The following is a 48,593-nucleotide window of genomic DNA, read 5'->3' as shown; positions in this document are numbered from 1 at the left end:
GGGTTGATGGCGTCGTAACCCATGCTGGCCCGGCCACCGAAGTCCTGGTGGGCAGTGTTGATGCCGGTGTCCAGGATGTAAGCGGTGACCTTGCTGCCGGTGTTCGGGTACTTGTAGCTCCCGTTCAGCTTCGCCGAAGCCTGGTCCATCCGGTCGAGACCCCAGGACGGCGGGCTGCTCTGGGTGCCGCTGGCCGAAACGCGGCGGACCTGCTCGACGTAGGCCACGGCAGGGTTGGCCGCCAACTTCTCGGCCTGACGCTGGTTCATGGTGGCCGAGTAGCCGTTGAGCGCGTTGCCGTACACCTGCCGGACGGTGCCGCCGTTCGCTCTGGCGAGCGCCGCCGCGACGGTCCGGATCGCACTGGCACCGGCGCCCTGGTCCTTGAGGACGACGATGTAGCGGTCCGGCACGGCGCCGAGGTTGTCGGTGCTTTGCACCCTGGGCCGCGGCTCATCGGATGGGGCGGCCGTCACGGCACCACCGGAGGCGACGGTGAGGATGGACGAGGCGGTGGCGAGGGCGAGCCCCGCCGCCGCCGAACGGCGCAGTGCGCCTCGGCGTTTCACTAGGTGGTCTCCCCGTTGGTCGTCGACCGTGCCCTGTGGCCGGTCGGCACGAAGATGGGTCGTGCCGCTCCTCAAAAGGATGGTGAGGGAGCGGCCGTCTCAACATCATGAACGACGGGCGCAGCGACCCGCGTCAACCTTTCGGTCGAAACGCTGGCGTTTCGTCGTACTGTCAGTCGCGCAGGCCCTCGTCGCGGGCCCAGCGCAGCAGTTCGGCCTCGGCGGTGTCGCGGTCCAGCGGCCCGCGCTCCAGCCGCAGATCCTTCAGGTGCTTCCAGGCCCGCCCCACGATCGGTCCGGGCGGCACGCCGAGCAACTCCATGATCGCGTTTCCGTCGAGGTCGGGCCGGACCCGGGCCAGGTCCTCATCGGCGGCGATCCGGGCGATCCGCTCCTCCAGCGCGTCGTAGTCGGCCGCCAGCTGGGCCGCCTTGCGCCGGTTGCGGGTGGTGCAGTCCGACCGGGTCAGCTTGTGCAGCCGGGACAGTAGGTCACCGGCGTCGGTCACGTACCGGCGCACCGCCGAGTCGGTCCACTCGCCCCGGCCGTACCCGTAGAACCGCAGGTGCAGCGCGACCAGCGCGGTGACCTTGCCGGTCACGTCCTTCGGATAGCGCAGCGCCTTCATCCGCGTCTTGGTCAACCGGGCGCCGACCACCTCGTGGTGGTGGAAGCTGACCCGCCCGTCCGGGCCGACCGACTTGGTGGCCGGCTTACCGATGTCGTGCATCAGGGCGGCCATCCGCAGGATGAAGTCCGGCCCGTCCTGCTCGTACGACATCGCGTTGCGCACCACCGTGAGGGTGTGCTCGTAGACGTCCTTGTGCTGGGCGTGCTCGTCGATCTCGAGCTTCAGCCCGGTCAGCTCCGGCAGGAAGCGCTCGGCCAGACCGGTGTCGACCAGCAGCCGCAGCCCGGTGATCGGGTCGGCGCCGGTGAGCAGCTTGGTGAACTCGTCCCGGATCCGCTCGGCGGTGATCCGGTCCAGGTCGGCCGCCATCCGGTTCATCGCCGCGTGCGCGTCCGGGTGCACCGCGAAGCGCAACTGCGCGGCGAAGCGGGCGGCCCGCAGCATCCGCAGCGGGTCGTCACCGAACGACTCCGCCGGCGTGCCCGGGGTACGCACCACCTTCGCGGCCAGGTCGGCCAGGCCGCCGTACGGGTCGGTGAACCGGTGCTCGGGCAGGCTCACCGCCATCGCGTTGATGGTGAAGTCCCGCCGCCGCAGGTCCTCGGTCAGGCTGGTGCCGTACTCGACCACCGGGTTGCGGCTGACCTGGTCGTACGACTCCGCGCGGAAGGTGGTGATCTCCAGCCGCAGCCCGTCGCGCTGGCAGCCGATGGTGCCGAACTCGCGACCGGTCTCCCAGATCGCCTCGGCCCAGCCGCGCACGATGCCCAGCGTCTGGTCGGGGTGCGCGTCGGTGCAGAAGTCGAGGTCCTCGCCGAGCCGGCCGAGCAGGGCGTCGCGTACCGAACCGCCCACGAGGTGCAGTTCGTGACCGGCGGCGGCGAACCGGCGACCCAACTCGTCGGCGACCGGGGAGACCCGGAGCAGTTCGGCGACGGCGTTGCGTTGCGCGGCGGTGAGTTCGCGGCGGTCGGTCATGTGGGATGCGGCGGCTTCGGACATGGGATCAGCAGCCTATCGGTCCTGACCGGCATCTCCTCCGCCGGGCGCGGGTATCGGGCCGAGGTTGACTAAGGTCTGTGGCGTGCGGGCCGGTGCCGGCTCCGGCGTACCCCTTGGAGGCACAGATGAGCGGCGGGCTCTACCGCAGCGCGAACGCCGCGCAGGGTGGCGCGCCCGGCGGCCGGCCGGATGACGGCGCCACGTTCATCTCCGCCGAACCGCTGAACCAGCCGGCGGCCGAGGCGGTCGCGCCGCCCCAGGAACAGGTTGCCGAATCCAGCGCCGCGGCCAACAGCGCGGTGATGGCGGTCGGCAGTCTGATCAGCCGGGGAACCGGCTTCATCCGAAATCTCATGATCGGTGCGGCCCTCGGCAACCTGATCGGCAACGCGTTCACGACCGCCATGTTCCTGCCGCAGCAGGTGTACGAGTTCCTTCTCGGCGGCGTCCTGACGAGCGTGCTGATCCCGGTGCTGGTGCGACGACGCAAGCTCGACCAGGACCAGGGGCAGGCGTACGCGCAGCGGCTGTTGACCCTGGCGGTGGTCGCGCTCGCCGCCGCCGCGCTGATCGCGGTGATCTCGGCACCGGTGCTCACCAGCATCTACGCCAGCGGCAAGGATGTTCACTACACGGGGCTGGTCACCAAGCTCTCGTACCTGATGCTGCCGATGCTGTTCTTCACCGGCATCAGCGCGCTGATCGCGGCCGTACTGAATACACGGGGCCACTTCGCGGCGCCGATGTGGGCGCCGATCCTGAACAACCTGGTGGCCATCGCCACGTTCGGCCTCTACATCCTCTTCTACGGCGCCCAGGCCCGGCAGCCCGCCGACGTCGGGCTGGACCAGATTCTCCTGATCGGCGGGGGGACGCTGCTCGGCGTTGCGGTGCAGGCCGCCGGCCTGCTTCCGGCGCTACGCAAGGTCGGCTTCCGATGGAAGCTGCGGTTCGACTTCCGGGCACTGGGGCTGCGCGAGTTGGGCCAGCTCGGTGGCTGGATGTTCTGCTACGTGGCGGTCAACCAGCTCGGCCTCTTCGTGGTGGTCAACCTGCTCACCCGGGCGGCGGGCGAGGACAATGCCGGTCTGCTGATCTACAACAACGTGTTCCTGCTGCTGATGATGGCGCACGGCATCATCGCCGTCTCGATCATCACGGCGCTGATGCCGCGGATGAGCGCCGCCGCGGCCGACGGCCGATTCCACGACTTCACCGGCGACCTGAGCCGGGGTACCCGGACGGTCAGCGCAGTGCTCGCACCGATCGCGGTCTGCTACGCCGTGCTGGCCGCACCGATCTCGGTGGTGGTCTTCCGTTACGGAGCCTTCACCGCGGACAACGCGATAGCCACCTCGACCGTGCTGCTGGTCGCCGCGATCGGACTGGTCCCGTTCGCGATCAGCCAGCTGTTCACCTTCGCCTTCTACGCGCTGCCCGACACCCGCACCCCGGCACTGATCAACATCCCGGTGGTGGCGCTCCGCGTCGCCGTGCAGGTCGTCCTCTTCCTCGCCTTCTCGACGAGCTTCGCGGGTGCCGGAATGATGATCGGCAACACCGTCTCCTACCTGGCCGCCGCCATCGCCTCGGCCTGGCTGCTGCGCCCCCGGGTGGGTCGCATCGGGCTGGGCGCGATCATGCGTACGCTCGGCCGGGTGGTGCTCGCCGCGCTCGGTGCCGCCCTGGCCGGCCTGCTGGTGATCGCTCTGCTTCCCGGTGGTGACACGCCGACGTGGGCCGAGGCGATCGTGCAGCTGCTGGTGGGCGGCGCGGTGATCGGTGGCACGTACCTCGGCCTGGCCAACGTGCTGCGGATCGCCGAGATCACCGAGGTGGTCGGCATGGTTCGCCGCCGGCTCGGCCGCTGATCACCGATGACCGCAGCGGTACACCCAGAGTGACTGCGGATCACCAGTTGGGGATTCGCCTGTGGATAACTCCGCGCGTCGCCGCTCACCTGTCGGGTCAGCCTGTGGATAACCAACCGGAAAGCCGAGTATGGTCGCCCGATCGACGGGAACCCCGCAGTCGCCCGACCCGCCGTCACAGCCTGCTCCGCCCCGGCGGACGCCGGTTGTGGGCAGCCTCTAGATTGGCTAGTACATGTGCCAGCAACGTGGCCGACAACGGTCGTAACCGGACGAGTCCGCCCGACTGCGAACTCCTCGCCGGTCACGGCGGGAAGATGACATGTCGGGGAGACGGCCAACCCAGGTAAGGTCGCACTCGACGGGTACGGCAGGAACCGGCGCGCCACGTTGGGGGCCGGTTGGCCGGTGCCATACGAAGGCGGAGCGGGAAGTCACATGCCCAGCAGCGCGGGTCCATCGATCGACACGATCACCGAGGGAGGACGGGTGACCCAGGTCGGCGAGGGTCAGGACGCGGACGAGACCACTCCGCCGGTCATGACCTTCGGTGCTCCCACGGCCGGTGAGATCCTCGCCGAGCGTTACGAACTGGTCGAGCACATCAACAACGACAGCGCGGGCCGGCTGGTCTGGCGTGGGGTCGATGTCGTGCTGCGCCGGCCCGTCGCGGTCGTGCTGCGCTACCCGGGCGGCGAGTCCGCCACCGAGATGCTCCAGGCCGCCGTCGCGGCCAGCCGGGTCATCCACCCCAACCTGGTCGGCGTCTACGACGCGATCGACGAGGCCGACCGGGCCTACGTGGTACGGGAGTGGGTCGACGGGCGGTCGCTGCGGGAACTGGTCGCGGACGGGTCGATGGACGGTGGCCGGGCCACCGCCGTCGGCAACGCGGTCGCCAGCGCGCTGGCCGCCGTGCACGCCACCGGCATGGTGCACGGCAACGTGCACCCGGGCACCGTGATGATCAGTGACGACGGCCGGGTGGTGCTGGCGGACGCCCGCACCGACGGTGCCGACACCCGGGAAAGCGACGTCCGGGCGGTCGGCGGGATCCTCTACTTCGCCCTGACCGGCTACTGGCCGCACGCCGAGGCGCCACTTCGGGGTGCCACCGCCGGGCACGGTCGGGCGGCCATCCCCGACGCGGTGCGGGACGCCGGTGGCGCGGCGGCGGCTCCGCGTCAGGTCCGGGCCGGTGTGCCGGCCTATCTCGACGATCTCACGATGGACCTGCTCGACGCCGAGATCGCCCCACCCTCGTCGGACGTCCTGTCCGCGGAGCTGGCCCGGCTCGACGTGCCCGCCGACGACGACTACCTCGACAACAGCGGTCCGTTGCGTTTCGCCGCCGAGCCCGGCGACGAGCCGTCTCCGCTGGCCGCCGCGGGCGGGCGCAAGGTCGCCCTGGGCATCGCCGGCCTGCTGGCAGTGGCCCTGGTGGGCCTGCTCATCGGCATCAACACGCTGGGCGGGGACGACGAGGACCCACAGACCAGCCCGGTCGCCGCCCCCACTTCCAGCACGCCCGTTAGCGAGGAACCAGCGGCACCGGTCACCCGGAACCTGAAGATCAGCGCTGCCCGGATCATCGACCCCGACAGCCGCAACCGCAGCGAGGTCCGCGACGCCGAGAAGGTGTTCGACGGTGACCGGGACGAGGGCTGGTCGACGGAGACCTACCCGCGTAGCAACTTCGGCAACCTCAAGCGGGGCATGGGCGTCTGGATCGACCTCGGCGCCGAGCGCACCGTCAAGTCGGTGCAGGTCAACCTCTCCGTCCCCGGCGCCTCGGCGGAGCTGCTCACCGGCACCGTCAACGCACCCTCGACCAGCACCGGTGACGACCAGGTCCTCACCGCGTACCTGAAGAACCGGATCGGGCAGCCCTTCGAGGCGCACGACGGCACCACGATGGCCTTCAACGGCTTCGACGCCGACCAGAAGTACCGGTACCTGCTGTTCTGGATCACCGACCTGCCCCAGAGCGGGAACGGCTTCAAGCTCGGCGTTCAGGAGATCACGGTCCAGGGCTCATGAGGCACCTCCACCGGACCTGGTGATGGAAGTACGCGACGAACGCCCCGCCGGCCGAGATCGGAAGGCCGGAGCACCCGGTGACGACCCGGTCAGCGACCTCGACCTGCTGCGCGCGCATGTCGACGGCGACCGGGACGCGTTCGCCGAGCTGTTCCACCGGCACCGGGACCGGCTCTGGGCGGTGGCCCTGCGTACGCTCGGCGACCGTGAGGAGGCCGCCGACGCGCTTCAGGACGCACTGCTCTCCGCCCACCGTGCCGCGGGCCGGTTCCGGGGCGACTCGGCCGTCACCACCTGGCTGCACCGGATCGTGGTGAACGCCTGCCTCGACCGGATCCGCCGCCGGCAGGCCCACCCCACGGTGCCGCTGCCCGACGGGACCCACGACCCGGGCGACGGTTCCGGCACCGGCGGTGTCGAGCCGGCCGCACCGGTACGCGACCACGACACCGCGATGGTCGTTCGCGACGCCCTGGCCGCGCTCCCGGTCGAGCAGCGGGCCGCCCTCGTGCTGGTGGACGTGCAGGGCTACCCGGTCGCGGAGGTCGCCCGGATCCTCGGCGTGGCCGAGGGGACGGTCAAGAGCCGGTGCGCACGGGGCCGAGCCCGGCTGGCTGTCCTGCTCGGCCACCTGCGCTCCGGTGGTGAGCCGCCGCCCGCCGACGATCCGGACGTGCCGGGGGTCACCCGCGGGAACCCGAGAGCGCCGCAAAGCGTCCGATCGGGGTCGGGACGATCCCGACCGGGTGCCAACCAGGAGGAAGCGTGAGTGCCGGGGAGTTCAGCGGGGTCGACCACGACCTGCTCGCCGACTACCTCGGCGGCGCGCTGGACGGCACCCAGGAGGAGGCTGAGGTCGCTCGGCTCGTCGCGGAGGATCCGGCCTGGGCGCAGGCCCACGCTCTGCTGGCACCGGCCGTCGCCGGTGTCCGCGCCGAGCTGGCCGAATGGGGTGGGTCCGCGCCGGAGATGCCGTCGGCAGTCGCCGACCGGATCCTCGCCGCGTTGGACGCCGCCGATCCCGTGGTGACCGCGGGCGCCTCGTCCGCCGACGATCCCGAATCCGCCGACGATCCCGAAGCGGTTCCGATCGGCGCGAAGCCGGCCGCCGTGCCGGCGCAGCCGCTCGGTGGGCCCCGGCGGCCCAGCGGCACCATCCGACCGGGACATGAGCGGAGCGCCCCGACCCGCCCGGGACGACGCCGGCGCCGCTGGGCCCGGGTGGCCGGTCCGGTCGCGCTCGCCGCCGCGGCGGTCGTCGGGCTGGGCGCCCTCCAACTGGCCCGCCCCGACCAGGGTGCCGACTCGACGGCGGGCACCGCGCTGAGCGATCAGGGCGGGAGCCCGGTCGTACCCCACGCGTACGACTCCCGCGAGTCCGAAGAGCGGGCAACGGCCGCCGAGCCGGAACGGCCCTGGACGATGGCCAAGGGTCCCTTCGAGATCGTCAGCCCGCCGCAAAGCAGTGGCACGGACTACACCCCGCAGGCGTTGGCGAAGACCAGCCCCGCACCGACGATGCAGCAGTTCTCCAGTCCGTCCGGGCCCGGGGCCGCCATGGAGAACGGGGGCCGTCTCACCGGGCCAGGTGACCTGGCACGCCTCGGCGACCAGGCGGCGTTGAGCGCCTGCCTGGCCGAGATCAGCACCGAGCACGGCGAAGAGCCGCTGGTCTTCGACGTCGTCGACTACGCCCGCTTCCAGGGGTTCCCGGCACTGGTGGTGCGCTTCACGGACGTCGCCGGCGCGCACTGGGCGTGGGTCAGCGGGCCCGAGTGTGGTGTCCCGGGGTCCGGCTCGGACACCCGCTACCGGACGCGGGTAGGGTGAATCGGCAGTCACCGTACGTTTGACCGTCCACGTGACGTGACCCACCGGATGACCGGCTCGGGAATTCCCGGTTCGTACGATGACGTTCTGCACATCAGTTGCCGCCGCGTCGGCACTCGGATCGGTATCGGCGGGTACGCCGGTGGCGGCAGTCAAACGATTGGGAGACGGCAGTGGACGAGGTCCGCAACCTGGTCATCATCGGCTCCGGGCCGGCCGGTTACACCGCGGCGGTCTACGCGGCGCGTGCCAACCTCAAGCCCTTGATCATCGAAGGCGTGCAGTCCGGCGGCGCGCTGATGACCACCACCGAGGTGGAGAACTTCCCCGGTTTCGCGGACGGCATCCTCGGTCCCGAGCTCATGGACAACATGCGCAAGCAGGCCGAGCGGTTCGGTGCCGAGTTCCTGACCGACGACGTCACCCGGGTCGAGCTGGCCGACACCGGTCACCCGGGTGCGCTGAGCACCGTCTGGGTCGGCGAGACCGCCTACCAGGCCAGGGCCGTCATCCTCGCCACCGGTTCCGCCTGGCGCCCGCTCGGCGTACCGGGCGAGCAGGAGTACCTCGGTCACGGTGTCTCCTCCTGCGCCACCTGCGACGGCTTCTTCTTCCGCAACCAGCACATCGTGGTGGTCGGAGGTGGCGACTCGGCGATGGAGGAGGCCAGCTTCCTGACCCGTTTCGCCGAGTCGGTCACCATCATCCACCGCCGGGACTCGTTCCGGGCAAGCAAGATCATGGCTGAGCGGGCGCTGAACAACGACAAGATCAAGGTCGAGTGGAACACCGTGATCGAGGAGATCCTCGGCGCGGACGGCAAGGTCTCCGGGGTACGGGTGCGGAACGTACACACCGGCGAGGCCAAGGTGCTCGACGTCACCGGCGTGTTCGTGGCGATCGGCCACGACCCGCGCAGCGAGCTGTTCCGCGGGCAGGTGGAACTGGACGGCGAGGGGTACGTGAAGGTCGAGTCGCCGAGCACCCGGACCAGCATCCCCGGCGTCTTCGCCGCGGGCGACCTGGTCGACCACACGTACCGGCAGGCCATCACCGCGGCCGGCACCGGCTGCGCGGCCGCCCTGGACGCCGAACGCTTCATCGCCACGCTGCCCAAGGGCTGAACGAGAAACATCCCGGAGGAGGGGTCAACAGTGGGAGCAACCAAGTCGGTCACCGACGCGAGTTTCGCCGCCGACGTGCTCAAGTCCGACAAGCCGGTCCTGGTGGATTTCTGGGCCGAGTGGTGCGGGCCGTGCCGCAAGGTGTCGCCGTTGCTGGAGGAGATCGCCGGCGAGATGGGCGACCAGGTCAGCATCGTCAAGCTCAACATCGACGAGAACCCGGAAACCGCCCGCACCTACCGCGTGATGTCGGTGCCGACGCTCACCGTGTTCAAGAACGGCGAGCCGGTGCAGTCGATCGCGGGTGCCAAGCCCAAGGGTGAACTGGTGAAGTTGATCCAGTCGGCGCTCTGACCTCTCGGCGACGCAGCCAATTCGACCCCGTGCCGGGCTCACCGGTACGGGGTCGAGGCGTTTTTCCACCCCTGCGCATCGCCCAACGCATAACCTCGAACCCGGGGGCCGCCGGACGCCGGTGACCACCTGGTCCCCGTCGCGGTGCCGTCATGCCACCGACGGGCCCGGCCAGCCACCGACCGTGCAAAGGGGGTCGTGCGTGCGTCCGATCCGTCCCGGTGACCGGGGACCAGCAGTGACCGAGATCCGTACGGTGCTGACCGGTCTCGACCTCCTCTCCAAGGCGACCGGCCCGTACCACGACGAGTTCGACGCGGCCACGGAACAGGCCGTGCGGGCGTTCCAGCAGTCCCGCGGGCTCAGCGTCGACGGCCGGGTCGGTGCGGAGACCTGGCGCGCGCTCGACGCCGCCCGGTGGCGCCTTGGTGCCCGGACCCTGTACCACGCCGTGCCGGTGCCGCTCACCGGCGAGGACGTCCGGTCGTTGCAGGAACGGTTGCTGGAGATGGGGTACGACGTCGGCCGGGCCGACGCCATCTACGGCGTACGCACCTCCCGAGCAGTGGCCCAGTTCCAGCGTGAGGTCGGGCTGACCCCGGACGGCACCTGCGGCCCGCACACCATGAGCGCGCTGCGCCGGCTCGGACGCAAGGTGGTCGGCGGCCGGCCGCAGTGGCTGCGCGAGTCCGACGCCATCCGGCAGTCCGGGCCGACGCTGGTCGGCCGGACGGTGGTCATCGACCCCGGGCACGGTGGCACCGACCCGGGCGTGGTGGTGCCCGACGGCCCGCTGCGCTGGACCGAGGCGGACCTGGTGCACGATCTGGCCAGCCGGCTGGAGGGCCGGCTCGCCGCGTCGGGGGTACGGGTGCAGCTCACCCGTGGACCAGCGCCGGAGACCTGCCTGCCGGACATCGACCGGGCGCAGCTGGCCAACTCCCTCGGCGCGGACGTGTTCATCTCGCTGCACACCGACGGGCACGCCAACCCGGAGGCCGAGGGGGTGGCGACGTACCACTACGGCACCGACAACGGGGTGACCTCGGCGACCGGGGAGCGGCTCGCCGGGCTGGTCCAGCGGGAGATCGTGGCGCGTACCGGGCTGCGCGACTGCCGTACCCACGCCAAGGCGTGGGACCTGCTCCGGCTCACCCGGATGCCGGCGGTACGCATTGAGGTCGGTTACCTCACCTCGCCCGCCGACCGGAAGCGGCTGGTCGACCCCCGGTTCCGGGACAAACTGGTCGAGGCGATCGTGGCGGCGGTGCAGCGGATGTACCTGCCGATCGAGCGCGACGTGCCGACCGGCTCGATCGACGTGAGCGAGCTGCGCGCGGCGGTCGCCGCGGGCACCGTGGTCGACTGACCAGCGCCGGCGGGGCGTCGGGCGGGTCAGCCGGCGGAGGAACGAGTGGCCGGGGTGGGGCGGACCGGGCGCAGCAGCGACTCCGGGCTCATCGAGCCGAGCAGCTTCTCCAGCGCGTACTCGACGTCCGACTTCCAACTCAACGCCGTACGCAGCTCCAGCCGTAGCCGGGGGAAGCGGGGGTGCGGACGGACGGTCTTGAAGCCCACCGAGAGGAAGAAGTCGGCGGGCGCGACGCAGGCGCCGGCCGGATCGGCGGCGTCGCCGAACTTGGCGTCACCGAACGCCTCGATCGCCTTGATCCCACGCTTGGTCAGGTCGCGGGCGACCCCCTGCACCAGCATCCGGCCGAGGCCACCACCGGAGAAAGCGGGCACCACGTTCGCGGTCATCAGCAGCGCCGCGTCGGCGGAGACCGGGGAGGTGGGGAATGCCATCGAGCGGGGCACGTAGGCCGGCGGGGCGTACATGACAAAGCCGGCCGGCATCCCGTCGACGTAGACCAGCTTGCCGCAGGAACCCCACTCCAGCAGGGTCTGCGAGACCCACGCCTCCTTCTCCAGCCCCGGGTCCCCGGCGGCGCAGGCACGGTCGGCCGAAACCGGATCAAGCTCCCAGTAGACGCATTGCCGGCACGGACGGGGCAGGTCCTCCAGGGTGTCCAGGGTCAGGCTGACCAGACGTCGCGACATTGGCGCTTTCCCCACACTAGGCTCGGCAGTGGGACCGGCCCGGACGGCACCGCCGCATCCCTGCCCCCGCATTCCTGCCCCCGACGAGCGATCGTACGCCGTTGATCGGCGGCGCGGGAGAGGACGCGCGAATGCCCACCTCAGGTGCGCCCGCCACGGGTCCGGCATGTGGACCCGGGCGTATTCGAGGGCGCGCCGGGCGGTCTGCGGCGGCTACCATCGACACTCGGCGCGCCGTGCCGCCATGGTCGCCGGTGTCCCGGGTATCCGGGACGGGAGCCGCCCGAGCAGCCATCGAGGTGATGTCATGACCGGCACGACACTCGACGACTACACCGACCGGTACGCCCGCCGGGTGCGGGGGATGACCGCCTCGGAGATCCGCGCGCTGTTCGCAGTCGCCAGTCGGCCGGAGGTGGTCTCGCTCGCCGGTGGCGCCCCCTACATCGCCGCTCTCCCGCTGGACGCCGTCGGTGAGATGCTCGGCCGGCTCGGCACCGAGCACGGCACCACCACCCTGCAGTACGGCATCGGCCAGGGCACCCTGGAGCTGCGGGAGCGGATCTGCGAGGTGATGGCCCTCTCCGGCATCGACGCCGCCTGCGGCGCCTCCCCGGAGGACGTGGTGGTGACCGTCGGCGGGCAACAGGCGCTCGACCTGGTGGCCCGGCTCTTCCTCGACCCGGGTGACGTGGTGCTCGCCGAGGGGCCGACCTACGTCGGCGCGCTCGGGGTGTTCCAGGCCGCCCAGGCGCAGGTCGTGCACGTACCGATGGATGACGACGGGCTGATCCCGGAGGCGTTGGAGACGGCCATCGCGGACCAGGCCCGCGCGGGCCGGCGGGTCAAGTTCCTCTACACCATCCCGACCTACCAGAATCCGGCCGGCGTGACGCTGACCGAGGAGCGGCGGGAGCGGGTCCTCGACATCTGCGAGCGCGCCGGCCTGCTGGTCGTCGAGGACGACCCGTACGGCCAGTTGGGCTTCGAGGAGGAGGCGCCGGCGCCGCTGCGGGCGCGTCGCCGCGAGGGGGTTTTCTACCTCAGCACCTTCTCCAAGACCTTCGCCCCGGGGCTGCGGGTCGGCTGGATCCTCGCGCCGCACGCCGTACGCGACAAGCTGGTGATTGCCAGCGAGGCGCAGATCCTCTGCCCCAGCGCGTACGCGCAGTCAGCCGTCAGCACGTACCTCAGCACGATGCCGTGGCGCGAGCAGCTGAAGGTCTACCGGGAGGTCTACCGCGAGCGGCGGGACGCGATGCTCGCCGCCCTGGCGGATCTGATGCCCGCCGGCACCAGGTGGACCACCCCCGGCGGCGGTCTCTTCGTCTGGGCGACGCTGCCGGACGGTCTGGACTCGAAGGCGATGATGCCCCGGGCCATCGCCGCCCGGGTGGCCTACGTGCCGGGCACCGGCTTCTACGCCGACGGCACGGGCAACGGCCACATGCGGCTCAACTTCTCGTTCCCTGCGCCGGAGCGGATCCGGGAGGGCGTCCGCCGATTGGCCAGCGTCATGGAGCAGGACATCGCCATGCGGCGGGTGTTCGGCGCGGTCGGCGGGCCGGGCGCCCGGCGTGGCCGGGCCGGCTCGGACGCCCCGGGACCTGACTTGGCATGATGCCCGGCATGGGTGCCACCGCTGCCGAAGAACCCGTCGAGTCCGGTTCCGCCACCTCAGACCTGCACGTGCTCGTGCTCGCCGGCGGCCTGTCGTACGAGCGGGACGTGTCGCTGCGCTCCGGCCGTCGGGTGCTCGACGCGCTGCGGGCCGTCGGGATGGAGGCCGAGCTGCGCGACGCCGACGTCGCCCTGCTGCCGGCGCTGGCCGCCGATCCGCCCGACGCCGTGATGATCGCCCTGCACGGCGCCACCGGCGAGGACGGGTCGCTGCGCGGAGTGCTCGACCTCTGCGGCGTCCCGTACGTCGGGTGCGACGCACGGACCTCCCGGCTCGCCTGGGACAAGCCATCGGCGAAGGCGGTGCTCCGCGAGGCCGGCATCGCCACCCCGGACTGGGTCGCGCTGCCGCACGACCGGTTCAGCGAGCTGGGCGCGGTGGCCGTGCTGGACCGCATCGTCGACCGGTTGGGGTTGCCGTTGATGGTGAAGCCGGCCCAGGGCGGTTCGGGGCTCGGCGCCGCCGTGGTCCGGGACGCCGCGTCGCTGCCGGCCGCCATGGTCGGTTGTTTCGCGTACGACCCGACCGCGCTCGTGGAGCGCTACGTGCCCGGCATGGACGTGGCGGTCTCCGTCATCGACCTGGGTGACGGACCGCAGGCCCTGCCGCCGGTCGAGATCGTGCCGCGCAACGGGGTGTACGACTACGCCGCCCGCTACACCGCCGGCCGGACCACCTGGCACACACCGGCCCGGCTGGAACCATCGGTGGCGGAGGCGGTGGCCCAAGTCGCGTTGGCCGCCCACACCGCTCTCGGCCTCCGCGACCTCAGTCGGGTCGATCTGATCGTGGACTCGGCCGGTCAGCCGCACGTGCTGGAAGTCAACGTCTCCCCGGGGATGACCGAGACGTCGCTGCTACCGCTCGCGGTGCAGGCGGCCGGGCTGGACTTCGGACGCGTGATCAGCGGCCTGGTCGCCCGCGCCGCCGCTCGCTGACGAACCGCCTTCCGGATACCGGCGTGGTGTCCGGGAGACCTTCAACGCCTCTGGTCGTCGGCTGAACCCGCCACGCGGTTCCGACGGTCTCTGCGGGGCGTTTGCACCCGGCGCACCCCGCCTGCGTCCGCCCAGCCACGGCTGAACGCTCTCAGGGCCGTCCGCACCTAGACGAACGGCCCTGAGAAGCGGTGTGACCGGGCGGCCGCCCGGTCAGCGTTGTTGCCGTCCTCGCGACACCCGTTGGGCGGCGCGCGCTCAGGTGTTGGTCGGCCCGCCGACCGGGCTGGCCGCGCCGTCTGACGCGCCGGCCGCCGGCGACTCGACGCTTCGGTCGGCGGGATTCGTCTCCGCGCTCGTGGCCGGCGCCGCCGCCTCCGCGCCCGCGGTTTTCGCGGTCCCGTCCGCGTCGGCGGTCTCCGTGTCCCGGTCCGACGCATCGGCGGTCGCCCGCTGCGAGGGCACGGGGCGGACCGGTGCGGGAGCTTGCACTACCGGCTCCTGCTCGGGCGAGGTGCGCTCGTCCCCGCCACCCTGACGACCGCGACGCTCGTCGCCTTCTGCTGCCGCTTCCGAGCCGGTTTCCGGCCGCGCGTTGCTGGCGGTCCCGTCCGGCGGAACAGCGTCGGTCGGCGTGGACTCCTCCGGACCACCCGGCTCGTCGGGTAGCTCGACCCCCTCCCCGATCGCCTCCAGCAACGACCCGCCGGCAGTACGGCGTCCGCCCGGCGGGCTTGCTTCGGTCGGCGTCTGCCCCTCGGCGGGAGCTGACTGCGCGGCGAGGCTGGACGGAGCCTGCCACTGGATGCGGGGCGGCTCGGCCAGGGGCCGTCCGCCGAACTCGGCGAGCCAGGCAGCCACCAGGGCCAGGTTCTCTCGCCAGCTGTCCTCGGAGATGGGCGGCAGGATCGAGTCCCAGAGGGAGAGGAAGGTCCCGCGGAGCTGGAGTCGTCCGTACGGGCGGGCCAGGAACCACATGTGGAGATGGGCCGACCCGTCTCCCCAACGGTTCACGTGCACCCGAGCCACCCCGTCCAGCGAACGGATGGCCCGTTCGAGTCGTACCGTCATCACGCCCAACTCGGCGGCGAGAAGGTTGGGTAGATCGCCAAGATCCAGGTGCGACCGCGATTCAAGGATGAGGACCATCGGCAGGCCGGTGGGACGGTCCATGGCGCGTACGCGCCACCGGTCGCCGACCCAGATATAGGCGTCGTCGGGCGCCTGGCATGCGGTGCATTCCCGGTGGGCCTCGCCCTTGCGGGGCGGTTCGACCGCGACCGGATCGTCGAGTTGCTTAACCCGCAGGTCACCCTCGAAGGGAAAGGACGGCCACTGGGTGAAGTCCGGGACTGAGGGAGGGGTCTCGTGCACGACGCTGACCCTAACGGAGTCCAGCACCGCTGTCCCTACCTGAATCACGTTCCGTTTCACGGAGGCTCGGACGGCCGACGGTCGACCGCCCAGCCACTGTCCCCAGGGTTATCCACAGGCCGCCGAGGTGGCTTGAGTTGGCTGTCATCCACGGTTCAACAAGGGGTTTCAGCCTTTCGTTTCACGTGAAACGGCGACGGCCTGTGGAAAACCGGTGTGGATAACATCGGGGCGCTGGTGGCGTCGCTCCGCGCGGGTCGACAGCCAAGTCGGAGCGGTCTCGTTTCACGTGAAACAGGGCCCGTGGTGCCCGTGATGCTGCCGCCCGCCGGCCCCCTGCCGCACCGCCAGTCGGAGAGCCCGGCTGGTGTCATTCCCCGCCCCAAGACGACCCGCTGCCGCGACGGCACCCGACCACCGGCCGGACGGGAGGTCGAGCTGTCCCGGTGCCCTCGACAAGGCCAGGCACACTCGTCGAGGCGGGGAGATCGTCCGCCAGCCCGCGCCGGGACGTCGCACCACGGACGGCGTAAGACGCCGGCGAGCAAGGCGCGGTGACAGGCATGGCGAGCCGGCCGGTGTCGAGTTGAACCGCTCACGCCGGCGCTGCCCGGCTGGCCGGGCAGGTGCCGGCGCGGCGGCGGGCCTTCCCGTCAAGGTCGCCGAGGGGTGCCGGGCGTACTTCTTGCGGACGAGCTGATCTCCGGCACCATCCCTGCAGGACGTGAGGCCAGCACCAGAGTTTGCGGCCGTTGAAGCCGAGCCCTTAGTCGTGGGGCTGTTTCACACCGGCTGGCATGCGCAGCGCGGTCAAGCGTCCGGCGGGGCCGGTTGGCGCCGCGCCAACATGAGGCGGCCGCATCCGGCGGCGCGCATCGGGCGGTGCGTATCCGGCGGCCTGCATCCGGCGGCGCGCATGAGGCGCGGCCTTCACACGCGGGCTTAACGCGCGGGCTTAACGCGTGGGCTTAACGCGTGGCTTGAGGCGGGGCGTACATGGGCCGGGGCCCGTGGATGGCGCAAGGCTGGCGTGTTTCACGTGAAACGAGGCCACCCTGGATCCGCAGCCTGCCAGCGGGAGGGCTGAACCACCAGGAGCGCAGTCTCCTCGATTCCACCGGGCCAGCCGCAGCTGCACCCGTGCCAGCCCACAGCGGACAACCACCCCGTGCCGACGCCAAGCGGGTCCGTGCCGCAGTCGGTCAACTGCCCCACACCGCTGCCGAAATGAAGGGTCCGCGCTGCCGGTCAACCGTCGCGCGAGTGCCAGGCAATGTGCGGCGCCGCCGGCCTCACCCCGGCCGCCAGCTCACCCCGGTCGCCGGCCTCACCCCGGTCGCCGGCCTCACCCCGGTCGCCGGCCTCACCCCGATGGCCGGCCTCACCCCGGTCGCCGGACTCACCCGGGCGGCCGGACCGCACCGGTTAGCCAGACCACTAGGCCACCCGGCTCACCAGACCAATCCTGGCCATTACCGGGCCGGGTGAGCCGGTAGGCCCACCAAACCCGCCGGGCCCTCTCCCTACCATCCCATTGGGGCGGTAGGCCGCGGGTGAGCCGCTAGAGCGGGCTACGGCGGTGCCTGCCTGGCGCCCGGCACGGCGGCGTGCTCACTGGCACCGGCTGGGCCATCGCTGCGCCAGGGTATCGGTCAGTACAAGGCCGACGATCCCGCTGGGTGCCCGCGCTCCGTCCGTTCGGTTCGACACCGCCTACGGCCGCCGCGACGGCCTCGCGCCACGACGGCCGGTTCGCGGCGCGCTCCGCGAGCCTGCTGCCGGCAATGTGCGCTCCGATGAGCGGGCCAACCCGCCGGCAATCCCGGGCCGACCGTCTTACTCAGGACGACCACGGGCGGCGGTGCCGACGGTGCCCGGCCCCGGCAGCAAGCTCGGGCGAGCGGGCGGGGGAAGAGTCACCCAGCGACGAAACGGCCGCGCGCTCGCGATGCGAGGGCGCGGCCGTCAGAGCCGTCAGGTCTCCGAGCGGTTCAGCCTTCCGGCTCCTCCTGCTCGACCCCGATGATGCCGACGATCCGCTCCAGGTCGTCGACCGTGGCGAACTCGATGGTGATCTTGCCCTTGCTCCGCCCGATATCGACCTTCACGCGGGTGTCGAAACGGTCGGAGAGCCGATCGGCGAGATCGTTCAGTGCGGGGGCGTGTGGCTTCGGCCGGCGCTTCGCCGACTCCTTCTTACTCGGTCCCTCGCTCAGGGCGAGCGCAACGATCTCCTCGGTCGCCCGGACCGACAGGCCCTCGGCGACGATCCGGAGCGCGAGCTGTTCCTGCGTCTCCGAATCCTCCAAGCTGAGCAGCGCCCGAGCGTGCCCCGCGGAGAGCACCCCGGCGGCCACGCGCCGCTGCACCTGGGCCGGCAGGTTCAGCAGTCTGATGGTGTTCGAGATCTGCGGCCGGCTGCGGCCGATCCGACGCGCCAGTTCCTCGTGGGTGGCGCCGAACTCCTCCAGCAACTGCTGGTAGGCGGCGGCCTCTTCCAACGGGTTCAGGTTCGCCCGATGGATGTTCTCCAACAGCGCGTCCCGCAGCATGGCGTCGTCGCGGGTGTCGCGCACGATCGCCGGGATGTTCTCCCGGCCGACGGCCTGCGCGGCCCGCCACCGCCGCTCGCCCATGACGAGCTCGAACTTCTCGTCATCGAGTTGCCGCACCACAATCGGCTGAAGAAAGCCGACCTCCTGGATGGAGGTCTTCAGCTCCTCCAGGGCCTCCTCGTCGAAGACGTGCCGAGGCTGCTTGGGGTTGGGCACGATCGAGTCGACCGGGATCTCGGCAAAGCGTGCGCCGGGCACCGGGCTGAGCATCGGCTCAGCCGTGCTGACCGCAGCCGGCGTCGGTGCCACAGCCGCCGGTACGGCGACCCCGCTCGCCTCGGCCGTGATCGTGCCGGCACCAGCGCCAGCATCCGGAGCCGGCCCGGTCGGGATAAGCGCCCCCAGGCCCCGTCCCAGACCACCCCGAGGACGGTTCTTCATGCCACGCCTCCCAGCGCCTCGTACGCACTACGCATTCCGGCTCACCGGCTCCTTGACGCCCCGCTCTGCAATCTCCTGGGCGGCCTCGAAGTAGCTCGTTGCCCCCCGCGATCCGGGATCGTAGGTCATCACCGACTGGCCGTAGCTGGGTGCCTCGGAGACCCGGACGTTGCGCGGGATCACCGCCTGGAGCACCTTGTCGCCGAAGTGGTTCCGGACGTCCTGCTCGACCGCGTCTGCTAGCCGGGTACGCCGGTCGTACATGGTGAGCAGGATCGTGGAGACTTCGAGCCGCGGGTTGAGGTGCTGGCGGACCAAGTTGATGTTGTTGATGAGCTGGTTCAGCCCCTCGAGCGCGTAGTACTCGCACTGGATGGGGATGAGCACCTCCTGGGCCGCCACCAACGCGTTCACCGTCAGCAGGCCGAGCGACGGCGGGCAGTCGATGAAGACGTAGTCGAAGTGCCCAGGGTAGGCAGCGATGGCCCGGTCCAGCCGTGACTCGCGGGCCACCACGGACACCAACTCGATCTCCGCGCCGGCCAGGTCGATGGTGGCCGGCACGCACCAGAGATTGGGGATGCCCTCGACCGCCTGGGCCACGTCCGCCAGCGGAACGCTGTTGATCAGGCAGTCGTAGACGTCCGGCACACCGGTGTGGTGCGGCACGTTCAGCCCGGTAGAGGCGTTGCCCTGTGGGTCAAGGTCGACCACGAGCACCCGGTTACCGTGCAGCGCGAGCGCCACCGCCAGGTTCACCGTGGTCGTGGTCTTGCCCACGCCGCCCTTCTGGTTCGCGACGCACATGACCCGGGTCCGCTCCGGCCGAGGCATAGTCACCTCGCCACTTGGGTTCAGGATCTGCACGGCGCGCATCGCCTCCATAGCCAACGGTGGGTCATCCTCTTCGCGCGTCGGAGTTTCACGTGAAACGTACGCGGCCTCGGTGGCGGCCGGTTCGTAGGGCCCGGCCGGCGGCGCGGGCGTGTCGGACGCCGGTCGGAGATCCGGTACCACCCCGGGCGCCTGCTGGTGCGGTGGTGGTGGCGCGGCCTCGAACCGTACGGAGGCAGAGGCGTTCCGCCCGATCGGGATCACTCGCGCCTCGGGAGTGGCGTTGGTGGGTCGACCGACCGGGTCGGAAGCGTCCTGGCCTGACGACGATTCGGGAGCCGGCGGCCATGGAGCGCCCGACGTGGGTGCGTCCCGGCCGGGCTCCGACGGGCTCTGTGATGCCTCGGAAGGCTGCCAACTCGGGTAGTCGGTTTCACGTGAAACAGGGTCGCCCGCCGACCCGGTCACGCGCGGATCGTCATACCTGCCGTCGTCATGCACCTGTCATCCCTGCCCGCTTCGGATGGTCGGTCCGCATCCGTCAACCGGGCCACTCGCGTGCTGTCCGCAGAGGTACCGCCCGGCGGGAGCGGTCGTCCCGGAGGACATCCATCACCGCCCGCTCCACACTATCGACGCGCGGTCAGCCTACGGCGCATGGGCGTTGCCGGTCCACGTCGGGTTCGCAACCCGCCGGCCGAAACCCTGCGACACGAGGGTGATCAGACCGCGCGGGGGCACCTCACCCACGTCTGACGGGAGGCCGCGGCCGGGCCCGGCGCGCGTCGCTGCCGGGCCCGGCCGGGCACAAGTCACCGTCGGCGCGCCCGGGACTTCTTCGACGACGCTCTGGGCTTCGGGCCGACCACCCGCTCCCGAACGATCTCGACCACGGTGGTCGGCGGATCCACGATCCCCTCGCCACACCGGCGCAGCACGGGATCCCCGCCACCGAGCCGGTGCACCGCTGCGGCATGCTCGGTGATCTCCTCCGCCGCCGAGGCGCCCTTCAGGGCGACCAGGCGCCCGCCCGGTACGGCCAGGGGCAGGCACCACGCGGCGAGCCGGTCCAGTGGCGCGACCGCCCGGGCGGTGACCACGTCGCCGTGCACCGGGTCCGGCCCGGCGGCTGCCTCCTCGGCCCGTCCCCGGAGCACCTGGACCGCCCCGTCCAGCGCCAGTGCGTCCACGGTCTCCTGAAGGAAGGCGGTCCGGCGGGCCAACGGCTCGATCAGCGTCACGGTGAGGTCGGGCCGGGCGATGGCGAGTACCAACCCCGGCAGTCCCGCCCCGGATCCCACGTCGAGCACGGTCGCGCCCGGCGGAATCAGCTCGGCGACCGCCGCGCAGTTCAGCAGGTGACGGTCCCAGATCCGGGGCGCTTCGCGGGGGCCGATCAGCCCTCGCACCACGCCGTCGGTGGCCAGCAGTTCGGCGTACCCGGCGGCAAGGTCGAGGCGGTCACCGAAGAGGCGCTGAGCGGCCTCGGCCAGTTCGGGCGGCAACACCGCCATGGCCGGATCCAGTGCCGGCAGCGGCCCGCTGGACGGCAGTCGCGACGGTGGCATGGCGGGCTCGGGAGATCCGGATGGCAGCGCCGAACCGGCCGGCTCGGAAGATCCGGGCGGGACAGCCGACGGCCCGGGCGGCGTACCACCCGGGCCGGACGGGGCACCACCCGTGATGTCGTCTCGGGTCACCCGTTCAGTCCGTGGGGCGGACGACGATGCGCCGGTTGGGCTCGACGCCCTCGGACTCGCTCTCCACCCCGTCGATCGCGTTGACCACGTCGTGGACGCACTTACGCTCGAAGGCCGACATCGGCTCCAGCCGAACCAGCTCGCCGTGCTCCTTGACCTTCTCGACGGCGTTCCGGGCTACTGCGGCGAGTTCCTTGCGGCGGTTGGCCCGGTAGCCACCGACGTCGAGCAGCAGCCGGCTCGGCGAGCCGGTCTGCCGGAAGACCGCGAGCCGAGCCAGCTCCTGGAGCGCCTCCAGGGTGGCACCGCGCTGACCGACCAGGCTCTGCAGGCGGCCGCCGACCACCTCGACCACCGGCCGCCCGCCCGACACCAGCTCGTCGATGTCACCGTCGTAGTCGAGGATGTCGAGCAGCCCTTCGACGTAGTCGGCCGCGATCTCACTCTGCCGGAACAGGTCGCCCTCGCCAGCGGCCTTGCTCGGCGCCGATTCCGCGTCGTTCTCCGCCGACTCGCCGTCGACCGGAGCCGCCGCGGTCGGCTCGTCGTCGTCCAGGGGCTGGTCAGCGCGGGGGATGCTGGTGTCGGTCACGGTGTCATCTCCGTACTCGCTCGGCCGGACCTCGGGTCCGCTGGTTTCCCGCGGCCGGCGGGACGTCGCCGGTGCCCGCGGGCACGTCTGTAGGGCAGTCTCGCCCGTCTGCCGCGTCATGCGCGGCGCTTCCCACACCGGCGCCGGGCCTTTCGGCGGCTGCACGGTGCGCAACGGGCCGCCGCCGGTTTCCCAGCGGCGGCCCGGACGATTCAGCCCTGCCGCTTGGCGGGGCGGCCCTTCTTCGGATTGGCCGGCTTGGCACCCGGCTTCGGGCCGGCGACCTTCGGCGCAGCCGGCTTCGGCGGCACCGGGGCGGGCTTGCCCCGACCGAACAGGGACTTCGTCGGCTGCGTCCCGTTACGGCCCGAGGTGCCCGGCTTGCTGGTCGCCGTCACCGGCGGCGGGAACTTCCGCAGCACCCACTGCTGCTGGCCGAGGGTGAAGAGGTTGTTGGTGACCCAGTAGATGATCACACCGATCGGGAAGATCGCGCCGGAGATCAGCAGCGACAGCGGGATGCCGTAGAGCATCAGGCGCTGAATCATCCGCTGCTGCGGGTCCTCCGCCCAACCGGTCTTGAGGATCATCTGACGGCTGGTCAGGTAGGTGGTGCCCATCATCACCAGCACCAGGACGCCGGCCATGATCTTGACGGTGGTGCCGTTGGCGCCGAGACGCGCCAGCTCGTCGGCGGTCGACCCGAACTTGCCGGCAATCGGTGCGGTGAAGAGCTTGGCGGCCGAGGCGCTCTCGAACTGGCTGACCGTCCATCCGTAAAGGGTCTTGCCCTGGTTGGCCGGGTCGAGGCGCTTGAGCACGTGGAAGAGGCCGAGGAAGACCGGGATCTGGAGGAACATCGGAAGGCAGCCCATCAGCGGGTTGGCCTTTTCCTTCCGGTAGAGCTCCATCATTTCCTTCTGGAGCGTCTCCCGGTCACCCTTGTGCTTCTCCTGTAGCGCCTTCACCTGAGGCTGGAGCGCCTGCATCGCCCGCTGCGACTTGATCTGCTTGACGAAGACCGGGAAGAGGATCACCCGGACGGTGACCACCAGGAAGACGATGGCCAGGATCCAGCCCCAGGTGGTGCCGAGGACCGTGGTGTCCGGAATCCCGATGGCGTCCCAGACCGAATGCCAGGCCAGCAGGATCCACGAGATCGCGTAGTAGATCCAGTCGAGACTCAATTCTCAGGCTCCAGTCACGTCGGCAGATCGGCGGCTGCCCGGCTCCGGCACCGGGTCGTATCCACCAGGATTGAATGGGTGGCAGCGCGACAGCCGCCGGACCGCCAGACCGGTTCCCCTGAGCGCACCGTGCCGGGCTACCGCCTCGAGGGCGTACGCGCTGCACGACGGGTAGAACCGACAGCGGGCCGGCAGCGCCGGACTTATCCACCGACGGTACGCGATGATGGGCAGGGTCAGCATCCGGGCACCCGGGGTAGCCGGGCGGGGTGGTGTCCGCTCACCGCTCACCGCGACCGCCGCCCTCGGCCGGACCGGGCAGCGGCGAGCGCAGCGTCCAGGTCGACCCCGAGCCGCTGGTACGGCGCGTCGGCCGCCGCCGGCAGGGCGCGTACGACGAGGGTGCTTCCGGCCGGCAGGGCGGCAAGCCGTTCCCGGACCAGATGCCGCAACCGACGGCGGACCTTGTTCCGGACCACCGCGGGCCCGACAGCCTTGGAAACCACGAAGCCGGCGCGGGAGACCGGTGCGGATTCTTCCTCCGCACCGCCCCGCGCCGGCTTCGGCGCTACGTCTACGGCTTCGGATGTGCCCGGCAGGGTCAGGTGGACGACCAGCGTGCCCCGACCGGCCCGACGGCCACCGCGAACCGCTGCGGCGAAGTCGCTACTGCGCCGCAGTCGCTGCGCGGCTGCCAGCACGACTGCCACGTCCCGCAGAGCGGACCCGGTCGGCCTCAGGCCGACAGGCGGGCGCGACCCTTGGCGCGACGGGTCGAAAGAATGGCGCGGCCGGCCCGGGTGCGCATGCGCAGCCGGAAGCCGTGGGTCTTCGCGCGCCGGCGGTTGTTCGGCTGATAGGTGCGCTTGCTCACGTCAGGCTCTCCGTTGTCGGACGGCCCCGGGCGAGGGATCGCCGGGATCGTGGTGGTCCAGGCCGCCGCTGTGGTGGCCCCGATCGGTGCTGCCCGGGCGGCGCGTCACCCCGGCATTGCGGGGAGAGCGACCATGGACAGCAAGCACCCATCACCCTAGCAGAGGGCGTGAGAGCAGCCCCTCCAGCCTAGGTCCGGGTGCAATCAGCGTCAAACCGCCCCACCTGGGCCGAGAGCTGCGGCGCAGGGCGACCGAAGCGGTGGTTTTCACTGATGCCGACAAGGGGCCAGGCGCGTCGACGGTTGATGATGCGGCGACAACGCTGTTACCGTGCCCGATTGCGGTCAGCGTCTCCAGGTCCGGGATGTCGCCGGCAGGCAAGACCGGACACGGTAGTGAATCGTTCGGCACGGTGAACCCGCTTCAGCGCCCGGCCACGGCAGGGGGCAGGTCCGACCCGCGCCCGGTGGGCGGCCACAATCGGTCGGTACACAGGCTGTGGATAACTTGTGGAGGACGGCCGGTGGCGCGGCCGGGTGGGCGAGAGATCACGCCCGCTCGGTACGAAAGCCCCCGGAACGGCCGGGGGACGGCGGCGTCCGGGAGCAGAGGCGAGGGGGTGGCACGACGGTGGCCGGTACGACCGACCTTGCCGCGGTGTGGACGGCGACCACGGACGAACTCGCCGACGAGATCATCTCCGCGCAACAGCGGGCGTATCTGAGGCTGACCCGACTGCGGGCCATCGTCGAGGACACCGCTCTGCTGTCGGTGCCGGACGCCTTCACCCGGGACGTGATCGAGTCGCGGTTGCGGCCGGCCATCACCGAGGCGCTCACCCGCCGGTTGGGCCGGCCGATCCAGGTCGCGGTGACGGTCCGCGCACCCGAGGACAACCGCGCCACGGGCACGGTCTACCGCGCCGCACCCGAAGCCGGCCCCGGCGAGCACGACGGCGGGCCGGTCGGCTTCGACGGCCTGGCGGCGGATCCGGACGCGGCGGCCGGCGGCGGCCGGCAGCAACTCCCGCTCATCCCCGAGCAGCCGCACCCGGGCCGATTCGACCGGCCGGCCCCGGACACAGCGGCGGCCGAGGGCGGCCCCCGCCCGGGCCCGCCCGTGGCCGACGGCCAGGAGACCCTCTTCGGCACGGCGTTCGGCGAGCCGGCTCGGCCGTCCGACCGCTCGGCGGAGACGACCCGACGGCCCGGTGTCGGATTCACCGATCACCCCGGGCGCCTGGACCCGCCGCCGGCCGGCCCGCGCGGCTTCGGCACCCGGTTCCGCGAGGAGCCCGGTGTCTCACCCCGGGACCAGCACGTCATCCGGGCCCTGCCGACCGACGGCGGCACCGACAGCGGGCCCGGCCGCAGTGGCGCGGATCACCGCCCCAGGGACGACCGGCGGCTGCCGGCGGGCGCGGACAGCGGCGGCAACCGGCTCAACCCGAAGTACATGTTCGAGACATTCGTCATCGGCTCCTCGAACCGCTTCGCGCACGCGGCGAGCGTCGCGGTGGCCGAGTCGCCGGCGAAGGCGTACAACCCGCTGTTCATCTACGGCAGCTCCGGCTTGGGCAAGACCCACCTGCTGCACGCCATCGGGCACTACGCCACCACGTTGGGCAACGCCCGCTCGGTCCGGTACGTCTCGACCGAGGAGTTCACCAACGACTTCATCAACTCGCTGCGGGACGACAAGACCAGTGCCTTCCAGCGCCGCTACCGCGACGTCGACATCCTGCTGATCGACGACATCCAGTTCCTGGAGAACCGCGAGCGGACCCAGGAGGAGTTCTTCCACACCTTCAACACGCTGCACAACGCCAACAAGCAGATCGTGATCACTTCCGACCGCTCGCCTAAGCAGCTGGCGACGCTGGAGGACCGGCTGCGTACCCGGTTCGAGTGGGGGCTGCTCGCCGACATCCAGCCGCCGGACCTGGAGACCCGAATCGCGATCCTGCAGAAGAAGGCCGCCCAGGAGCGCCTGTACGCCCCACCGGACGTGCTGGAGTTCATCGCCTCCCGGGTGTCGAACTCGATCCGGGAACTGGAGGGGGCGCTGATCCGGGTCACCGCCTTCGCCAGCCTGACCCGCTCGAACGTGGAGCTGTCGCTGGCCGAGGAGGTGCTGCGGGACTTCATCCCGGACGGCACCGGCCCGGAGATCACCGCCGACCAGATCATGGTCTCCACCGCCGATTACTTCGGCGTCAGCCTGGAGGATCTGCGCGGGCACTCCCGCTCCCGGGTACTGGTCAACGCCCGCCAGGTCGCCATGTACCTGTGTCGCGAGCTGACCGACCTGTCGCTGCCCCGGATCGGCCAGGCGTTCGGCGGCCGGGACCACACCACCGTCATGCACGCCGACCGCAAAATCCGTCAGCAGATGGCCGAACGGCGGTCTCTCTACAACCAGATCGCCGAGCTGACCAACCGGATCAAGCAGAACACCTGAGCGACGGCTTCAGGTCGCGGCGCGCGCCGCCACCGAGGGCCCGGCCGGAGTACCGGCCGGGCTTTTTCGTACCCCGCGGTTGACTCTCGACGAGGTGTAGACCACACCATCGGAGGCGTGTCCGCTCACGTCCACGCTCGTTGTCCACAGCTCGTTTTCCACCGACGGTGGACAACCACGCTCCGTCGGCGTCCGGTTACCCACAGCCTGTGGAGAAACCCTGGGGACAACGCTGTGGACGCCTGGGGATGGCTGGGGACAACCGACCGCTCTGTCCACCGACGACGGCCGGCCTGTGGGCGACCTGTTGAAGGTTCTGGGGATGACGGCGTCCGAGGCGGCCGCGTCGATCCACAGGGTTGGGGAGAAAGTCGGTGGATTACCGGTGGACAACCGGTGGACGACGGTGGACAACCCGGTGCACGAGGGCAGGCTGTGGACCACCAGCCGGGTTTTACCCCTGGTTCTCCACAGCAAAACCACCGGTGGATAACCTGTCTGACCTGCCCTGACGCGGGTTCTCCACAGTTTGCACAGGTGCGATGAAGACGATGAGTTATCTCTTCTAAAAGAACGAAAACCAATCATCACCGTTGGACTTCCTGTGGATCGGCCGACTGCTGCCGGAGGAACCGTCAGCAGCGACACGATCCACGGGGTCGGGCGCACAGCCGATACCCTCGCGCCCTAAGGTGCGATGGGTACCCGCACGCCAGGCGGGTCGGTGGGCAGCGGCCGGCATGAGAGAGTTGACGACGTCGACGTCGACGCGGAGGCATTGATGAAGTTCCGAGTGGAGCGCGACGCGCTCGCCGAGGCCGTGGCCTGGACCGCGAAGAGTCTGCCCAACCGGCCGTCCGTACCGGTGCTGGCCGGCGTGATGCTTCGCGTCACCGACGGCAGCCTGCAGGTCTCCGGCTTCGACTACGAAGTCTCCAGCCAGGTGACCGTGGAGGTGCAGGGCGACGCCGACGGTGCCGCGCTGGTCTCCGGGCGCCTGCTGGCCGAGATCACCAAGGCGCTGCCCGCCAAGCCGGTCGACATCGCCGCGGTGGGAGCACACCTCGAACTGGTCTGTGGCAGCGCCCGGTTCACCCTGCCCACCATGCCGGTGGAGGACTACCCGACGCTGCCCGAGATGCCGGAGAGCGCCGGCACCGTCGACGCGGCCGCCTTTGCCGCCGCGGTGGCCCAGGTGGCGATCGCGGCCAGCCGGGACGAGACGCTGCCGATGATGACCGGCGTACGCGTCGAGCTGTCCGGCGGCTCGCTGGCCATGCTCGCCACCGACCGCTACCGGCTGGCCCTGCGCGAGATGGAGTGGAACCCGGACGACCCGGAGATCAGCATCAACGCGCTGGTGCCGGCGCGCACGCTCAACGACACCGCCAAGACCCTCGGCCCGCTCGGCGGCCAGGTCACCCTGGCCCTGTCCCAGGGCTCGGCCGGCGAAGGAATGATCGGTTTCTCCGGCGGCACCCGGCGGACCACCAGCCGCCTGCTCGACGGCGCCAACTACCCGCCGGTGCGTTCGCTCTTTCCGGCAACCCACAACGCCGACGCCCGGGTGCCGGTCAGCACCCTCATTGAGGTGGTCAAGCGGGTCGCCCTGGTGGCCGAGCGGACCACGCCGGTGCTGCTCAGCTTCAGCGCCGACGGCCTGGTGGTCGAGGCCGGCGGCACCGAGGAGGCGCGGGCCAGCGAGGCCATGGAGGCGACCTTCACCGGCGAGCCGCTGACCATCGGTTTCAACCCGCAGTACCTCATCGACGGGCTGGCCAACCTCGGGTCCCAGTTCGCCGTGTTGCAGTTCGTCGACGCCTTCAAGCCCGCGGTGATTTCCCCCGCCGGGGAGGATGGCGAGCTCATCCCTGGGTACCGGTACCTCATCATGCCGATCCGCGTTTCCCGCTGAGATCGGCAGAGCACACCCGTACCAACGAAAGGTAAGAAAGAGATGCAGCTCGGCCTGGTAGGGCTCGGCCGGATGGGCGGCAACATGCGCGAGCGGTTGCGCGCCGCCGGTCACGAGGTGGTCGGTTTGGACCACAACGCGGAGCTGAGCGACGTCGCAAGCGCGGCCGAACTGGCCGACAAGCTGGATGCGCCGCGGGCGGTGTGGGTGATGGTGCCGGCCGCCGTCACCGACAAGACCATCGACGAGCTGGCCGAGGTGCTCGGCGAGGGCGACCTGATCATCGACGGCGGCAACTCGCGGTTCAGTGACGACGCCCCCCGGGCGGTACGGCTCAACGAGCGCGGCATCGGCTACGTCGACGTGGGCGTGTCCGGCGGTGTCTGGGGCCGGCAGAACGGCTACGGCCTGATGGTCGGCGGTGCCCAGGAGCATGTCGAGCGGCTTATGCCGATCTTCAACGCGCTCAAGCCCGAGGGCGAGTTCGGCTTCGTGCACGCCGGCCCGGTCGGTGCCGGCCACTACGCGAAAATGGTGCACAACGGCATCGAGTACGGCCTGATGCACGCCTACGCGGAGGGCTACGAGCTGATGGCCGCCTCCGAGCTGGTGACGAACGTACCGGGTGTGATCAAGTCCTGGCGGGAGGGCACCGTGGTCCGCTCCTGGCTGCTGGACCTGCTCGACCGGGCGCTCGACGAGGACCCGGAGCTGACCCAGCTGAGCGACTACACCGAGGACACCGGCGAGGGCCGCTGGACGGTCGACGAGGCGGTCCGGCTGGCCGTACCGCTCAACGTCATCACCGCTTCGTTGTTCGCCCGGTTCGCCTCCCGGCAGGACGAATCGCCGGCGCTGAAGGCCGTTTCCGCGCTGCGTCAGCAGTTCGGCGGGCACGCCGTCCGCAAGCGCTGACCGGCACTGGCCCCCGTGTACGTCCGCCGGCTCGAACTGGTCGACTTCCGCTCGTACGAGCGGGTCGGCGTCGACCTCGAACCGGGGCCGAACGTCCTGATCGGGGCCAACGGCGTCGGCAAGACCAACCTGGTCGAGGCGCTGGGCTACGTGGCGACGCTGGACTCGCACCGGGTCGCGACGGACGCGCCGCTGGTCCGGATGGGCGCCGGCGCGGCGGTGATCCGGTGCGCGGTGCTGCACGAGGGCCGGGAGCTGCTGGTCGAGCTGGAGATCGTGCCGGGTAAGGCCAACCGGGCCCGGCTCGGCCGATCTCCGGCCCGCCGGGCCCGGGACGTGCTCGGCGCGCTGCGGCTGGTGCTCTTCGCCCCGGAGGATCTCGAACTCGTCCGGGGCGACCCGGCCGAGCGTCGTCGCTATCTCGACGATCTGCTGGTGCTGCGTCAGCCCCGGTACGCGGGCGTCCGAGCCGACTACGACCGAGTGATCAAGCAACGCAACGCGCTGCTGCGCACCGCGTACCTGGCCCGTAAGACCGGCGGGTCCCGGGGCGGTGACCTGTCGACGCTGGCGGTGTGGGACACCCACCTGGCCCGACACGGTGCCGAACTGCTCGCCGGCCGGTTGGAACTGGTCGCCGCGTTGACCCCGCACGTGGCCAAGGCGTACGACGCGGTGGCGGCCGGACGCGGCGCGGCGGGGATCGCGTACCGGCCGTCGGTGGAACTGGCCGAGCCCACCACCGACCGGGCGGCCCTCGCGGCGGTGCTCGCCGCGGCGCTGGAGGAGTCCCGCTCCGCCGAGATCGAGCGGGGCACCACCCTGGTCGGCCCGCACCGCGACGATCTCACCCTCAGCCTCGGCCCGCTGCCCGCCAAGGGGTACGCCAGCCACGGCGAATCCTGGTCGTACGCGCTCGCCCTCCGGCTGGCCGGCTACGACCTGCTCCGCAGCGACGGCATCGAACCGGTGCTGGTGCTCGACGACGTCTTCGCCGAGCTGGACGCCGGGCGGCGGGACCGGCTGGCCGAACTGGTCGGCGGGGCGAGCCAGTTGCTGGTGACGTGCGCAGTCGCCGACGATGTGCCGGCCGCCCTGCGGGGTGCCCGGTACGAGGTGGCCGAGGGGACGGTGCGCCGTGTCGGATAAGCCGCAGCGGCCAGGCCGTCCCAGCCCACGAACCGGCACCGGCGACAGCGGCGACGCGGTTGAGGTGACCGCCGACGCCGGCTCGGCCCCCGACGGACCGGAGGGGGTGTCCGGGCCGCAGTTGGCGCGTGCGGTGCTGGACGCGGCCAAGGCCCGGCGGGAGGCGGCGGGACGGCCCCGGCGCCGCGGCACGGCCGGTGGCGAGGGCGGCGAACGTCGGTTGCGCGGCTACTCCGGCCCGGGGCCGGACCCGCGCGATCCGCAGCCGCTCGGCGCGGTGCTGGATCGGTTGGTGAAGGCCCGTGGCTGGCAGCAGCCGGCCGCCGAGGCGACCGTCTTCGGCGCCTGGGAGCGGGTGGTCGGCCCCGAGGTGGCTCAGCACAGCCGGCCGGTGAAGCTGGAGAACGGCGAACTGACCGTGGAGGCCCGCTCCACCGCCTGGGCGACCCAACTGCGCCTGCTGGCCGGCTCGCTGTTGCAGCAGATCGGCCGTGAGGTAGGCCACAACGTGGTGCGCAAGTTGCACATCCACGGGCCGGCCGCGCCGTCCTGGTCCCGGGGCCCCCGCCGGGTACGCGGCCGGGGCCCCCGCGACACCTACGGCTGATCCGCCAGGCCGGGCCCGCACCGCATGCCGGCGGCGAGCGAGGGGCTGGGGCGGGCCGGCCGGAGGCCGCCGGTCAGGTCTGGGGTGCCCGGCGCGGCGCGGCCGACTCGGCGTACACCGCGAAGCCGCGATCGGCGCAGCGCCGGTAGAACGCGGCGACCACGCTCAGCTCGGCGCAGGTGAAGGTCCACTGCGGCGCGGCACCGCTGTCGTCACGGAGGGCGTCCAGCCGGCTGTCCAGCCAGCGCAGCTGCTGCTCGGCCAGGCGGCCGTCGGCGAGCAGCGAGCGCAGCACGGTGCCGACCGAGTCGAAGGTGACCGCCTCCCCGTGCGGGCGGTGCGCGGCCACGAACCGCTCGATGCCGCCGGCGATCCAGGCGCACCCGTCGGGGTCGATGACCGGGTCCTCGTCCTCGGCGGCGGCCTCGGTGGCGTAGAGCACACCGTCCAGCCCGAGGATCAGATCCACCACCTCGGTGTACGCGGTGGCCCGGACCGTGCCTGTCTTCGCGATCAGCTCGGCGAGCGCGGCGGTCGGTGCCGAGATTCCCGGCACGTCGACGATATCGCCGAAGTCGACGAACTCGGCCGGTGCGACCGGGTCGTAGAAGCGGCCGGTCCGCGGCCACTGGACCGCGACGTTGTCCAGCCCCATCTGGTGTCACCTCTCAACGGGCGGTTCGAGTCGATCGGGTCGATCGTCCGGTTCCGGGCGTGAAAGATCAAGGCCGGCAACCAACCCGACGTACCGGGATCGCCCGGCGGGCCGGTCCCGACGGTCACCGTACGGCCGGATGGCGTCGCCGTCACGCGACGGATCCGGTGATCATGCCTTGGCGTGTAGGGGGAGTCGCGGACAGCGCGGTTCGGGCCGCTACGTACATCTGAGCCGCCGCGAAGGGGTGCCGAGTGGTGGTTCTATCGCCCGCGCACAGTAAGATTGGCGTGAGACGAAGACCCGGTGCGGAGTGACGGGTCACGGGTCCGGTGCGGGCCCGCGATCATCCGTCCGACTCGGGTCGAGCCGATCGCGATCCGCGGGCATCCGCGGCGACCGGCGCGTTCGACCCGTACCCCGGAATTGTCCCCGGTGCTGGTCCGCGTGCCGACGTCGCGTCCTGTCCGCCGAACCCGCGCCCGACGTGCCTGACAGTGCGGACGGCGCAAGAAAGTGGCCGAGGGTGGCAGCGCAGGACAATCAGCAGTACGGCGCCGAGTCGATCACCGTCCTCGAAGGGCTGGAGGCGGTCCGCAAGCGGCCCGGCATGTACATCGGGTCGACCGGCGAGCGTGGCCTGCACCACCTGGTGTGGGAGGTCGTCGACAATGCGGTGGACGAGGCGCTGGCCGGTCACTGCGACACGATCGACGTGGTGCTGCTCGCCGACGGTGGGGTCCGGGTCACCGACAACGGTCGTGGCTTCCCGGTCGACCTGCATCCCAAGCTCAAGAAGCCGGGCGTCGAGGTGGCGCTGACCGTGCTGCACGCCGGCGGCAAGTTCGACGGCAAGGCGTACGCCGTCTCCGGCGGTCTGCACGGTGTCGGCGTCTCGGTCGTCAACGCCCTCTCCACCAAGATGGCAGTGGAGATCCACAAGGACGGCTTCGTCTGGCGGCAGCGGTACGACCACTCCAAGCCGACCCCGCTGGAGAAGGGCGAGCCGACCGACATCACCGGCTCGGCGGTCGCCTTCTGGCCCGACCCCGACGTCTTCGAGACCGTCGACTTCGACTTCCAGACCATCTACCGGCGTCTGCAGGAGATGGCCTTCCTCAACCGCGGCCTCACCATCCGCCTGCTCGACGAGCGGGTCTCGGAGGGCGAGGAAGGCAAGACCCGCGAGGTCACCTTCTGCTACGCGGGCGGCATCGCCGACTTCGTCCGCCACCTCAACGCCTCGAAGACCCCGATCCACAAGACGGTGGTCGAGTTCGGCGCCGAGGAGGAGGGCATGTCGGTCGAGATCGCCATGCAGTGGAACGAGTCGTACGGCGAGTCGGTCTACACCTTCGCCAACACCATCAACACCCACGAGGGTGGCACCCACGAGGAAGGCTTCCGGGCCGCGTTGACCAGCGTGGTCAACCGGTACGGCGCGGACAAGAAGCTGCTCAAGGGCGACGAGAAGCTCTCCGGCGAGGACATCCGCGAGGGACTTGCCTCGATCATCTCCGTCAAACTGGCGAACCCGCAGTTCGAGGGACAGACCAAGACCAAGCTGGGCAACACCCCGGTGAAGAGCTTCGTGCAGCGGGTCTGCAACGAGTGGCTGGTCGACTGGCTGGACCGCAACCCGGCCGAGGCGAAGATCATCATCACCAAGGCGTCCCAGGCCGCCCGGGCTCGGATCGCCGCCCAGCAGGCGCGCAAGCTGGCCCGGCGCAAGTCGCTGCTGGAGTCCGGCTCGATGCCGGGCAAGCTGGCCGACTGCCAGTCCACCGATCCGCGCGAGTCCGAGGTGTTCATCGTCGAGGGTGACTCGGCGGGCGGCTCGGCCAAGCAGGGTCGTGACCCGCGTACCCAGGCGATCCTGCCGATCCGCGGCAAGATCCTCAACGTGGAGAAGGCCCGGATCGACCGGGTGCTGAAGAACAACGAGGTGCAGGCGTTGATCACCGCGCTGGGCACCGGCATCCACGACGACTTCGACATGGAGAAGCTGCGCTACCACAAGGTTGTGCTGATGGCCGACGCCGACGTCGACGGCCAGCACATCCAGACGCTGCTGCTCACCCTGCTGTTCCGCTTCATGCGCCCGCTGGTCGAGTTGGGGCACGTCTACCTGGCCGCCCCGCCGCTCTACAAGATCAAGTGGAACAGGAAGGGCGACGACGCGCAGTACGCGTACTCCGACCGGGAGCGCGACGGGCTGATCGCGCTGCGCCAGCAGAAGAAGCCGAACGCCAGGCCGGACGACATCCAGCGGTTCAAGGGTCTTGGCGAGATGAACTACCCGGAGCTGTGGGAGACCACGATGAACCCGGCCACGCGTACCCTGCGTCAGGTCACCCTGGACGACGCGGCAACCGCCGACGAGCTGTTCAGCGTGCTGATGGGTGAGGACGTCGAGGCCCGGCGCTCGTTTATCCAGCGCAACGCCAAGGACGTCCGGTTCCTGGACATCTGATGGTTTCGGCAGCCGGGCGGGTGACCGATCCGACCCGGCTGCCGGTCCACAGAGTTATCCACAGCTTGGCCGGTTTCCACAGCCGTTATCCACAGCACGAAAACGACTCTCAGTCTGATAAGGGTTAACAGTGACCGATTCCCCCGAGTCCACACCTAACGAGCCCGAGGTCCCCGAGGCGCAGGCCGCCGTCGTCTCGCACGACCGGATCGAGCCGGTCGGGCTCGAGGTGGAGATGCAGCGCTCCTACCTCGACTACGCGATGAGCGTCATCGTCGGGCGGGCCCTGCCGGACGTCCGGGACGGGCTCAAGCCGGTCCACCGCAAGATCCTCTACGCCATGTTCGACTCGGGGTACCGGCCGGACCGCGGCTACGTGAAGTGCTCCCGCGTGGTCGGCGACGTGATGGGTCAGTTCCACCCGCACGGCGATTCGGCCATCTACGACGCGCTGGTCCGGATGGCCCAGTCCTGGTCGCTGCGCTACCCGCTGGTCGACGGCAACGGCAACTTCGGATCGCCCGGAAACGATCCAGCTGCCGCCATGAGGTACACAGAATGCAAGCTCGACCCGCTGGCGATGGAGATGCTGCGGGACATCGACGAGGACACCGTCGACCTGCAGGACAACTACGACGGTCGGGCCAAGGAGCCCACCATCCTGCCGTCGCGGATCCCGAACCTGTTGATCAACGGCTCCGAGGGCATCGCGGTCGGCATGGCCACCAAGATTCCACCGCACAACCTGCGGGAGATCGGCGCGGCGGTGCAGTGGTGCCTGGAGCACCCGGAGGCGGACGAGGCCACCACCCTCGAGGCGCTGCTGGAGATCGTCAAGGGTCCCGACTTCCCGACCCACGGTCTGATCGTCGGCCAGGCCGGTATCCAGGACGCGTACCGCACCGGGCGTGGCTCGATCCGGATGCGCGCCGTGGTCGAGGTCGAGGAGGACAAGCGCGGCCGCCCGGCCCTGGTGGTCAGCGAGCTGCCGTACCAGGTCAACCCCGACAACCTGGCCGAGCGGATCGCTGAGCTGATCAAGGAGGGCAAGCTCGGCGGCATCGCCGACATCCGCGACGAGTCCTCCGGGCGTACCGGCATGCGGATCGTGCTCGTGCTCAAGCGCGACGCGGTCGCCAAGGTGGTGCTGAACAACCTCTACAAGCACACCCAGCTCCAGGAGACCTTCGGCGCGAACATGCTGGCCCTGGTCGACGGGGTGCCGCGCACGCTGAACCTGGCGCAGTTCCTCCGCTACTACGTCGAGCACCAGATCGAGGTGATCCGGCGGCGGACGGCGTTCCGGCTGCGCAAGGCGGAGGAACGGGCGCACATCCTGCGCGGTCTGTCCAAGGCGCTGGACGCGCTGGACGAGGTGATCGCCCTGATCCGGCGCTCGCCCACCGTCGAGGACGCCCGGCAGGGCCTGATCCGGCTGCTGGAGATCGACGAGATCCAGGCCACCGCGATCCTGGACATGCAGCTGCGCCGGCTCGCCGCGCTGGAGCGGCAGCGGATCCTCGACGACCTGGCCAAGCTGGAGCTGGAGATCGCCGACCTCAAGGACATCCTGGCCAAGCCGGAACGGCAGCGTCGGATCGTCTCGGAGGAACTGGGCGAGATCGTCGCCAAGTGGGGCGACGACCGACGCACCAAGATCGTCCCGTTCGACGGCGAGGTCTCGATGGAGGACCTCATCGCCCGGGAAGACGTGGTCGTCACGATCACCCGCACCGGGTACGCCAAGCGGACGAAGGCCGACCTCTACCGCTCGCAGCGGCGCGGCGGCAAGGGGGTCAGCGGCGCCACGCTGCGGCAGGACGACATCGTCAGCCACTTCTTCGTCTGCTCGACGCACGACTGGATCCTGTTCTTCACCAATAAGGGGCGGGTGTACCGGGCCAAGGCGTACGAGCTTCCGGAGGCCAGTAGGGTGGCCAAGGGCCAGCACGTGGCCAATCTGCTTGCTTTCCAACCGGACGAGCAGATCGCACAGATCATCGAGATTCCGAACTACCAGGTAGCCCCCTACCTGGTCCTGGCGACGAAGAACGGCCTGGTGAAGAAGACGCGGCTTGAGGAGTTCGACTCCAACCGGTCCGGCGGCATCATCGCGATCAACCTGCGCGATGAGGACGAGCTGGTCGGTGCTGCGCTCGCCGGCCCCGCCGACGACCTGCTGCTGGTTTCCAAGAACGCCCAGGCGATCCGGTTCAACGCCACCGACGAGGCGCTTCGGCCAATGGGCCGGGCGACCTCGGGCGTGATCGGGATGCGCTTCAGCGAGGAGGACGAGCTGCTGGCCATGGAGGTTGTCCGGGAGGGTCTGGACGTTCTGGTGGCCACGAACGGGGGATACGCGAAACGTACCCCGATCGAGGAATACCCGGTCCAGGGCCGGGGAGGTAAGGGTGTGCTGACTGCGAAGATCACCGAGCGACGCGGTGGTCTGGTCGGTGCGGTGGTGATCGACCCGGACGACGAGCTCTTCGCTATCACCAGTAACGGTGGCGTCATCCGGACTCCGGTGAAGCCTGTACGCCGTACGCGTGACCGGAACACAATGGGGGTCAAGCTGATGGACCTTCCGGACGGCGTGACTATCGTGGCGATTGCTCGCAATGCCGACGAGCCTGACGAACAGGACTAGTTGAATGACGGAGACACAGGCGAAGTCGGGGAACGCGGGGACCTCGGCTAACCCGGTCGACGAGGAGGCCGCACAGAGCGGCACGCCAACGACCGGCCGCGCGGCCGTGGGCCGGGCCACGGTTCCCGCCGACGCGCCTGCCCCGAAGTTCACCCGGGCTCCCGGAATGGCTCCGCCGCCGGACAAGCCCGCCGACGGCCAGGAGGCCGCCGCCGCCGAGGAGACGACCGGCGCCGAGGCCCCCAGTCCGGCGGGCAGCACCGCCACCGCCACAGCCGCCGCCGGCAAGCCGTCGACCCCCCAGCCGATCGGCACTCGACCGGGCCAGTCGTCGGCGGGTACCACCGGCGTGCTGCCGACAGCCGGCACCGGCGTGACCGGCACCCAGCCACGGGTGACCGGGCTCGGTGCGAAGCCGGACGCGACCCGGCCGCCGGGCGCGGGCCGCCCGGCGAACGGCGGCGGGCTGCCTCCGGGCATCAGCGCGCCCGCCGTGGGCGCCGCGCGGGTGGGTGAGGCGGTACGCGCCGCGCGTACCTCGGTCAGCTCGGCCGCCTCGCGCGGACCGCGCCGGGCCCGGCTGAACCTCAAGCGGATCGACCCCTGGTCCGTGATGAAGTTCGCGTTCGCCGTGTCGGTGGTGCTGTTCATCGTCATCGTCGTCGCAACCTCGGTGCTGTATCTGGCGCTGGACGCGATGGGCGTGTTCGCGAGTGTGAACGACAGCCTGGGCGACCTGGTCAACGCCGGCGGTGGGCAGAGCACCAACGGCTTCCAGATCACCGCGAAGGGCGTGATCTTCAGTTCGATGCTGATCGGTGCGGTCAACGTCGTGCTGTTCACTGCGCTCGCCACGCTCGGGGCGTTCGTGTACAACGTCTGCGCCGACCTGGTGGGTGGCATCGAGCTGACCCTCGCCGAGCGCGACTGACCCGACTCAGAAGCCGGGCCGACCGCGGAAGCGGCCGGCCCGGCTTCTTATCTGGGTGGGTGCGCCAGCGGCTCTCCGGTAAGTTCAGGGGCGACGGTGTAGGCGACGATTCCGGGCCTGACCCCGATTTGGGGCGGCGTGGGCGGATGGGTTAACCTTGCTCGTCGCTACGCGGGGCTATAGCTCAGTCGGTTAGAGCGCAGAGCTGATAACTCTGAGGTCGCTGGTTCGATTCCAGCTAGCCCCACCGCACATGGTCCGACGGCACGTCGAGCGTGAGGGGTGTCCCCGATGTTCAAGAAGCTGTTGATCCTGGCCGGCGTCGTCGGGGTGGCCGCCGTGGTGGCCAAGAAGATCAAGGAAGCGAACGACGAACGCGCCCTCTGGCACGAGGCGACCACCTCGCCGGACCTGCGCTGACCACGTCCGTTCCGACCACCCGGCGGCACCGTCCGCTCACGGGGCCCTAGCTCAACTGGCAGAGCACTGCCTTTGCAAGGCAGGGGTTAGGGGTTCGAGTCCCCTGGGCTCCACCACAATCGCATCGTCCTACGGCCGTGGACGGGCCGGCTGAGGGGTCGGCCGCTGTGGCTGCGTTGGCGCTACTCGGACCCGCTGCCGAACCGGTGCCCATCCGTGGAAACATCGCCCCGCCATACTTGGACCAGGTCGGCTCGGCTCGTTGGTTCCGGCGCTCCGACCGGCCGGTGATGGCGTGGTTGCGTCTGGTATTCGCCGGGTGTTAGCGTGCTGACGGATCGAAGACCGTTGACCTGGAGCGATCTCCGTCGCGGTCAGGGATCGAAGCATGGTCAACGGGGGAGTCTGCATTGTGTATACGGGGTCCGTCCTCAACGGCATTTAAGGCTGCATCCTCGGACGTGGCGGTGACCGCCGTCGTGCCGTCCGCCGCCGCTCCCACCTCCGCCGGCCCAGTTCCGAGGCCTGCGACTCGGTGGCTTGGGCGCCTCTTGCAGCCAAAACAGCGGGCGCTTCGTGGGTGAGGCTGCCGGCACGATCGCCATCCGGCGTCCCGGCCCATCCGCACTGACGGCACCACCTGCCTCGTCTCTCGGTCCGAGTGCCTTCGCACTACCGCGGTAGTTGATGACTACGAGATTGCCTGCGGTTCGGGCTGCGGTGGGAGGCTTGGCCCCTGTCGCCGTCAGCGATCTGGACCTGGAGTACGGCGGTTCGCCGAAAACACAGAGCTGCGTCTTTGTCGGCTAGTAGACCGACGGTGACGTGCGGCAGTTTGACGACCACTGTTTCGGAGCGTTGCTGATGTCGTTGTGGTGGAAACGCCGTGTGCCGGGTCGCCGATGGCTGGTCGCAGCCGTCTGGGCGTCGGCGGTAACCGTCGCGGTCCTGCAGACCTGGGCGGCCCTGCGGCGACCGTTCGTCGACCGCCTTTCCGACCTGCAGGTCTACCTCGGTGCGGTGAACGACCTCTGGAACGGCGACGGCCTGTACGACTTCGCCGCCGAGGCGACCGGAGCACCGTTCACCTATCCGCCCTTCGCTGGTCTACTTTTCGCTCCACTGGCTCTCCCGCCCTTCGCCGTGATCGCGGTGATCTGGAGCGTCGCCACGTTCGCGGTGGTTGTCGCGGTGGCGGTCGCCGCCGTCCGGCGTTCGGAGTTCCGTGCTACGGGTACGCCGTGGCTGACGCCGTTGTTCGCGTTGGCCCTGTTCGCGTCGTCGCCGATCTCCAGCAACTTCCGGTTCGGCCAGATCAGCGTGTTCCTCGTGGCCGCCGTGCTGGCCGACGTGTTGAGACTGGTCCCCGAGCGTTACCGGGGGATCCTCACCGGCGTCGCCTGCGCGGTCAAGCTGACCCCGCTCGTGTTTGTGCCGTACTTCTGGTTCTCCGGCCAGCGGCGGGCGGCGGTCACGTCCGTCGCCGCATTCGTCGCCTGCACCGGCATAGCGTGGCTGGTGTTGCCCGATGAATCCGTGCGCTTCTGGTTCACCGAGATCTGGAACGTGAATCGGGTCGGAAACATCGAGACCGGCGGCAACCAGTCGCTCAACGGCGCGCTTCTTCGGTGGGGGCTGCCCGACTTGATCCGTTCCTCCGTCGTTGCGGTGGTCGGCTCGGCCATCGTCGTGCTCGCCCTGATCCGGGCGACCCGGGCTTACCGCAACGACCAGCCACTGGCCGCCGCCGTGCTGGTCGGTGCGGCTGGCCTGGTCTTCTCCCCGGTCTCCTGGACGCACCATCAGGTGTGGCTGCTCCTGGCGGCGCTGCTGGCGGTGAGTGCCCGGCCGCGCTGGTCGCTCCTCTGGCCGGCCGTCGTGCTGGTGGTGATGATCCTTCCGGTCACCTCTCGGGGGGCAAGCCTGCCCGGCGGCTTTCTGCTCGGCGATGCTCGCCTCTGGCTCGCCGTGGCCGTCGCGGTGTTCATCCCGTTCGTGGCCGTGCGCCGTGTTCCGGCCGAATCTCCGGTGGAGGCGGGAACGGCACAGCCGACGGTAGAGCCCATGCATCCGCCAGCACAGCGGGATGGCATCGCCGAGACGGAAGGAGCCGGCCGGCCGGAACGGTAACGGGCGACGAAGCGCCGCCATTTGTAGTCCAGGTGATCGCAACCACGATGAACTCACACTAGTGCGAAGTTACATGGGGGCCATAGTGACCGTGGTTTATTTTGACGACGATTCCCTTGCCCGAATAGGCATTGCCCGGCAGCCGCTGCTGGAGGCTGAAATTGCTTTCAGTCATCAATTGATCGACACCCGGGTGGATCCACAGTTCGCCGCCTGGCATTTTGTCGCCCGCGGCCGGCTACGCGGATCCACATCGGTCCTGCCTGCGATCCTGCAAGGGGGCAGAGTTGCCGATGTGATCGACACGGTGGGCAGGATCATTCGTGGCGTCGGATTCGACACCCTCCGCGGCGGCGTACTGCCGGGCGAGGCAGACCGTCGTCCGTGGTCTCGTCTACGGGCGAGTCGGGAACAGCAGATAAAAGCGGCCCTGCACTCGTATCACCAGGCCGCCATCGCGCCGTACTGGCGCCAGTTCCTCGCCGGGTTCAACTTCGAGCGGTCGAGGCTCGTGCGCGTGGCGGAGCAGGGCGGCCCGGAAAGGCTGCTCGCCGACCTCGGGCCGGGGCTGCGCTGGTACCGACCCGTTCTGAGCCTGCTCGATTCGGTGGCCGCTACCTTGCACCTGCGCGGACGCCGTGTGTTGATCCTGCCGTCATTGTTCTGCCAGAGCGGTGCGTTGCTGGGCGAGACGGATGACGACCATGTCAAGATTATTTACCCGATGAGTTCGATTTCCCGATCCATCGCCCTTAGCGGGCTGGCCGCCCGCGGCTCCTGTCCCTTGCCGGAACTGTTGGGTAGGACCAGGGCGGCGATCCTGTGCGGCCTGACGCGGGCGGACAACACCACCGGGGTGGCCGCTCGGTGGGGGATCACCCCGGCGACCGCCAGCAGACACCTCGCGATCCTCCGAGCCGCCGGCCTCATTCACAGTTGGCGGCGGGCCAACGAGATGCAGCATGCGATCAGCCCGATGGGTCACGCGCTCGTGATGTCGACCACCGGGGCGGTGGACATCACGAGCGAGAAGAGCGCTTGAGTCCAGCGGCAGGGCGGACGCTATCGGGACGTCCCGCTGAGTCCGCCGCCGTCTGCGTCAGGAGTGGCCGAAGAGGCATCCTGCAGTGGCGTCCTTAATACGATCCGGCCGGGGAGATCCGGGTAGAACTTCCGGGCTGACGGGACGATGCACGACATCGCCTTGGCCACAGAACCGTCGGCGGCCGCGGCGAAGTCAGCCGCGGTTCGTTCCTCGCCGGTCAGCGGCACCTGCGTTTCCTGTAGGCACTCCTGCGTCGCGGTACGCACCCGCTCGTCCATGTGCTGCTCTCGGGCCTCGACGTAACCCGGCTCGATTCGGGAGAGCTCCCGAAGGTTGCAGGCCTCCTGCTTCTCGTTGAACTGCTCGATGTCGCCGGCCGGTTCGACGTCGTAGAGCAGGGTGAGCCCGTCGATCGGACTGCGGACCGGCTGGGTCGTCCGGTAGCCCTCGGCCACCATGCAGGCGAGGAACCGATCCACGGCGGTCTGGTACTCCTCGTCGGTGACCACGCCGTCGGCCAGCGCCCATTCCTGGCTGACCGTCTGCTCGGCGTAGGCGTCCCGAGGCTGCGGTGCCACCCCGGTGGTGCAACCCGCCGACATTGTCAGCGCTGCGATCGTGACGGCCACAGCTGTAGACCTGCGTGTCATAGCGAAACTCCCACGTCGCTGCGATTCGACTGCCAATGGAGAATGGCGCGGGTCGGACGAGCCGACCCGCGCCATCGCCTGTTCAGCTGGTGGTCGCCCCGCAGCTGTCACAACCCCAGTGCAGGCCCTGCCGCGCGATCGGCGCCTCGGTGTACTCGGCGTACGCGACGCTGTTGGAGCCGTACACGCGGGTGGTCTGCGCGCCGTTGCTGCGGACGAGCGCGGAGCTGAGCCGCCCGCTGCAACTGCCGCCGCGCTTCGAGGTCTGCGCCCAGCTGGTGTAGCGGCCACTGCCGGCCGAGTAGTAGCCGCTGGAGACGTAGTTTTCGCCGCAGCCGCGGGTGACCACCCGGTTGTTGCCCAGAGCCAGCGCCGGCGTCGCCGGCAGCACCGTCGCGGCCACCGCGCCGGCGATCGCCACCGCCCCCAGTCGTGTCAGGAACTTCTTCGGAGCCTTCATGATTCGACCACCTTTCCCGAAATGGGCTACCGATGATTGGACTTGGAGATCCGAAGGTCGATCTCGATGTCCAGCCGGTACTGACTATGTCATCCGAAGCCCCGGGCTAATAGGTGATTAGTTTGAGAGCTAATGTCACTGGTGATGGCCGATAAATAGTCGTACCACAATTCTTCTTTGTGTGTCAGAGTCCACCGTGGCCGCCTGGTGCCGGTGGTCGGCGTCCCGGCTTGGTGCGTTAGCCTTCCAGCCATGACCGACCAGTTATCCGTGGACGGGACGGCCGAGCGAGCCGCTGCCGGGGCCGAGTCGACCCCGCCTCAACGACCGGCGGGTATCGGCCGGTTCCGCAACCGGCGGTGGTGCCTCATCGGCTGGTCCGTTCTCTTCGTCGCGGCCTTTCTGGCGTTCGGCCTGCCGACTGACCCGGGATACGCCTTTTTCTGGCTGTGGGCGTTCACGGTGGCTTGGCGGATTGACCAGCCGTGGCGGTCACATCTGCTGTTCCTGCGGGACTGGATTCCCGTGATCATCCTGCTGACCATCTACAACCTGTCTCGTGGGTTCGCGAACGGCATCCGGGAACCGCACGTGACCGAACTGATCCACGCCGACGAGTGGATGTTCGGCTGGGCCACCGGCGGCACGGTGCCCACTGTCTGGCTGCAGCAGAATCTGTACGACCCCGCCCGCGTCCAGTGGTGGGAGGTGGTCGTGACGTACGTGTACTTCTCGCACTTCGTCGTGGCGCTCGCCGCCGCGATCGTGCTCTGGCTGACTTCCCGCCCTCGCTGGGCGGCCTTCATGCGCCGGTGGTTCGTACTCAGCCTCTCCGGGCTGATCACGTACTTTCTCTACCCCGCCGCCCCGCCGTGGTGGGCGGCGGTGCACCAATACCTCGAACCAGTGGAGCGGCTGAGCCTCCGCGGCGGGCAGGAGTTCGGGATGCACGGGGCGTTCAGCCTCATCCGCCTCGGACAACTCGCCGCCAACCCGGTGGCCGCGATCCCGTCGCTGCACACCGCGTTCGCGCTGTTCGTCGTGCTGTTCTTCCTGCGCAACGTACGCCGGCGGTGGTGGCCGCTGCTGCTGCTCTACCCGCTGGCGATGACCTTCACCCTGGTGTATTCGGGTGAGCACTACGTCATCGATGTCCTGGTGGGTTGGGCTTACGTCGTCGGCGTGTTCCTGATCACCGGCTGGGCAGAACGTTGGTGGCGCAACTGGCGGTCGCGTCGACGTGCCGGATCAGACGCAGACCGGAGCCCGACCGGTAACGCCTCACCGGCTTTGGCCGAGGCGCCGCCGGGCCGGCACCTGGACGCAGGTTAGCGTCGACGGTGTGAGTACCGGATCTCCCCGCCTCCTGCCCGCCGACGGCGAACTCGCCGAGGCCGCGTCCGTCCTGCGTACCGGTGGGTTGGTGGCTTTTCCCACCGAGACCGTCTACGGCCTGGGCGCGAACGCGTTGGACGCGCAGGCGGCGGCCCGGATCTTCGAGGCGAAGGCGCGGCCGAGCTTCGATCCGTTGATCACCCATCTCGCCGACGCGGCCGACCTGGAGCCGCTGGTCGGGCCGGTGCCGCCGGCGGTGGCGGCGTTGGCGGCCCGGTTCTGGCCGGGACCGTTGACGCTCATCGTGGACCGGCCGGCGGCGATCCCGCCGATCGTCACCTCCGGGCTGGACACGATGGCGGTCCGGGTGCCGGACAACGAGCACGCCCGGCGGCTGATCGCGACGGCGGGCGTGCCGGTGGCCGCGCCGAGCGCCAACCGGTTCGGCCAGCTCAGCCCGACCCGCGCCGAGCACGTGGTACGCGGGTTGGGCGCCGCCGTGGACGTGGTGCTCGACGGCGGGCCGACCCGCTGCGGGATCGAGTCGACGATCGTGGACGCCAGGGGGGATCGCCCGGTGGTGCTGCGTCTCGGCGCGTTGCCGGTCGAGGAACTGGAGAAGGTCGTCGGCCCGGTGACGGTGCGGCCGGGCAGCTCGGGGCAGCCGGTGGCGCCGGGCACCCTGGCCGCGCACTACGCCCCGCGTACGCCCCTGCGGCTGCTGGCCGCCGACTCGGCGGCCCGGCCGGTGCGTGCCGAACCAGCGCCGAGCGACGGGATGCGGCATGGCTATCTGGCCTTCCGGGACCGGCCGGCGGACGGCTGGGCCGCGGTGGAGGTGCTTTCCGCGACCGGTGACCTGACCGAGGCCGCGGCGCGGTTGTTCGACGCGTTGCACCGGTTGGACGCGGCCGGGGTCACCGAGATCGTCGCGGAGCCGGTGCCGGAGACGGGCGTCGGCCGGGCCGTCAACGACCGGCTCCGTCGCGCCGCCGCCACCTGGCAGCCAGCCGACTGACGCCGACCGGCAGCCGGGTCAGGACTCCGCCTTCACCTGCGCCCCGCTGTGCTTCGCGCTGTCGTCCTGACGCTTCGCGCCGTCGTGCTCCGTCCCGTCGTCCTGCTCCGCGCCGTTGAGCTGCGGGAGTCGGGCGACCACCCGGGTGAGGGCGCCGTTGGCGAGGGTGGCGCCGACCGCCGAACCGGTGGCGATGGTCCAGCCCACCGGCCCGAGCGGGGTACAGCCGAAGAACTGGCTCACCCCGGGGGTCTGCACCACCGCGGCCAGCACGCCGATCGACGCGGCGGTCGAGGCGAGCACGGACGGGCTGGTGCCACCGGCCAGCACGGTCTGCCCGAGCTGCGTACCGACCAGGGAGACCAGGGCGACAGTGCCGGCCCGCTGCCGGCTGCCGGTGTAGCGGGCCAGTGCCCAGCCGGCGGTCGCGCCGAGTGTGGTGGCGGCGGCGCGCAGCCCGATCTCCCGGGTCATGGTCTCGCCGAGCGAGCTGTCCGGCCCCTCGCGGAGCAGACCGTCGGCGTGGTCGCCGCCGGGTGGCCGGACGGCGATGGCCAGCGCGGGTGCCATGTCGGTGAGCAGGTTGACCAGCAGCAGTTGGCGCCCGTTGAGCGCGGCCTGGCCGGTGGCGGCGGCGGTCAGCACGCTGAACGCGATCTCACCGAGGTTGCCGCCGACCAGGATGCTCAGCGCATGGCGTACCGAGGACCACATCGCCCGGCCCTCGACCAGGGTGGCGATGATGGTCTCCAGCCGGTCGTCGGTGACCACCAGGTCGGCCGCGGCCCGGGCTGCCGGGGTGCCCCGTTGACCGAGGGCGATACCCACGTCGGCCAGCCGGATGGCGGGCGCGTCGTTGGCGCCGTCACCGGTCATCGCGACGGTACGCCCGCACTTCTGCAACGCCTGGATGATGCGGACCTTGTGCGCCGGGGTGCACCGGGCCACCACGTCGGTGGCGGCCAGTCGGGCGGCGAGGGCGTCGTCGTCGAGCTGGTCGAGTTCGGTGGCGGTGACCACCCGCTGCGTGTGATGGTCGCTGATGGTGGCGGCGATCGCCTCGGCCGTCGCCGGATGGTCACCAGTGATCATGATGGTGTGCACGCCCGCCTGGCGGATCCGGCGTACGGCCGGCGCGGCGCTGGCGCGTACCCCGTCGGCGAGCGCCAGGAAGCCGGTGAAGACCAGGCCACGTACGTCCTCGTCGGCGATGTCCGGGTCACCGAGCGTGCATTCGGCGACGGCGAGGATGCGGTGCCCCGCCCCGGCACGCTCAGCGAGCAGCCGTTGCAACTCGGCGCGGCCCGCGTCGTCCAGCGGCTCGTCCCGCCCGGCGGTGCGGCGGGCGGCGCAGCGGGGCAGCACGCTCTCGGGCGCACCCTTCACGCTGAGCAACGTCCGTCCCTGCGTCTCCCCGACCGTGGCGTGGTAGCCGCGGGACGGTTCGAACGGCAGGCCGCCGACCGCCCGCCAGCCCGGTGTGCCGTCCTGCTCGGTCACCCCGGCGGTGGTGGCGCCGCGCAGCACCGCCCGGTCGGTCTGCATGGACAGTTCCTCCGGGTTCTCGGCGGCCGGGGTGGCCCGCAGCGCCGCCGCCAGGGTCCGCCGCAGCCGCTCGTCGAGTTCTTCCACGGAGGCGTACCCGTCGGCGTCGCCCACCGCGGCCAGCAGCAGATGTCCCTCGGTGAGGGTGCCCGTCTTGTCGAAGCAGAGGACGTCGACCCGGCCGAGCGCCTCGATGGTGCGCGGGTTGCGGACCAGCGCGCCGTGCTCGGCCAGCCGCCGGGCGGCGGCCAACTGGGCGGCACTGACCAGGAACGGCAGCCCCTCGGGCACCGACGCGACGGCCAGGTTAGCCGCGGTCGCGGCCGTCTGGGCCAGGGGTACGCCGCGCAGCAGCCCGGCGCCGACCACCGCCACGGCCGACCCCGCGGCCAGCGGGATCGCGGTCTGGGTCAACCGGCCCAGCCGGGCCTCCACCCCGCTGGCCGGTGGCGCCTGCCGGGCCAGGGCGAGACTGCGACCGGCCTCGGTGTCGGCACCGGTGGCCACGACCACGCCGACACCGCGTCCGGCGGCGATCGTGGTCCCCTCGTAGACCATCGACTGGCGTTCGGCCACCGCTGCGGCCACCACCGGTTGGTCGGTCTTGGCGACCGGCAGCGACTCACCGGTCAGGGAGGACTCGTCGGCCTCCAGCCCGACGGACTCCAGCACCCGGCAGTCGGCGGGTACGGCATCGCCGGATTCGAGCACGATCACGTCGCCGGGTACCAGTTCGTCGGCGGGTACCACCCGTTCGGCGCCGGCCCGGCATACCCGGGCGGTGACTGCCGAGCGGGACAGCAGTTCGGCCAGCGACCGCTCGGTGTTGCGCTGGTGCACCGCGCCGACCAGCGCGGACCCGCCGACCACTCCGCCGACCAGGGCCGCGTCGACCAGCGAGCCGAAGCTGGCGGAGAGCACCGCCCCGGCGGCGAGCACCGGGGTGAGCGGGTTGGCCAGCTCGTCGACGAAGGCGCGCAGCAGTCCGCTCGGGCCGGACATCTCGCCTGGCCCGGCGGCCTGCCGGCGCTCGGCCTCGGCGTCGGTCAGCCCGTCGCGTCCCGTGTCGAGCTGGTCGAGGACGGTCGGCACGGGCATCAGGTGCCAGGCGGTGATCGCGGGGGCGGGTGACTCGGTGCGCTCGGAAAGCCGGCCGGCCCGCCACACCCCGTGCGCGAAGGCCAGCGCCGCCGCGCCGTTGACCGAGGAGAGCGTGCGGCCGGGCAACTGGGCGGGGGCGGCGGTGAAGGCACCGAGCGCGCCCAGGCCCGTGCCGGCCAGGCCGATGCGCAGGTTCTGCGCGGTCATCCGGCGGGCCACCCCGGCCGCTTCGATGATCAGCGCGACGACCCGCAGGTCCGTGCCGACCAGCAGGTGCGCCCCCCATGGTGGCAGCGCCTCCGGTTCGGCGAGGCCGAGCCCGCAGTCCGCCGCGGCAAGTGCCGCCCGGTCGGCGGAGACCAGCATCACCACCGCACCCTCGCGTTGCAGCCGGCGTACCGATTCGGCCAGCTGGTCGCCGCCGGGCAGCAGCGCGTCGGCGGAGCCGTACCGCTGGCCGTCGCCGCCCGCCACGACGAGCCGCAAACCGGCCTTCCGGGCGACGGTCGGCAGGGTGTCGACGCCCGGTGCCGGCTCCGGCTCGACCCGCAACACGGCCGCCAGGGCGTCGCCCGCGGCGAGGCCGAGCAGGTTGCCGCCGCGCTCGCGCAGCCGCCGGCTGTCGTCGGTGTCGCCGGGGTCGCGCGCGTCGAGGTGGTCCAGCGGGCCGAGCCGCCAGCCGTCGAGGTGGCGTACCTCTTCCGGGGCCGCCGGTTCGAAGAGCGCGAACGCCCGCGCCGCGACCTGGGACGTGTCGGCGCCGGGCAGCGGGGCCAGGTCGGCCAGTACGCCCCGGTCGGAGCCGAGCACCCGGTTGTCCAGGACCAGCGTGTCGATCCGGTCGAGTTCCCGCAGCACGCTGCGATCCATCGCAATGACGCCGCGTCGGGCGAGGATCCGGCCGAGTTGGGCGGCGTACCCTTCGCGCCCGCTGCCCGGCGCCTTGGGCAGCGCGGAAAGGCCCAGCGCGGCGGCCCGCTTCGGGCCGACGACCGGCGTGGCCGCGGCGACGGCCGCCGCTCCGCTGCCGAGCATCCGGGTGATGTACCGCTCCGCGGGGCCGTCCGGCTTGGGGCAGGGGCGTTCGTCGCGCGGCGTACGGGCGACGGCGCGGTCCGGATCACCGGTGAGCCGGGGTTCGGCCCTTTCCCAGGCATGCTGCTGGGCTAGGGCCTCACCCCACTGCACGATCCGTTGCGCCCCGTCGAGCACGATGCCCGTCCAGCCGCCGGTCAGACCCTGCACGACCGCCTCGGCGAGCGGGAAGAGCACGTCGGCGCGCGGGTCGGCGCGCAGTCCCCGGCCGGCGAGGGCATGCAGCTTCGGGTGCAGGTCGATGGCGCTGAGCAGGCCGGACACCTCGCCCGGGATCGGGGTGATGGGCAGGATCCGGGTGGCCGCGGAGATGGTCAGGCCGAGCGCGTCGGAGGCGAGGGCGCCGAGGGTACGCGGGGTACGCGGCCCCTCCTCGGGCG

Annotated in this window: 38 protein-coding genes and 2 tRNA genes; 24 read left to right on the top strand and 16 right to left on the bottom strand. The window is 70.8% G+C overall.

Annotation, left to right across the window (positions count from 1 at the left end; translation table 11 throughout):
* A partial coding sequence (locus tag C1I95_RS04410; protein ID WP_199523602.1) for a S8 family serine peptidase occupies positions 1-569 on the bottom strand: 569 nt, incomplete at its 3' end.
* A gap of 172 nt (positions 570-741) precedes the next feature.
* The gene (locus C1I95_RS04405) at positions 742-2,202 is read right to left on the bottom strand and encodes a CCA tRNA nucleotidyltransferase (protein ID WP_111212464.1); all 1,461 of its coding nucleotides are present in this window, start codon (positions 2,200-2,202) and stop codon (positions 742-744) included.
* 125 nt (positions 2,203-2,327) lie between these two features.
* On the opposite strand from C1I95_RS04405, the gene murJ reads away from it, so the two are divergent.
* The 7 genes from murJ to C1I95_RS04370 all read left to right on the top strand — a co-directional run bounded on the left by murJ (position 2,328) and on the right by C1I95_RS04370 (position 10,790).
* On the top strand, positions 2,328-4,073 hold the full coding sequence (murJ, locus tag C1I95_RS04400) for a murein biosynthesis integral membrane protein MurJ (RefSeq protein WP_111212463.1): 1,746 nt from the start codon (positions 2,328-2,330) through the stop codon (positions 4,071-4,073).
* Between the two features lie 438 nt (positions 4,074-4,511).
* Positions 4,512-6,113, top strand: coding sequence for a protein kinase family protein (locus C1I95_RS04395; protein ID WP_111212462.1), 1,602 nt, complete (start codon positions 4,512-4,514; stop codon positions 6,111-6,113).
* A 22-nt stretch (positions 6,114-6,135) separates the two neighbouring features.
* Positions 6,136-6,882 carry an RNA polymerase sigma factor SigM gene (gene sigM / locus C1I95_RS04390; RefSeq protein ID WP_111212461.1) on the top strand — a complete coding sequence of 249 codons (747 nt, stop codon included), beginning with the start codon at positions 6,136-6,138 and terminating at the stop codon, positions 6,880-6,882.
* Positions 6,879-7,943, top strand: coding sequence for an RsmA family anti-sigma factor (locus C1I95_RS04385; protein WP_111212460.1), 1,065 nt, complete (start codon positions 6,879-6,881; stop codon positions 7,941-7,943). Before sigM ends, C1I95_RS04385 begins: the two co-directional genes overlap by 4 nt.
* A 173-nt stretch (positions 7,944-8,116) precedes the next feature.
* Positions 8,117-9,067 carry a thioredoxin-disulfide reductase gene (gene trxB, locus C1I95_RS04380; protein ID WP_111212459.1) on the top strand — a complete coding sequence of 317 codons (951 nt, stop codon included), beginning with the start codon at positions 8,117-8,119 and terminating at the stop codon, positions 9,065-9,067.
* 30 nt (positions 9,068-9,097) lie between these two features.
* Positions 9,098-9,421, top strand: a complete 324-nt coding sequence (gene trxA / locus C1I95_RS04375) for a thioredoxin (RefSeq protein WP_111212458.1) — start codon at positions 9,098-9,100, stop codon at positions 9,419-9,421.
* Positions 9,422-9,623: 202 nt separating this feature from the next.
* Positions 9,624-10,790 (top strand): N-acetylmuramoyl-L-alanine amidase, encoded by a 1,167-nt coding sequence (locus C1I95_RS04370; protein ID WP_111212457.1) that lies wholly within the window; start codon positions 9,624-9,626, stop codon positions 10,788-10,790.
* A 26-nt stretch (positions 10,791-10,816) separates the two neighbouring features.
* Here C1I95_RS04370 and C1I95_RS04365 read toward each other — a convergent pair whose 3' ends face one another.
* Complete coding sequence (locus C1I95_RS04365) at positions 10,817-11,482, bottom strand: GNAT family N-acetyltransferase (protein ID WP_111212456.1); 666 nt, start codon at positions 11,480-11,482, stop codon at positions 10,817-10,819.
* A 307-nt stretch (positions 11,483-11,789) separates the two neighbouring features.
* Here C1I95_RS04365 and C1I95_RS04360 point away from each other — a divergent pair, with 307 nt between their 5' ends.
* Both C1I95_RS04360 and C1I95_RS04355 read left to right on the top strand, forming a co-directional pair.
* Positions 11,790-13,103, top strand: a complete 1,314-nt coding sequence (locus tag C1I95_RS04360; protein WP_111212455.1) for an aminotransferase-like domain-containing protein — start codon at positions 11,790-11,792, stop codon at positions 13,101-13,103.
* An 8-nt stretch (positions 13,104-13,111) separates the two neighbouring features.
* Positions 13,112-14,101 carry a D-alanine--D-alanine ligase family protein gene (locus C1I95_RS04355; protein WP_111212470.1) on the top strand — a complete coding sequence of 330 codons (990 nt, stop codon included), beginning with the start codon at positions 13,112-13,114 and terminating at the stop codon, positions 14,099-14,101.
* A 258-nt stretch (positions 14,102-14,359) separates the two neighbouring features.
* Here the strand turns inward: C1I95_RS04355 and C1I95_RS36145 are convergent, their stop codons facing one another.
* From C1I95_RS36145 to rpmH, 9 genes are all read right to left on the bottom strand, one after another.
* Positions 14,360-15,250 (bottom strand): hypothetical protein, encoded by an 891-nt coding sequence (locus C1I95_RS36145; protein ID WP_438941283.1) that lies wholly within the window; start codon positions 15,248-15,250, stop codon positions 14,360-14,362.
* 2,216 nt (positions 15,251-17,466) lie between these two features.
* On the bottom strand, positions 17,467-18,471 hold the full coding sequence (locus tag C1I95_RS04340) for a ParB/RepB/Spo0J family partition protein (protein ID WP_111212454.1): 1,005 nt from the start codon (positions 18,469-18,471) through the stop codon (positions 17,467-17,469).
* Positions 18,472-18,498: 27 nt separating this feature from the next.
* Positions 18,499-19,806 carry a ParA family protein gene (locus C1I95_RS37075; RefSeq protein ID WP_111212453.1) on the bottom strand — a complete coding sequence of 436 codons (1,308 nt, stop codon included), beginning with the start codon at positions 19,804-19,806 and terminating at the stop codon, positions 18,499-18,501.
* Between the two features lie 311 nt (positions 19,807-20,117).
* Positions 20,118-20,873, bottom strand: coding sequence for a 16S rRNA (guanine(527)-N(7))-methyltransferase RsmG (gene rsmG / locus C1I95_RS04330; protein WP_438941282.1), 756 nt, complete (start codon positions 20,871-20,873; stop codon positions 20,118-20,120).
* A gap of 136 nt (positions 20,874-21,009) precedes the next feature.
* Positions 21,010-21,597, bottom strand: a complete 588-nt coding sequence (locus C1I95_RS04325; protein WP_111212468.1) for a Jag family protein — start codon at positions 21,595-21,597, stop codon at positions 21,010-21,012.
* Between the two features lie 212 nt (positions 21,598-21,809).
* Positions 21,810-22,784, bottom strand: coding sequence for a membrane protein insertase YidC (yidC, locus tag C1I95_RS04320; RefSeq protein WP_111212452.1), 975 nt, complete (start codon positions 22,782-22,784; stop codon positions 21,810-21,812).
* Between the two features lie 3 nt (positions 22,785-22,787).
* Positions 22,788-23,027 (bottom strand): membrane protein insertion efficiency factor YidD, encoded by a 240-nt coding sequence (gene yidD / locus C1I95_RS04315; RefSeq protein WP_233513358.1) that lies wholly within the window; start codon positions 23,025-23,027, stop codon positions 22,788-22,790.
* 44 nt (positions 23,028-23,071) lie between these two features.
* Complete coding sequence (gene rnpA, locus C1I95_RS04310) at positions 23,072-23,485, bottom strand: ribonuclease P protein component (RefSeq protein ID WP_111212467.1); 414 nt, start codon at positions 23,483-23,485, stop codon at positions 23,072-23,074.
* Between the two features lie 35 nt (positions 23,486-23,520).
* Complete coding sequence (rpmH, locus tag C1I95_RS04305; RefSeq protein ID WP_007073824.1) at positions 23,521-23,658, bottom strand: 50S ribosomal protein L34; 138 nt, start codon at positions 23,656-23,658, stop codon at positions 23,521-23,523.
* 631 nt (positions 23,659-24,289) lie between these two features.
* On the opposite strand from rpmH, the gene dnaA reads away from it, so the two are divergent.
* From dnaA to C1I95_RS04270, 5 genes are all read left to right on the top strand, one after another.
* On the top strand, positions 24,290-26,119 hold the full coding sequence (gene dnaA / locus C1I95_RS04300; protein ID WP_111212450.1) for a chromosomal replication initiator protein DnaA: 1,830 nt from the start codon (positions 24,290-24,292) through the stop codon (positions 26,117-26,119).
* Between the two features lie 781 nt (positions 26,120-26,900).
* The gene (gene dnaN / locus C1I95_RS04285) at positions 26,901-28,034 is read left to right on the top strand and encodes a DNA polymerase III subunit beta (protein ID WP_111212448.1); all 1,134 of its coding nucleotides are present in this window, start codon (positions 26,901-26,903) and stop codon (positions 28,032-28,034) included.
* 42 nt (positions 28,035-28,076) lie between these two features.
* A complete protein-coding gene (gene gnd / locus C1I95_RS04280) occupies positions 28,077-28,949 on the top strand; it encodes a phosphogluconate dehydrogenase (NAD(+)-dependent, decarboxylating) (RefSeq protein ID WP_111212447.1) in 873 nt (290 codons plus the stop codon).
* Between the two features lie 15 nt (positions 28,950-28,964).
* Positions 28,965-30,098: a DNA replication/repair protein RecF gene (recF, locus tag C1I95_RS04275; protein WP_111212446.1), complete on the top strand. Its 1,134-nt coding sequence runs from the start codon at positions 28,965-28,967 to the stop codon at positions 30,096-30,098.
* Complete coding sequence (locus C1I95_RS04270) at positions 30,088-30,705, top strand: DciA family protein (RefSeq protein ID WP_438941281.1); 618 nt, start codon at positions 30,088-30,090, stop codon at positions 30,703-30,705. The genes recF and C1I95_RS04270 overlap by 11 nt, the downstream gene beginning before the upstream one ends.
* Positions 30,706-30,778: 73 nt before the next feature.
* Here the strand turns inward: C1I95_RS04270 and C1I95_RS04265 are convergent, their stop codons facing one another.
* A complete protein-coding gene (locus C1I95_RS04265) occupies positions 30,779-31,360 on the bottom strand; it encodes a hypothetical protein (RefSeq protein WP_111212444.1) in 582 nt (193 codons plus the stop codon).
* Between the two features lie 526 nt (positions 31,361-31,886).
* On the opposite strand from C1I95_RS04265, the gene gyrB reads away from it, so the two are divergent.
* The 8 genes from gyrB to C1I95_RS04230 all read left to right on the top strand — a co-directional run bounded on the left by gyrB (position 31,887) and on the right by C1I95_RS04230 (position 41,006).
* Positions 31,887-33,833 (top strand): DNA topoisomerase (ATP-hydrolyzing) subunit B, encoded by a 1,947-nt coding sequence (gene gyrB / locus C1I95_RS04260; RefSeq protein WP_111212443.1) that lies wholly within the window; start codon positions 31,887-31,889, stop codon positions 33,831-33,833.
* A gap of 130 nt (positions 33,834-33,963) precedes the next feature.
* Positions 33,964-36,483, top strand: a complete 2,520-nt coding sequence (gene gyrA / locus C1I95_RS04255) for a DNA gyrase subunit A (RefSeq protein ID WP_111212442.1) — start codon at positions 33,964-33,966, stop codon at positions 36,481-36,483.
* A gap of 4 nt (positions 36,484-36,487) precedes the next feature.
* Positions 36,488-37,414 (top strand): DUF3566 domain-containing protein, encoded by a 927-nt coding sequence (locus tag C1I95_RS04250; protein ID WP_111212441.1) that lies wholly within the window; start codon positions 36,488-36,490, stop codon positions 37,412-37,414.
* A gap of 173 nt (positions 37,415-37,587) precedes the next feature.
* Positions 37,588-37,661 (top strand) — tRNA-Ile (locus C1I95_RS04245).
* 44 nt (positions 37,662-37,705) lie between these two features.
* Entirely contained in the window at positions 37,706-37,834 is a 129-nt protein-coding gene (locus tag C1I95_RS36140) for a DLW-39 family protein (RefSeq protein ID WP_217705935.1), read from the top strand.
* Positions 37,835-37,874: 40 nt separating this feature from the next.
* Positions 37,875-37,950 (top strand) — tRNA-Ala (locus tag C1I95_RS04240).
* 748 nt (positions 37,951-38,698) lie between these two features.
* Positions 38,699-39,964 (top strand): glycosyltransferase 87 family protein, encoded by a 1,266-nt coding sequence (locus C1I95_RS04235; RefSeq protein ID WP_146605629.1) that lies wholly within the window; start codon positions 38,699-38,701, stop codon positions 39,962-39,964.
* 85 nt (positions 39,965-40,049) lie between these two features.
* Complete coding sequence (locus C1I95_RS04230; RefSeq protein WP_158566284.1) at positions 40,050-41,006, top strand: ArsR/SmtB family transcription factor; 957 nt, start codon at positions 40,050-40,052, stop codon at positions 41,004-41,006.
* A 20-nt stretch (positions 41,007-41,026) separates the two neighbouring features.
* Here C1I95_RS04230 and C1I95_RS04225 read toward each other — a convergent pair whose 3' ends face one another.
* Together C1I95_RS04225 and C1I95_RS04220 are read right to left on the bottom strand one after the other, a co-directional pair.
* Positions 41,027-41,638 carry a hypothetical protein gene (locus C1I95_RS04225; protein ID WP_111212438.1) on the bottom strand — a complete coding sequence of 204 codons (612 nt, stop codon included), beginning with the start codon at positions 41,636-41,638 and terminating at the stop codon, positions 41,027-41,029.
* A gap of 103 nt (positions 41,639-41,741) precedes the next feature.
* Positions 41,742-42,119 (bottom strand): hypothetical protein, encoded by a 378-nt coding sequence (locus C1I95_RS04220; RefSeq protein WP_111212437.1) that lies wholly within the window; start codon positions 42,117-42,119, stop codon positions 41,742-41,744.
* Between the two features lie 252 nt (positions 42,120-42,371).
* On the opposite strand from C1I95_RS04220, the gene C1I95_RS04215 reads away from it, so the two are divergent.
* Together C1I95_RS04215 and C1I95_RS04210 are read left to right on the top strand one after the other, a co-directional pair.
* Complete coding sequence (locus C1I95_RS04215; RefSeq protein WP_111212436.1) at positions 42,372-43,451, top strand: phosphatase PAP2 family protein; 1,080 nt, start codon at positions 42,372-42,374, stop codon at positions 43,449-43,451.
* Between the two features lie 34 nt (positions 43,452-43,485).
* Entirely contained in the window at positions 43,486-44,472 is a 987-nt protein-coding gene (locus C1I95_RS04210; protein ID WP_111212465.1) for an L-threonylcarbamoyladenylate synthase, read from the top strand.
* A gap of 18 nt (positions 44,473-44,490) precedes the next feature.
* Here the strand turns inward: C1I95_RS04210 and C1I95_RS04205 are convergent.
* Positions 44,491-48,593, bottom strand: a 4,103-nt coding sequence (locus C1I95_RS04205) for a cation-translocating P-type ATPase (RefSeq protein WP_111212435.1), incomplete at its 5' end; no start/stop codon positions are given.

Origin of the sequence: Micromonospora craterilacus, from assembly GCF_003236315.1 — a bacterium.
In the GTDB taxonomy this organism is placed as follows: domain Bacteria; phylum Actinomycetota; class Actinomycetes; order Mycobacteriales; family Micromonosporaceae; genus Micromonospora; species Micromonospora craterilacus.
Note: the sequence above shows the minus strand (reverse complement) of the source record. Positions and strands in the feature narration are given on the sequence as shown.

Bases quoted from the DNA above. Each gene is read 5' to 3' on its own strand.
- C1I95_RS04405 (WP_111212464.1), bottom strand. From the start codon at position 2,202: ATGTCCGAAGCCGCCGCATCCCACATGACCGACCGCCGCGAACTCACC.
- C1I95_RS04365 (WP_111212456.1), bottom strand. From the start codon at position 11,482: ATGTCGCGACGTCTGGTCAGCCTGACCCTGGACACCCTGGAGGACCTG.
- C1I95_RS04355 (WP_111212470.1), top strand. From the start codon at position 13,112: ATGGGTGCCACCGCTGCCGAAGAACCCGTCGAGTCCGGTTCCGCCACC.
- C1I95_RS04265 (WP_111212444.1), bottom strand. From the start codon at position 31,360: ATGGGGCTGGACAACGTCGCGGTCCAGTGGCCGCGGACCGGCCGCTTC.
- C1I95_RS04250 (WP_111212441.1), top strand. From the start codon at position 36,488: ATGACGGAGACACAGGCGAAGTCGGGGAACGCGGGGACCTCGGCTAAC.
- C1I95_RS04360 (WP_111212455.1), top strand. From the start codon at position 11,790: ATGACCGGCACGACACTCGACGACTACACCGACCGGTACGCCCGCCGG.
- C1I95_RS04395 (WP_111212462.1), top strand. From the start codon at position 4,512: ATGCCCAGCAGCGCGGGTCCATCGATCGACACGATCACCGAGGGAGGA.
- C1I95_RS04220 (WP_111212437.1), bottom strand. From the start codon at position 42,119: ATGAAGGCTCCGAAGAAGTTCCTGACACGACTGGGGGCGGTGGCGATC.
- dnaN (WP_111212448.1), top strand. From the start codon at position 26,901: ATGAAGTTCCGAGTGGAGCGCGACGCGCTCGCCGAGGCCGTGGCCTGG.
- gnd (WP_111212447.1), top strand. From the start codon at position 28,077: ATGCAGCTCGGCCTGGTAGGGCTCGGCCGGATGGGCGGCAACATGCGC.
- C1I95_RS04235 (WP_146605629.1), top strand. From the start codon at position 38,699: ATGTCGTTGTGGTGGAAACGCCGTGTGCCGGGTCGCCGATGGCTGGTC.
- C1I95_RS36145 (WP_438941283.1), bottom strand. From the start codon at position 15,250: ATGGTCCTCATCCTTGAATCGCGGTCGCACCTGGATCTTGGCGATCTA.
- C1I95_RS04215 (WP_111212436.1), top strand. From the start codon at position 42,372: ATGACCGACCAGTTATCCGTGGACGGGACGGCCGAGCGAGCCGCTGCC.
- sigM (WP_111212461.1), top strand. From the start codon at position 6,136: ATGGAAGTACGCGACGAACGCCCCGCCGGCCGAGATCGGAAGGCCGGA.
- C1I95_RS04340 (WP_111212454.1), bottom strand. From the start codon at position 18,471: ATGAAGAACCGTCCTCGGGGTGGTCTGGGACGGGGCCTGGGGGCGCTT.
- C1I95_RS36140 (WP_217705935.1), top strand. From the start codon at position 37,706: ATGTTCAAGAAGCTGTTGATCCTGGCCGGCGTCGTCGGGGTGGCCGCC.
- yidD (WP_233513358.1), bottom strand. From the start codon at position 23,027: ATGCTGACCCTGCCCATCATCGCGTACCGTCGGTGGATAAGTCCGGCG.
- rsmG (WP_438941282.1), bottom strand. From the start codon at position 20,873: ATGCCACCGTCGCGACTGCCGTCCAGCGGGCCGCTGCCGGCACTGGAT.
- murJ (WP_111212463.1), top strand. From the start codon at position 2,328: ATGAGCGGCGGGCTCTACCGCAGCGCGAACGCCGCGCAGGGTGGCGCG.